The organism is Aequorivita vladivostokensis (assembly GCF_000952855.1).
GTDB lineage: Bacteria > Bacteroidota > Bacteroidia > Flavobacteriales > Flavobacteriaceae > Aequorivita > Aequorivita vladivostokensis.
Genome location: NZ_JSVU01000005.1, coordinates 229,432 through 287,102, shown reverse-complemented (window position 1 = coordinate 287,102; position 57,671 = coordinate 229,432). Strand labels below are relative to the sequence as shown.

Annotated in this window: 50 protein-coding genes and 1 pseudogene (2 of these 51 only partly in view); 23 read left to right on the top strand and 28 right to left on the bottom strand. The window is 41.1% G+C overall.

Features of this window, described 5'->3' with window-relative positions; all coding sequences use genetic code 11:
• From MB09_RS10230 to MB09_RS10220, 3 genes are all read left to right on the top strand, one after another.
• On the top strand, positions 1-1,883 hold the 3' portion of the coding sequence (locus MB09_RS10230) for a carboxy terminal-processing peptidase (protein WP_045080837.1). The gene continues 328 nt to the left of window position 1, outside the view; 1,883 of the gene's 2,211 nt are visible here — the last part of the coding sequence; its start codon lies beyond the left edge, outside the window; it ends in the stop codon at positions 1,881-1,883.
• Between the two features lie 62 nt (positions 1,884-1,945).
• Positions 1,946-3,052 (top strand): ABC transporter permease, encoded by a 1,107-nt coding sequence (locus tag MB09_RS10225; RefSeq protein ID WP_045080789.1) that lies wholly within the window; start codon positions 1,946-1,948, stop codon positions 3,050-3,052.
• Positions 3,053-3,062: 10 nt separating this feature from the next.
• Positions 3,063-3,878 carry a DNA/RNA non-specific endonuclease gene (locus tag MB09_RS10220; RefSeq protein WP_045080788.1) on the top strand — a complete coding sequence of 272 codons (816 nt, stop codon included), beginning with the start codon at positions 3,063-3,065 and terminating at the stop codon, positions 3,876-3,878.
• A gap of 88 nt (positions 3,879-3,966) precedes the next feature.
• On the opposite strand, the gene rodA is transcribed toward MB09_RS10220, so the two are convergent.
• The 6 genes from rodA to purH form a co-directional block, all read right to left on the bottom strand.
• Entirely contained in the window at positions 3,967-5,223 is a 1,257-nt protein-coding gene (rodA, locus tag MB09_RS10215; protein ID WP_045080787.1) for a rod shape-determining protein RodA, read from the bottom strand.
• On the bottom strand, positions 5,223-7,085 hold the full coding sequence (mrdA, locus tag MB09_RS10210) for a penicillin-binding protein 2 (RefSeq protein WP_045080786.1): 1,863 nt from the start codon (positions 7,083-7,085) through the stop codon (positions 5,223-5,225). The genes rodA and mrdA overlap by 1 nt, the downstream gene beginning before the upstream one ends.
• On the bottom strand, positions 7,085-7,591 hold the full coding sequence (locus MB09_RS10205) for a hypothetical protein (protein ID WP_045080785.1): 507 nt from the start codon (positions 7,589-7,591) through the stop codon (positions 7,085-7,087). The genes mrdA and MB09_RS10205 overlap by 1 nt, the downstream gene beginning before the upstream one ends.
• Positions 7,578-8,408, bottom strand: coding sequence for a rod shape-determining protein MreC (gene mreC, locus MB09_RS10200; protein WP_045080784.1), 831 nt, complete (start codon positions 8,406-8,408; stop codon positions 7,578-7,580). The genes MB09_RS10205 and mreC overlap by 14 nt, the downstream gene beginning before the upstream one ends.
• A 100-nt stretch (positions 8,409-8,508) precedes the next feature.
• Positions 8,509-9,537: a rod shape-determining protein gene (locus MB09_RS10195; protein ID WP_045080783.1), complete on the bottom strand. Its 1,029-nt coding sequence runs from the start codon at positions 9,535-9,537 to the stop codon at positions 8,509-8,511.
• 64 nt (positions 9,538-9,601) lie between these two features.
• Complete coding sequence (purH, locus tag MB09_RS10190; protein ID WP_045080782.1) at positions 9,602-11,134, bottom strand: bifunctional phosphoribosylaminoimidazolecarboxamide formyltransferase/IMP cyclohydrolase; 1,533 nt, start codon at positions 11,132-11,134, stop codon at positions 9,602-9,604.
• A gap of 187 nt (positions 11,135-11,321) precedes the next feature.
• On the opposite strand from purH, the gene MB09_RS10185 reads away from it, so the two are divergent.
• A complete protein-coding gene (locus tag MB09_RS10185) occupies positions 11,322-12,578 on the top strand; it encodes an ABC transporter permease (protein ID WP_045080781.1) in 1,257 nt (418 codons plus the stop codon).
• A gap of 186 nt (positions 12,579-12,764) precedes the next feature.
• On the opposite strand, the gene MB09_RS10180 is transcribed toward MB09_RS10185, so the two are convergent.
• Positions 12,765-13,220 (bottom strand): GAF domain-containing protein, encoded by a 456-nt coding sequence (locus MB09_RS10180; protein WP_045080780.1) that lies wholly within the window; start codon positions 13,218-13,220, stop codon positions 12,765-12,767.
• A 167-nt stretch (positions 13,221-13,387) separates the two neighbouring features.
• Here MB09_RS10180 and xrtF point away from each other — a divergent pair, with 167 nt between their 5' ends.
• From xrtF to MB09_RS10115, 13 genes and pseudogenes are all read left to right on the top strand, one after another.
• Positions 13,388-13,936 (top strand): exosortase family protein XrtF, encoded by a 549-nt coding sequence (gene xrtF, locus MB09_RS10175; RefSeq protein WP_045080779.1) that lies wholly within the window; start codon positions 13,388-13,390, stop codon positions 13,934-13,936.
• Entirely contained in the window at positions 13,929-14,363 is a 435-nt protein-coding gene (locus tag MB09_RS10170; protein ID WP_045080778.1) for an exosortase F system-associated membrane protein, read from the top strand. The genes xrtF and MB09_RS10170 overlap by 8 nt, the downstream gene beginning before the upstream one ends.
• Positions 14,364-14,401: 38 nt before the next feature.
• Positions 14,402-14,950 carry a DUF3347 domain-containing protein gene (locus MB09_RS15505; protein ID WP_052671350.1) on the top strand — a complete coding sequence of 183 codons (549 nt, stop codon included), beginning with the start codon at positions 14,402-14,404 and terminating at the stop codon, positions 14,948-14,950.
• A gap of 149 nt (positions 14,951-15,099) precedes the next feature.
• Positions 15,100-15,519: an HYC_CC_PP family protein gene (locus tag MB09_RS15500; protein ID WP_052671349.1), complete on the top strand. Its 420-nt coding sequence runs from the start codon at positions 15,100-15,102 to the stop codon at positions 15,517-15,519.
• Between the two features lie 88 nt (positions 15,520-15,607).
• A pseudogene (locus MB09_RS10155) lies at positions 15,608-16,832 on the top strand (permease).
• Between the two features lie 55 nt (positions 16,833-16,887).
• Positions 16,888-19,398: a heavy metal translocating P-type ATPase gene (locus tag MB09_RS10150; protein WP_045080777.1), complete on the top strand. Its 2,511-nt coding sequence runs from the start codon at positions 16,888-16,890 to the stop codon at positions 19,396-19,398.
• A 108-nt stretch (positions 19,399-19,506) separates the two neighbouring features.
• A complete protein-coding gene (locus MB09_RS10145) occupies positions 19,507-21,741 on the top strand; it encodes a TonB-dependent receptor (RefSeq protein ID WP_045080776.1) in 2,235 nt (744 codons plus the stop codon).
• Positions 21,742-21,899: 158 nt separating this feature from the next.
• The gene (locus MB09_RS10140; RefSeq protein WP_045080775.1) at positions 21,900-22,265 is read left to right on the top strand and encodes a heavy-metal-associated domain-containing protein; all 366 of its coding nucleotides are present in this window, start codon (positions 21,900-21,902) and stop codon (positions 22,263-22,265) included.
• 84 nt (positions 22,266-22,349) lie between these two features.
• The gene (locus tag MB09_RS10135) at positions 22,350-22,670 is read left to right on the top strand and encodes a four-helix bundle copper-binding protein (protein ID WP_045080774.1); all 321 of its coding nucleotides are present in this window, start codon (positions 22,350-22,352) and stop codon (positions 22,668-22,670) included.
• Between the two features lie 328 nt (positions 22,671-22,998).
• Entirely contained in the window at positions 22,999-23,532 is a 534-nt protein-coding gene (locus MB09_RS10130) for a hypothetical protein (protein ID WP_045080773.1), read from the top strand.
• 403 nt (positions 23,533-23,935) lie between these two features.
• A complete protein-coding gene (locus MB09_RS10125; protein ID WP_045080772.1) occupies positions 23,936-27,166 on the top strand; it encodes a SusC/RagA family TonB-linked outer membrane protein in 3,231 nt (1,076 codons plus the stop codon).
• 11 nt (positions 27,167-27,177) lie between these two features.
• Positions 27,178-28,878: a SusD/RagB family nutrient-binding outer membrane lipoprotein gene (locus MB09_RS10120; RefSeq protein WP_045080771.1), complete on the top strand. Its 1,701-nt coding sequence runs from the start codon at positions 27,178-27,180 to the stop codon at positions 28,876-28,878.
• Between the two features lie 130 nt (positions 28,879-29,008).
• The gene (locus MB09_RS10115; RefSeq protein ID WP_084709083.1) at positions 29,009-29,845 is read left to right on the top strand and encodes a zinc-dependent peptidase; all 837 of its coding nucleotides are present in this window, start codon (positions 29,009-29,011) and stop codon (positions 29,843-29,845) included.
• Here MB09_RS10115 and MB09_RS10110 read toward each other — a convergent pair.
• From MB09_RS10110 to rpsO, 10 genes are all read right to left on the bottom strand, one after another.
• Positions 29,842-30,828, bottom strand: a complete 987-nt coding sequence (locus tag MB09_RS10110; protein ID WP_045080770.1) for a YpdA family putative bacillithiol disulfide reductase — start codon at positions 30,826-30,828, stop codon at positions 29,842-29,844. The two genes, MB09_RS10115 and MB09_RS10110, sit on opposite strands and share 4 nt — an antisense overlap.
• Positions 30,828-31,490, bottom strand: coding sequence for a ribulose-phosphate 3-epimerase (gene rpe, locus MB09_RS10105; RefSeq protein ID WP_045080769.1), 663 nt, complete (start codon positions 31,488-31,490; stop codon positions 30,828-30,830). The genes MB09_RS10110 and rpe overlap by 1 nt, the downstream gene beginning before the upstream one ends.
• A gap of 5 nt (positions 31,491-31,495) precedes the next feature.
• Positions 31,496-31,945, bottom strand: coding sequence for a BLUF domain-containing protein (locus tag MB09_RS10100; RefSeq protein ID WP_045080768.1), 450 nt, complete (start codon positions 31,943-31,945; stop codon positions 31,496-31,498).
• A 70-nt stretch (positions 31,946-32,015) separates the two neighbouring features.
• Positions 32,016-32,879 carry a sigma-70 family RNA polymerase sigma factor gene (locus tag MB09_RS10095; protein WP_045080767.1) on the bottom strand — a complete coding sequence of 288 codons (864 nt, stop codon included), beginning with the start codon at positions 32,877-32,879 and terminating at the stop codon, positions 32,016-32,018.
• A gap of 127 nt (positions 32,880-33,006) precedes the next feature.
• Entirely contained in the window at positions 33,007-33,627 is a 621-nt protein-coding gene (locus MB09_RS10090) for a hypothetical protein (RefSeq protein ID WP_045080766.1), read from the bottom strand.
• 3 nt (positions 33,628-33,630) lie between these two features.
• Entirely contained in the window at positions 33,631-34,176 is a 546-nt protein-coding gene (locus MB09_RS10085) for an RNA polymerase sigma factor (protein WP_045080765.1), read from the bottom strand.
• Positions 34,177-34,248: 72 nt separating this feature from the next.
• Positions 34,249-35,283 carry a hypothetical protein gene (locus tag MB09_RS10080; protein WP_045080764.1) on the bottom strand — a complete coding sequence of 345 codons (1,035 nt, stop codon included), beginning with the start codon at positions 35,281-35,283 and terminating at the stop codon, positions 34,249-34,251.
• 108 nt (positions 35,284-35,391) lie between these two features.
• The gene (locus MB09_RS10075; RefSeq protein ID WP_045080763.1) at positions 35,392-35,832 is read right to left on the bottom strand and encodes an Hsp20/alpha crystallin family protein; all 441 of its coding nucleotides are present in this window, start codon (positions 35,830-35,832) and stop codon (positions 35,392-35,394) included.
• 176 nt (positions 35,833-36,008) lie between these two features.
• Positions 36,009-38,243 carry a polyribonucleotide nucleotidyltransferase gene (locus MB09_RS10070; RefSeq protein ID WP_045080762.1) on the bottom strand — a complete coding sequence of 745 codons (2,235 nt, stop codon included), beginning with the start codon at positions 38,241-38,243 and terminating at the stop codon, positions 36,009-36,011.
• A 219-nt stretch (positions 38,244-38,462) separates the two neighbouring features.
• Positions 38,463-38,732 carry a 30S ribosomal protein S15 gene (gene rpsO / locus MB09_RS10065; protein WP_045080761.1) on the bottom strand — a complete coding sequence of 90 codons (270 nt, stop codon included), beginning with the start codon at positions 38,730-38,732 and terminating at the stop codon, positions 38,463-38,465.
• Positions 38,733-38,902: 170 nt separating this feature from the next.
• On the opposite strand from rpsO, the gene MB09_RS10060 reads away from it, so the two are divergent.
• Positions 38,903-39,736: a hypothetical protein gene (locus MB09_RS10060; RefSeq protein ID WP_045080760.1), complete on the top strand. Its 834-nt coding sequence runs from the start codon at positions 38,903-38,905 to the stop codon at positions 39,734-39,736.
• A 49-nt stretch (positions 39,737-39,785) separates the two neighbouring features.
• Here the strand turns inward: MB09_RS10060 and accD are convergent, their stop codons facing one another.
• From accD to tamL, 3 genes are all read right to left on the bottom strand, one after another.
• The gene (accD, locus tag MB09_RS10055; protein ID WP_045080759.1) at positions 39,786-40,652 is read right to left on the bottom strand and encodes an acetyl-CoA carboxylase, carboxyltransferase subunit beta; all 867 of its coding nucleotides are present in this window, start codon (positions 40,650-40,652) and stop codon (positions 39,786-39,788) included.
• 79 nt (positions 40,653-40,731) lie between these two features.
• Positions 40,732-41,799, bottom strand: coding sequence for a class II fructose-bisphosphate aldolase (fbaA, locus tag MB09_RS10050; RefSeq protein ID WP_045080758.1), 1,068 nt, complete (start codon positions 41,797-41,799; stop codon positions 40,732-40,734).
• A 43-nt stretch (positions 41,800-41,842) separates the two neighbouring features.
• Entirely contained in the window at positions 41,843-44,401 is a 2,559-nt protein-coding gene (gene tamL, locus MB09_RS10045) for a translocation and assembly module lipoprotein TamL (protein ID WP_045080757.1), read from the bottom strand.
• A gap of 36 nt (positions 44,402-44,437) precedes the next feature.
• Here tamL and MB09_RS10040 point away from each other — a divergent pair, with 36 nt between their 5' ends.
• Positions 44,438-45,166, top strand: a complete 729-nt coding sequence (locus MB09_RS10040; RefSeq protein ID WP_045080833.1) for an RNA methyltransferase — start codon at positions 44,438-44,440, stop codon at positions 45,164-45,166.
• Here the strand turns inward: MB09_RS10040 and porT are convergent.
• A complete protein-coding gene (gene porT, locus MB09_RS10035) occupies positions 45,153-45,863 on the bottom strand; it encodes a type IX secretion/gliding motility protein PorT/SprT (RefSeq protein ID WP_045080756.1) in 711 nt (236 codons plus the stop codon). The two genes, MB09_RS10040 and porT, sit on opposite strands and share 14 nt — an antisense overlap.
• A 3-nt stretch (positions 45,864-45,866) precedes the next feature.
• Positions 45,867-46,598 carry a bifunctional demethylmenaquinone methyltransferase/2-methoxy-6-polyprenyl-1,4-benzoquinol methylase UbiE gene (gene ubiE, locus MB09_RS10030; protein ID WP_045080755.1) on the bottom strand — a complete coding sequence of 244 codons (732 nt, stop codon included), beginning with the start codon at positions 46,596-46,598 and terminating at the stop codon, positions 45,867-45,869.
• A gap of 163 nt (positions 46,599-46,761) precedes the next feature.
• Between ubiE and trkA the strand changes: the two genes are divergently transcribed.
• On the top strand, positions 46,762-48,111 hold the full coding sequence (trkA, locus tag MB09_RS10025; protein WP_045080754.1) for a Trk system potassium transporter TrkA: 1,350 nt from the start codon (positions 46,762-46,764) through the stop codon (positions 48,109-48,111).
• The gene (locus MB09_RS10020; protein WP_045080753.1) at positions 48,111-49,616 is read left to right on the top strand and encodes a TrkH family potassium uptake protein; all 1,506 of its coding nucleotides are present in this window, start codon (positions 48,111-48,113) and stop codon (positions 49,614-49,616) included. Before trkA ends, MB09_RS10020 begins: the two co-directional genes overlap by 1 nt.
• A gap of 17 nt (positions 49,617-49,633) precedes the next feature.
• Here the strand turns inward: MB09_RS10020 and purT are convergent, their stop codons facing one another.
• From purT to MB09_RS10005, 3 genes are all read right to left on the bottom strand, one after another.
• Entirely contained in the window at positions 49,634-50,800 is a 1,167-nt protein-coding gene (gene purT, locus MB09_RS10015) for a formate-dependent phosphoribosylglycinamide formyltransferase (RefSeq protein ID WP_045080752.1), read from the bottom strand.
• A gap of 223 nt (positions 50,801-51,023) precedes the next feature.
• Positions 51,024-52,211, bottom strand: a complete 1,188-nt coding sequence (locus MB09_RS10010) for a pyridoxal phosphate-dependent aminotransferase (RefSeq protein ID WP_045080751.1) — start codon at positions 52,209-52,211, stop codon at positions 51,024-51,026.
• Positions 52,212-52,216: 5 nt separating this feature from the next.
• On the bottom strand, positions 52,217-53,176 hold the full coding sequence (locus tag MB09_RS10005) for a fatty acid desaturase family protein (RefSeq protein ID WP_407637645.1): 960 nt from the start codon (positions 53,174-53,176) through the stop codon (positions 52,217-52,219).
• Positions 53,177-53,442: 266 nt separating this feature from the next.
• Between MB09_RS10005 and rsmG the strand changes: the two genes are divergently transcribed.
• On the top strand, positions 53,443-54,072 hold the full coding sequence (gene rsmG, locus MB09_RS10000) for a 16S rRNA (guanine(527)-N(7))-methyltransferase RsmG (protein WP_045080750.1): 630 nt from the start codon (positions 53,443-53,445) through the stop codon (positions 54,070-54,072).
• 18 nt (positions 54,073-54,090) lie between these two features.
• Here rsmG and MB09_RS09995 read toward each other — a convergent pair whose 3' ends face one another.
• A complete protein-coding gene (locus tag MB09_RS09995; protein ID WP_045080749.1) occupies positions 54,091-54,657 on the bottom strand; it encodes an NUDIX domain-containing protein in 567 nt (188 codons plus the stop codon).
• Positions 54,658-54,732: 75 nt separating this feature from the next.
• Positions 54,733-56,361, bottom strand: a complete 1,629-nt coding sequence (locus tag MB09_RS09990) for a T9SS type A sorting domain-containing protein (RefSeq protein ID WP_240484825.1) — start codon at positions 56,359-56,361, stop codon at positions 54,733-54,735.
• Positions 56,362-56,760: 399 nt separating this feature from the next.
• Here MB09_RS09990 and MB09_RS09985 point away from each other — a divergent pair, with 399 nt between their 5' ends.
• A complete protein-coding gene (locus MB09_RS09985; RefSeq protein WP_045080747.1) occupies positions 56,761-57,498 on the top strand; it encodes a T9SS type A sorting domain-containing protein in 738 nt (245 codons plus the stop codon).
• A 67-nt stretch (positions 57,499-57,565) separates the two neighbouring features.
• Here the strand turns inward: MB09_RS09985 and MB09_RS09980 are convergent, their stop codons facing one another.
• Positions 57,566-57,671, bottom strand: partial view of a DUF6029 family protein gene (locus MB09_RS09980; protein WP_045080746.1) — the final stretch only. 1,541 nt of this gene lie beyond the right edge of the window; 106 of the gene's 1,647 nt are visible here — the last part of the coding sequence; its start codon lies beyond the right edge, outside the window; its stop codon occupies positions 57,566-57,568.

Below are 57,671 nucleotides of genomic sequence, written 5' to 3'. Positions count from 1 at the left end.
TTATAGAAAGAATGGAGGACGTAAAGAAAATCTATCCTGAGGTGCTGGACAAACCTTTTGATTTCACTGAAAATGAAACGATAAATGTAGATTACGACAATCTTGCCTATGCCACTTCGCGAAAGGAACTTAAGGAGCGTTGGAAGCAACAGCTCAAGTTTACAACTCTTTCCAGCTATTATGATTTGGTAGAAGAGCAGAATAAGAAAGAGAAGGGGGTTACTACTTCAAAAAGTGACGATTATGAGGGAGATGATGAAGATGGCGAAGTGGAAAATAAAACTTCCAAAGAGAGTGCAGATGAACCCTTCGAGCCCAAGTCTTTGGCCGAACTTGAAAGCAAAGCTAGAGAGACCGCCAAGAGTTCCTTGGATGAATATTTTGAGTTTACTAAAGATTTACAACGAAAGGATTATTTCGCCATTTACCTTAATACCATCGTAGAGGAATTTGATCCGCACACAAACTATTTTGCACCGCCAGATAAAGATCGCTTCGACCTGCGAATGTCCGGAAAATTGGAAGGCATAGGGGCGCGGCTTCAGAAAAAGAACGACTACATTACCGTTATCGAAATTATAAGCGGCGGCCCAGCTTGGCGAAGTGAAAAAATTGAAGTGGGCGATGCCATTTTAAAAGTAAAACAAGAAGATGAAAAAGACGCCGTGAGCATTGTGGGAATGCGCATTGATGATGCCGTAAAACTCATAAAAGGCCCAAAAGGCACTAAAGTTACCCTGACTATTAAGAATGTTGATGGAACTATTTCAGATAAAGTGATTACCCGCGATGTAGTTGAACTTGAGGAAACCTACGCCAAATCTTCCTTGATCGATAAAGGCGACCGTAAGTTTGGGCTTATAAATTTACCGCAGTTTTACTTTGACATGGAAAATTACAAGGAGCGAAACGCTGCAACCGATGTTAAAAAAGAAATTCTGCGCTTAAAAGAAGAAGGAATGGAAGGTTTGGTACTGGACCTTCGCGATAACGGTGGTGGCTCATTGCGCACCGCGGTTGATATTGCGGGACTTTTCATAAAAAAGGGACCCATTGTACAAGTGGCTTCCGCAGGCAATAAGGAAGTGCTTGAGGACAAGGACAGCGAAATTGTATGGGATGGTCCTTTAGTGATTTTGGTAAACGAACTTTCTGCTTCCGCTTCCGAAATTCTTGCGGCCGCCATGCAGGACTACAAGCGCGCCATTATCTTGGGAAGCAAGCAGACCTACGGAAAGGGAACGGTCCAAAATGTGATTGACCTAAACCAGTGGCTCCGCAAAAACGATTTGGGCGATTTGGGCGCTTTAAAGATAACTTCCCAAAAATTCTATCGCGTCAACGGAGGTTCTACGCAGTTGGAAGGCGTAAAAAGCGATGTAGTGATGCCAGATCGTTACAGTTACATTGATGTGGGCGAAAGAGATTACGATAATCCACTTCCTTATGATAAAATTGATGCGGCAAAATATGATGTTTGGGATGGTTATATTGATTATGATGAAACTATAGAGAAAAGTAAGGCACGAATGGCACAGAATGAACAGTTGAAATTAATAGATGATAATGCACGCTGGATTAAGGAGCGTCGGGATGAAAAAGTAGTGAATTTGAATTTTGATAAATACAGCGCCGAAATAGAGCAGCGCAAAAAGGAAACCGAGCGTTTTGATGCCATTGATGAATACGACAATCACCTCACTTTTGAATCCTTGCCGTATGAAACCGCGCTAATGAAGCAGGACACCACCCTATCCGAAAAGCGCAAAAGATGGCATAAAAATCTAAGCAAGGATATGTATGTAGAAGAAGCTGTCCACGTATTGGAAGACTTAAAACTCAATAATATCAAGGCCAAAAAAGTTGCCGATATTAAAAACTAATTATAGTAAAACCGAATACGGGTTTCTGAATGAAACACGCTAAATTTTACTAAATTTGAAGTGTGAAAAACTCCACTTCATTAACCCAGATAGCGCTCCAAAAGTTCAAAAAAAACTTTTGGGGCGTTTTCAGTTTGGGCTTTTTAACGCTCTGTGTTTTGGTTGCAATATTTGCGTACGCCCTTGCACCAGACAATTCGCAGAACGCCAATCAGATGCATCTTTCCATACATTCCAAGAACCCGGGATTTTCGGTGCAAATGCTCACGATTCCCGCAGCCGTTGAAAAACAAAATCCTTTGTCCGTTTTTTTCTTCGGAAAAAAGAATGCCGATACCGAGATTCCTGTTTCAAAATACGTTTTAAAGAAAAATACCATTGAAATAACCGAATACACGCCGGACGGAACCGAAGGTTTGCAGAAGGAATATGCGCTTTCACTTTTCCCAGATGCTTCTTCCGTAGAAGAAATTCCGCAGAAATACATTTCCGAAAAAAAGTTCCTCCTCGGTACCGATAAATACGGCCGCGATTTGTTGAGCCGAATGCTCATTGGGATCCGCATATCTTTGGCTATCGGGTTTGTTGCGGTTTTCATTTCATTGGTAATCGGAATCACCCTGGGTGCCATTGCAGGTTATTTTGGCGGAAAAGTGGATGCTGCTATAATGTGGCTCATAAACGTTACTTGGTCTATTCCAACTTTACTTTTGGTGATTGCTATTACCTTAGCCCTGGGGAAGGGTTTTTGGCAGGTTTTTATCGCCGTCGGGCTTACTATGTGGGTAGAAGTTGCCCGTGTGGTCCGCGGGCAGGTAATGGGCGTAAAACAGATGCAATATGTTACCGCTGCCCGGGCGTTGGGGTTTAATGATTTCAGAATAATCGTAAAACATATTTTGCCCAATAGTATGGCGCCTGTTATAATCATTTCGGCGGCCAATTTTGCGGGTGCAATTCTCATTGAAAGCGGTCTGTCGTTCTTGGGTATCGGCGCCCAACCACCCATGCCCAGTTGGGGCGGCATCATAAAAGACCATTATGCCTATATTATTTTGGGAAAACCCTACCTTGCCCTTATTCCCGGACTGGCCATTATGAGCCTTGTAACAGCTTTTATGCTAATAGGAAATGCCCTGCGCGATGCGATGGATGTGAGGAACGCTTAAAAAAATTTAAATGAACCGAAAATACATATACCCCTTAGTTATTATAATCGTAACAGTTGTACTTTATTATGCTGACGATTTATTCGAAAAGGATGATACTTCAGTTGCTGACACTTCTGTGGTAAAGCACGATAATTCAAATGAATTTGACGATACTTTCCTTCCCGCCTCAACTACCGGAGCCATCGTAAAACACAACTATTTTACCCTATCCTATTCCGAAGAAAATGAACAGTCGGAGTGGGTAGCTTATGAATTGAAGCAAAGTGATTTGACTAAAAATGAATTTGAGCGACCCTATTTTATTGAAGACAAAAAGGTGAAAACAAAATCTGCGGATTGGCGCAATTATAAGAATTCGGGTTACGATCGCGGCCATTTGGTTCCAGCTGGCGACAGAAGGATGTCCTTTGAAGCCTATAACGAAACGTTTTTGACCAGTAACATAAGTCCGCAAGACCACGATTTTAATGCCGGCATCTGGAACCGACTGGAACAAAAAGTTCGCTATTGGGCCGAAAAATATGACGGTGTGTATGTGGTAACGGGCGGCGTTTTAAAAGGAAAAATGAAAACCATCGGCGAAGAAAATGTTTCGGTGCCGAACGAATTTTATAAAATTGTTGTTTACTTTTCCAATGGTGAATATAAGGCCGTAGCCTTTTTAATTCCGAATAAGCCTTCCAGCGAATCTTTTTATGAATACGTTGTTTCCATAGACGAAGTGGAAGCCAAAACAGGAATTGATTTTTTCCCACAACTGCCGGATTCCATTGAGAATAATTTGGAGTCGATGATAGACTTGCGAGCTTGGGGGCGGAGATAGTTTTTTAGTCCCAGTTTCAGTTTCAGTCTCAGTCGCAGTTTGCAGTAGTGATACAGTTTCGATTTCGTTTTCGATTTCTGCTTTCGATTTAAGAGTAGTGATAATTCGCCCCGTCCAATTTCACAAAAATAAACAGCAAAATAGTAAAGCCCCAAAGTGCGGAGCCGCCGTAACTAAAGAACGGCAGCGGAATCCCCACGGTTGGGAAAATACCTAATACCATTCCCACATTCACGAAAAAGTGAAAAAATAAAATAGCGGCAACACTGTAGCCATACACCCTTCCGAATTGTGATTTCTGTTTTTCGGCTTTAAAAATAATACGAAGTATGAGTCCCACAAATAGCAAAACCACGACCATACTTCCTACAAAGCCCCATTCTTCGCCCACCGTGCTGAAAATATAATCGGTATGCTGTTCGGGAACGAAATTGCCCTTTGTTTGCGTTCCCTGCGTCCAACCTTTGCCTAGCCAGCCACCGTTGGCAATTGCAATCTCGCTTTGGTGTGTGTTGTAGCCAATTCCGCGCGCATCTACCTCTTTTCCTAAAACAATGTTGAATCGGTCGCGGTGCCGCTGTTCAAACATGTTGTTGAAAATATAGCTCACTGAAAAAGCAAAGGCAATACACCCCGCCGCAATTAAAACATATTTAATAATACTGGGACGTTTTTTTCGATTTCTGAAGAAAATAATACTGCCAATGAGTACAATGGCCACGGCAACCCAAACCGCGCCAAATGCGAGGGTAGATACAAACAGCATTACACCAAAGAGACCTAGAAGAAGATAGACCCCGTGCAATCCTTCTCTGTAAAGCGGAAATACAAAGGCTGCATAAATAAGGGCACTTCCCGGATCGGGCTGTGGCACAATCAAAATTGCAGGCAGCGCTATGATGATAAAGGCCGCAATTTGATGTTTCAGTTCCTGCATATTAGTTTGTATATCGCTCACGTATTTAGCGAGCGCCAATGCAGTTGCCGCTTTTGCAAATTCACTGGGTTGAAGACTGAAACTTCCGAAAGTGTACCAAGAGGTAGCTCCCGAAATATTCTTTCCGAAAACAAAAAGCCCTAAAAGCGATACCAACGAGATGATATAGAAGACACTAGCAAATTTTTCGTAAAATTTTGATTCTATGGCGAGCAAAAATATTATAAGAAGTATGCTAAACCCTATAAACATAAACTGTCGGGCGTAGATCTGGTCAAAATCCCAAAACCCTTTTGCGGTATCGCTCAAGGAGGCAGAGTAAATGTTTATCCAGCCCATAATTACAAGGGCGATGTACATAAAAATCATCAGCCAATCAAAGCGTACGTAAGTTCTGCTTCCAGCCATTATCGGTTTATTGAGAAAGGTTGGCCACTGTAAGGTTTGGCGTATTCTGCTTCCAGACTGCCTTCCAGTACATATTTTTCCATGTCGGTTCGGGTTATTTCGCCCTTGAGGTATTTTTCAATCATAAGGCCTGCAATGCGTCCCGCCCATCGCGAGCCCCAATATCCGTTTTCCACAAATACCGCAATCGCGATTTTTGGGTTGTCCTTGGGGGCAAAGGCCACAAAGATGGAATGGTCCGTAAGTTGGACGCGTTTGCCGTCAATTCTGGTGAAATTTTCAGCGGTTCCAGTTTTCCCGCACACCTCGATGCCCGGTACTCTTATGGATGAGGCCGTACCCCGTTCATACACCTGGAACATCCCCTCAACCACTGGTTCAAAATATTCCGGTTCAACCGTGGTGTAATGCTTTTCCTTAAATTTCTGGGGAATGGTATCGGGCCCAATAATATTCTTAATAACATGAGGTGTGTAATAATAGCCCCTGTTCGCAATGGCCGCCGTAAAGTTGGCCATTTGCATGGGCGTAAGCAAAACCTCGCCCTGCCCAATAGCGTTCGAAATGGTTGCCAAAGAAGACCAATTGTGGGTTGGGAAATCGTGGATTTTATTATAGTATGCCGAAGTTGGAATATTCCCTCTTTTGCCACTTGGAAGGTCATAGCCCAAAAAGTCGCCAAGGCCGAAACTCATCAAATCCCTTCGCCAGGCATCTATCCCTTCTTGTGGGGTGGGGTAGGTATCCATGATTTTTTTATAAACGGTACAGAAGTAGGTATTACAGGAATTTGCAATCCCCGAAACCATAGCGACCGGCCCTCTATGGTGACAGCGAAGAACCCTTCTCCCAAAATGGTAACCACCGGTGCAGCCTACAACATCGTCCATGTCAATCGCATTTTCGTGAAGACCTACTAAGGCGGTAAGCGTTTTAAAAGGGGAACCAGGCGGATATTCCCCCATTAAAACCCTATCGTATAATGGTTTGGCAAGGGTGTCATACCACAATCTGGTGAAATTTTTTGAACGGTCACGTCCCACCAATAAAGAAGGGTCGTAACTCGGTGCGGTAACCAAGGCGAGGATTTCTCCACTTTCGGGTTCAATGGCCACAATTCCACCGCGCTTATGGATCATCAATTCCTGTCCGTATTTTTGAAGCGTCGCATCAATGGTCAATTGAATATCGTTTCCGCGTTCTGGCAAGGTGTCAAAAATTCCATCTTTGTAGGGGCCTATATCTCTGTTGAAGCGATCTTTTTGAATATATTTTACACCTTTTACGCCCCGCAGTACTTCTTCATATTCCTTTTCAACGCCAGCCGTACCAATAAGTTCACCCATTTGGTAGTACGGATTTTTCTCTATAATGGCGTTGTTAACTTCGGCTATGTAACCCATCACATTTGCCGAATGGTCCACTTGGTATTCGCGAAGGGAACGACGCTGGATGTAAAACCCTTCATATTTATACATTTTTTCTGAAAGGGAAGCATAATCGGCCTTGTTCAACTGGGGAATTACTACCGAAGGCAATCTGGGTGAATATACCCGGGCTTTATGGAGAATTTCCTTAAAATCTTCCTTCGTAATTTTCAGCAGACTACAAAATTCCAGCGTATCCAGCGGTTTCACATCGCGCGGTATCACCATTACGTCATACGAAGGCTGGTTGGACACCAAAAGTTTCATATTTCTGTCAAACATATACCCACGCTGCGGATAATCGTACATCACTTTGATAGCGCTGTTCTGCGAAAGCGAATCTGAAGAGGCATCATACACTTGCAAATAGAAAAGCCGCGCGGCGAAAAGCACCCCGCTCAACAAAACCAACCCTATTAAAACAATTTTCCTCATTACGATTTTTTATTAAAAAGAATCATAGTGCACACAACCACGATAATGGTAAAAATTCCGGCAAATAACGTAGATTTCAACAATAGCAGTATATGTTTAAAGCTAAAAATTTCCAAGGAAAACATCACAAAATGATGCATTAAAACCAAGGACGCAATATAAGTAAGCCGTTCCATGGGGTCGGCTTTTCTAATTTTGACGCTATTGTATTCATAACTTACACCGAAAGAATATTTTAAAACCACAGGCCGTATGTACGCTATAAAGGCACAGGCCGCGGCGTGAACCCCGCCCGAATCCTCAAAAATATCTATGGAAAGGCCCAAAAGAAAACTGAGAAATATCAAAAGTCCCTTATTGCCGTCAAGCGGATAGAGTATTATGAATAAAATATAGAGGTACGGATTGATATATCCTGCCAGATTCACATTATTGAGCAGTAGCACCTGAAGGAAAACCAACACCACAAAACGGACGATATTTATAAGGATATCACTGTTCGACATCTTCCACTCCTTTTTCCAAATTCAATATTTCCGCTGCTTCGTTATTTTCAATTAGATACACGTGCTCCAAGCTCGTCATATCATTGAAAAGGTCAATATTCACATAATAGTAATTGTCATCGTTATCCAAGTGAAAATCCTTTACCGTGCCTATCAGGATTCCTTCCGGAAAAATGGTGGAACGCCCACCGGTTACAATCGTATCACCTTTTGCAAGTGGAGCAAGTCTTGGTATATCAACCAACTGTACAACATTTGGATTCTCTGTATTCCATTTAAGGGAACCGAAATGACCGGAATTTTTATGTTTTGCATTAATTCTGCTTTGAGTATTCAGAATAGATTGGACGGTGGCGTAATTTTCAGAAACATCGCTCACAATGCCCACGATTCCTTTGGAAGAAATAACGCCCAGGTCAATTTTGATGCTGTCCTTTCGGCCTTTGTCGATGGTAAGCTGGTTTTTGGTTTTTGAATAGTTGTTGTTTATTACCCGCGCCGTGAAATAGCTGAATTTGTTGGGAAGCCCCGTACTGTCCAGTTTTTCAACGGCTATCACTTCCTTGAATTGGTCCAGCTTTTTCCGAAGCATTAAATTCTCCTGGAGCAGCTGTTCGTTTTCCTTTCCGAGATTGAAATAATCCGTAATGTTGTTTCTGAAAGTATAAATACCGCCCGTGATAAAATTGGCGGAGCTAATATATTTGTCGTTGTGGTAATTGTGCGTCTGGATGGTAAGCGCTACGGAAATTGTAAAAAGCACGGCAAACAACAGGAAATTTTTATTCCGAATAAAGAAATATATAATCTGCTGCATTGCTTTGTGGGGTTAATAAATTCTGCTTTCTATTGCGAGCAACGCCATAAATGGGCAACTATTTTTTAAATTTTTCAGGGAAAATGTCTCTTCCGAAAAATTATTTAATCAGCACGCTTTTGTACTTGTTCAGGTTTTTTAAGCAAATTCCTGTACCGCGAACCACGGCGCGCAACGGATCTTCGGCAATGTAAACCGGAAGATCGGTTTTTTGCGAAAGCCTTTTGTCGAGCCCGCGAAGCATCGATCCACCGCCGGCAAGATAGATTCCGGTGTTGTAAATATCGGCCGCAAGTTCCGGCGGGGTTTGCGAAAGGGTTTCCATGACCGCATCCTCAATTCGAAGGATGGATTTGTCCAACGCTTTTGCAATTTCCCTGTAAGAAGTTTGAACCTGTTTCGGTTTTCCCGTAAGCAAATCGCGCCCCTGCACGTCCATTTCGTCTGGCGGCAGCTCAAGATCTTCGGTCGCGGCTCCAATTTGGATTTTTATTTTTTCCGCAGTACGCTCGCCCACATAAAGGTTGTGTTGGGTGCGCATATAATACACGATATCATTCGTAAAAACGTCACCCGCAATTTTTATGGATTTGTCGCAAACAATTCCGCCAAGGGCGATTACGGCAATTTCGGTGGTTCCACCTCCTATGTCCACGACCATATTTCCCTTGGGCTGCATGATGTCAACCCCAATACCGATGGCGGCTGCCATGGGTTCGTGGATCAAATACACTTCCTTTCCGTTAACGCGTTCGGCACTTTCCTTTACCGCGCGCATTTCCACTTCGGTAATTCCGCTGGGAATACAGACCACCATCCGCAACGAAGGTTTTAGCCATTTCTTCTTCAACGCGGGAATGTCGCTGATGAACATATTTATCATCTTTTCACTCGCGTCAAAATCTGCAATCACCCCGTCTTTCAAAGGGCGGATTGTCTTAATGTTTTCGTGGGTTTTTCCCTGCATCATCGCGGCTTCACGGCCCACGGCAATTATTTTCCCCGTAGTTCGGTCGCGTGCAACAATCGAGGGGGCGTCCACAACAACTTTATCGTTATGGATTATCAGGGTATTTGCGGTACCAAGGTCAATGGCTATTTCTTCAGTCAGGAAGTCAAAAAATCCCATAGTGTAAGTCGGTGGTGTTGAAAGTTAACGTGTTAAGTTTGGTTTTTAACAAATGTAATAAAATTTAATGCTTAAAATGGCGCGTTCCGGTAAATACCATTGCCATTTCATTTTCGTTGCAATAATCGATGCTCAATTGGTCCTTGATTGACCCTCCGGGCTGGATTACCGCTGTAATTCCCGCCTTGTCCGCAATTTCCACACAATCGGGAAACGGGAAAAAAGCATCGCTCGCCATCACGGCTCCCTCAAGGTTAAAATTAAAGGATTGTGCTTTTTCTATGGCTTGCCGTAACGCATCAACGCGGCTGGTTTGGCCCGTTCCGCTGGCGCAAAGTTGTTTTCCCTTTGCCAAAACGATGGTGTTTGACTTTGTGTGCTTGCAAATTTTTGAAGCGAACAACAAGTCTTCTAACTCCTGTGGATTGGGTTTATTGTTTGTGGCGTGCGTTAAAATTTCGGCACTGTCTGTAATATTGTCTTTATCCTGGACCAAAACGCCGTTCAAACAAGTTCTAACGGTTGTTGAAGGTAGTTCAATTTCTTTTTGTACCAACAAAATCCGGTTCTTTTTTCCTTCCAAAATTTCCTGCGCTTTCGCTGAAAAAGAAGGAGCGATGACCACTTCGCAGAAAAGATCGTGGATTTCATTGGCGGTAGCTTCGTCAATTTCAACATTGCTGATCAAAATTCCGCCGAAGGCAGAAACCGGATCGCCCGCCAAAGCAGCCATATAGGCCTGTTGCACGGTCTCGCGTTGTGCAATTCCACAGGCATTGTTGTGTTTTAAAATTGCGAACGTTGGGGCTTCGCCCTTGAATTCGTTCATCAAATTTACCGCGGCATCAACGTCCAAAAGGTTGTTGTAACTCAATTCCTTGCCGTGGAGCTTGGTGAACATTTCATCAAAATTTCCAAAGAAAAAACCTTTTTGGTGCGGGTTTTCGCCGTAGCGAAGTTCCTGCCCATTGGTTTCACTTAATTTAAAAGCAGGTAATTTTTCTTCTTTGTTGAAATAATTAAAAATCGCGGTATCGTAATTTGAGGAAACGTTAAAGGATTTTGCGGCAAAACGCTTCCGGTCCTTCAAGGAAATTTCGCCATTGTTTGCTGAAATCAATTCCAAAAATTCAGCGTAATCGTCAACCGAGGAAACGCAAATGGTGTCCTTAAAATTTTTCGCTGCTGCGCGAATCAAGGAAATGCCGCCTATGTCAATCTTTTCAATAATATCCGCTTCCGAAGCGCCCGAAGCGACCGTTTTTTCAAAAGGGTACAAATCCACAATCACGGCATCAATCTGCGGAATGTTGTATTGCTCCATTTCGGCAACATCGCCTTCGTGGTCCTGACGGTTCAAGATTCCGCCAAAAACCTTTGGATGCAGGGTCTTTACACGACCCCCCAAAATCGAGGGGTAATCGGTTATATCTTCCACCGCAATCACCTCGATACCAAGATCATTGATGAATTTTTCGGTGCCTCCCGTAGAGTATATTTTTACGTTTTGTTCGTGAAGTTTTTTAACAATGGGGGCGAGCCCGTCCTTGCTGAAAACGGAAATTAAAGCCGACTTAATTTTTTTGGAATTGTTCATTATTGAAAATTAAGGCCTACCTTTTTTGGCAAGCAGGTGCAAAAGTACATAATTGCATAGTAAATTTGTAACATAAGCAAAGAGAAAACGTCTTACTTTTCATAATTTTATTAACCCTTTTTGAAATCGATCTCGATAGCAATCGGGACGAAATCGAAAATCGTCAATCATTAATCTAAACTCTTAAATGCTAATATATCTTCGCGTTTTAAAGGAAAGTTTCAATTTTGCGCTAAATGCGCTTCGGAACAATAAATTGCGGACCTTCCTCTCATTGGTGGGCGTAACCATTGGGATTTTTTCCATTATCGCGGTCTTGGCGGCGGTTGATTCCTTAAAGCGTGAAATTGAGGGCAGCATCAGCGGGCTGGACAACAGTACGATTATCATCATGCGTTTCAATTTTGGCCCGACCGATATTCCGCGTTGGAAATGGCAACAATTCCCCGATGTAACTTTTGATGAATACCAATATCTCGAAAGAAATACTCCAAACATTGAAGCTGCAACCTTTACCCTGAACGTACCGAATGAGAGCGTAAAATATGAAGATAGGCAAGTAGATAACGTGCCAATTGGCGCGGTAACCGATAGCTATTATTACATAGAATCGCTGCAACTTTCCGAAGGCCGTTTTTTTAACGGCTCAGAGTCAAATAGTGGTTCCATGGTTGTGGTTTTGGGTGATGAGATTGCCAAGCAGCTTTTTGGCGACGCCGCAACCGCAATTGGCAAAGAAGTGCGAGTTTACGGAAGGAAATTCAAGGTTATTGGTGTATTGGAAAAGGAAGGAGCCGGTTTATTTGGAAATTCCAAGGACACTTCCATTTGGATGCCAGTAAATGTGGTTCGAAGAATTTATGGCGATAACAACAAAAATACGTTTCCGCAGATAGTAATAAAGCCCGAAAAAGACGTGGACATTGCCGAATTCAAGGCGATGCTCAATCAACAACTGCGGACAAAACGGGGATTGAAACCTGACCAGACAAGCAATTTTTTCATCAACCAGCTACAAGGCTTCGCCGATTTTATTGATGAGATTACGGGAACCATGAACGTAATCGGGCTCGTTATAAGTGGGTTTTCGTTGCTCGTTGGCGGTTTCGGGATTGCGAATATTATGTTCGTGAGTGTAAAGGAACGGACCAATCTGATTGGGATTCAGAAGTCCTTGGGTGCGAAGAACAAATTTATTCTTTTTCAATTTTTGTTTGAAGCGGTAATCCTTGCCGTAATAGGCGGATTGATTGGTTTGTTTTTGGTGTTTATCGTTTCAATAATAGCCTCCAGTTTTACGGGCGATTTTGAATTTGTACTATCCCCGTGGAATATGTTCATCGGCACGGCAATTTCTGCGGCCATCGGTTTAATCTCAGGAATACTGCCGGCAATCTCAGCCTCAAAACTGGATCCGGTAGAGGCGATCCGGACGGGAATGTAGGCTGCGCAAATTCCAAAATTTTTTAAATCCCAAATTCTAAAAAAGCACCAAGCTCTTAAATTCCAAATTCCAAAAGCCACACCCCGGCTCTCACCAAGGGAGGGAGAAAAGTTTATTTTTTTGGAATTTGGAATTTGTAATTTGTAATTTTGGAAGAAGTTGCGCAAAAATTTTAGATTAAAAATCCTAAAGTATCTCCGCAACTTCTGAGTTTACCCATTCCAAAAATAGCTCGTCTTCCGCAGAAAAAGGATCTTCTACGTGGGAATCTATGTCAATCTGGCCTATGTTTTTTCCATCTTTAAAAAGCGGAATCACGATTTCAGATTTCACGGTTATGCTGCACGCGATGTAGTTGTCCTGCGCCTTAACGTCCGGCACTACAAAGTTTTGGTTGCTAACGGCCACCTGTCCACAAATCCCCTTTCCGAAAGGAATAACGGTGTGGTCCGTCGGTTCGCCTGCGAAAGCTTTTAGATGAAGCGTTTTTTCAGCTTCATTGGCGAAATAGAACCCGACCCAATCGTAGTAACCCACCGAGGACTGCAGCAATTCGCAAACCTCTTTTAAGCGTTGCGCCGTGGGCTCGTTTTCATTCGAGAGAATAGTCTTTACTTTGGGCTTTAAATGTGAAAAAGGCATAGGTTTAAGTATCTTGATTACTTTGGCAAAAGTATTTCAAAACCATAACAAACGCCAAAAACAATTCCTGTATTTTTGTTAAATCGGGAAATTTTCAAATCGACATTTTCGCATTAAAAAATTTGTTGGTATAACATTGTAAAGTCTGAAAAACAGAAAATCTTTTTTTGAAAGAACTCTTTAAGAAATATAAGGCCGTTGTCCGTTTTGTGGTGCTGTTTTTGGGCACCTATCTGCTGCTTAGCGCCGGTTATGGCTTATATTTGAAAACTTCCGTAAACGGCAATTACTTTCCCGATTTTATAACAAACCTGGTTGCAAGGCAAAGTGCCGCGGTGCTTGACACCTTTGGCTACAGCGCAACCTTGACGCCAGATACTGTGGTGCAGGGAATGCTTTTGACCATAGATGGGAACTACACCGTAAATATTGTGGAAGGCTGCAATTCCATAAGTGTAATTATTCTGTTTGTTGCCTTCATCATCGCTTTTGCGGAAAATTTCAAAAAAACAGTATTCTTTTTATTCGCGGGCGCTGTCCTGATTTATATTGTGAATATACTGCGCGTCGCCATACTTACCGTTGCCCTGTACAAATATCCCCAGCACGAAAATATTTTGCATTCCGTCGTTTTTCCCGGCATAATCTATAGTATGGTCTTCGTTTTATGGATGGTCTGGGTGCGGATGCTAAAACCAAATTCGCCCAATGAATAAAGTTCTGAAAGTACTAGGAATTTTTGCATTGGCTGCCTTGCTGGTGCTGATCCGCACTTTTGAGGATACCTTGTTTTACGATCCGCTGCTGCATTTTTTTGAAATGGATTACAAGTCCATGCCCTTGCCCGAAATGGATACTTTTGCACTGCAAACAGGAATTGCACTGCGTTTTTTGCTCAATACGATCATTTCCTTGGCTATCCTTTGGCTGGTTTTTCAGGATAGGGGCATTATCAAGCTATCCTTAATACTTTACAGCTTTCTTTTTGCAATTCTTTTTATGGCTTTCAGTTTCATCATTTTCACTTCGGAAGAATCCAGCGGGCATTTCGTGTTGTTTTACGTAAGAAGATTTTTGATACAACCGCTGTTTTTGCTGATCCTGCTTCCGGCTTTTTATTTTCAGAAATACAAATCACGTTGAATTTTTGATACATTTGCAATTCTAAAATTTAACTGAATATGAAAAAATTATCGCTTATTCTCATCGCTATCGTTGCAATTACCATTTCGTCCTGTAAAGACAATGCCAAACAAACCGAACCGGAAGTTGTAACGGTCGATACCACCGAAGCCGAAGTCAAAACCTATGAAATAGCCCAGACAGAGGCAGAATTCAATGACCCAAAGGTAGAGGCAATCTTTGACCAATACCTGCAAGTGGAAGCCGCCTTGTTAAATACCGATGCCGCCAAAACTCAAGCCGAAGCAGCAAAACTGGAGTTGCTTTTAAAGGAAATGAACGCCGAAGAAACCACGCAAAATGCCGTAGCGGCAATGGCAGCTTCTGAAGACATCAAAGTGCAGCGCGAAAATTTTGAACCTTTGAGCATGGGAATGGAAAAAATGCTTCAGGGAACTTTAAAGTCCGGCATGCTTTACAAGCAATATTGCCCAATGGCCTTTAACAATAAGGGTGCATATTGGATAAGCAGCAGCAGAGATATTCTAAACCCATATTTTGGCGATATAATGCTAAAGTGTGGAAGGGTGGATGCTGAGATTAAGTAAGCAGTATTTAGGAACTGTAGCGGAAGTAAGTTCTAAACTTCAAAACCTGCCCCAGCCCTAAAGGGAGCAATAGACTCTCTCCTTTTGGGGCGGGATAAACACCTAAACTCATAAACTTTCTTAAATAATATTCGTATTTTTGCGAAAGCATGAAAAAAACCATTTCCATATTCCTATCCATACTGATGCTCGCCAGCAGTTCGGGGATAGCCTATGCACAGCATTTTTGCAGTGGGATGGAGATGGTGGCCAAAATAACTTTGGGCGAAAAACATCTTTCCTGCGGAATGGCCGAAGAAACCTTAGATTCTGATTGTAATAATGAAACTGCGGCACCCGAAGCCCACGACTGTTGTAAAAATCACATCACCAAAATTCAAACCGACGATAATTTCGCCAAAGCTTCCTTTGACGTAAAATTGAACAAAGCCTTTGTGGCTACTTTCGTTTCCGTGTTTGTGCTGCAGGAAGTAGAAATAATTTCGGCTGAAAAAATCTTCTATGCGGATTACAGTCCACCTCCTCTCGAGCAGGATTTAAACATTCTGTACGAGACTTTCCTGATTTGATTTTATGCCCGTAAAGACGGGCATCTTATGATTAAAACTCCAAATTCCTTCGGAGTACTTAATTTGTATTCTATCAAATCTTTACCAAATGCAAGACTTTCTAAAACAATGGGGCGAAGCCGCCTATACCACCGCCGGATTTTTCTGGATGGCACTGTGGGCGTTCGTTTTGGGCTATATCATCAGCAGTATGATACAGGTTTTTGTAACCGAAAAACGGATGCAAAAAACCATGGGCGAAAAGGAAAACAAAAGTGTATTGTTGGGAACTTTTTTCGGTTTTATAAGCAGTTCGTGCAGCTTTGCCGCTTTGGCCAGTGCCAAATCCCTCTTTAAAAAAGGAGCGAGTTTTGTTTCCTCCATCGCGTTTTTATTGGCTTCCACCAATCTTGTTATCGAGTTGGGAATCATAATTTCCATATTTCTTGGCTGGCAATTTGTGGTTGGCGAATACGTGGGCGGAATTATTTTGATACTTATAAGCTGGTTGCTGATTCGTCTAATAAACCCAAAAAAGCTCATAGAAAACGCCCGAAAAAACTTGAAAGAGAACGAAGGGGAAGATGAAAAGCAAAGCACCGATTGGAAAAAGAAAATAGCTTCGGAAAAAGGTTGGGCAAAAGTGGCCAAACAATACAAAATGGAATGGGCGATGGTTTGGAAAGACGTAACCGTGGGCTTTACCATTGCCGGAATTGTGGCGGTTTTTGTGCCAGATTCCTTCTTTCAAACCTTGTTTATAAACAGTGGTAACGGAAATACGGATTTTACTTTTCTTGAAATTTTGGAACACGTAGTCGTGGGGCCAGTCGCAGCTTTTCTAACCTTTATTGGCTCCATGGGAAATATTCCGCTGGCTGCGCTTCTCTTCGGAAAAGGCGTCAGTTTTGCTGGTGTAATGGCCTTTATTTTTAGTGATTTGGTAGTTTTTCCAATTCTGCGGATTAATGCGAAATATTACGGATGGAAAATGAGCCTTTTTATTCTTTTTCTACTATTCACTTCCCTGATTGGAGCCTCGTTGGCGCTGCATTATGCATTCGATATTTTTGGTGCGCTGCCGGACCCTTCCCAAGTAAAAATCACTGATACCGAATATTTCAAATTCAATTATACCTTTTATCTCAACCTGGCTTTTTTGATTATTTCTGCCGGGTTGATATATCTCGGTTTTTTTCAGAAAGAAAGATGTTGAATACAAAATGGCTGAAATGGCGCCAAAGAGCAAACTGCTTGAGAACATTCTAAAATACGCAGCATTTTTCTGCTACCTATGGCTTGCGGGAGGGCTGATTATTACATTTTTAATATAGAAAGAGGAAACAAGACGATCTATATCTCACGTCTTATGTCTAACACCTAAAAAAAATGACACACACATATAAAATACACGGAATGACCTGCAACGGCTGCCGAAGCCATGTGGAACAAACTTTAAGTGAAATTGAAGGCGTTTCAAAAGCATCGGTAAACCTTGAAAAAGCCGAAGCGGTAATTGAAATGGAAAAACATATTCCATTGGAAGTTTTTGAAAAAGCATTGGAAGACGACGGCGGAAGTTACAGTATTTCCCTTCCCGACGATGCCGAGGCCGCGCAAAAACACAAAAAGAAAAAAGAAGAAAAAAGAGCGAAGCAACCAAGTACGGGAACCTTTTATTGCCCGATGCATTGCGAAGGCGAAAAAACCTACGACAAACCCGGCGATTGCCCAGTCTGCGGAATGGATTTGGTGGAAGAAGTAAAAACTTCGGCCAATACTGCTACAGAATACACCTGCCCAATGCATCCCGAAGTAATTCGCGACGAACCGGGTTCCTGCCCCATCTGCGGAATGGATTTGGTACCAAAAGAGGCCGACGAATCTGCCGAAAACAAATCGTATAAAAAGTTGTTGAAAAAGTTTTGGATTGCGATAATTTTCACAATTCCAATCTTTATAATAGCAATGTCCGAAATGATTCCAAACAATCCGTTGTACGATTGGATGCCAATGAGCACTTGGAATTGGATACAACTCGGCCTTTCAATTCCTGTGGTTTTTTACGCCACTTGGATGTTTTTTGAACGGGCCTATCGCTCCATCAAAACCTGGAATCTCAATATGTTTACCCTCATCGGGATTGGCGCTGGGGTGGCTTGGCTTTTCAGTGTTTTCGGGATGCTATTTCCAGATTTCTTCCCAGACCAATTTAAAACCGAATCGGGCACCGTACACGTTTATATTGAAGCGGCAACGGTAATTCTCACCTTGGTTTTAATGGGCCAGGTTTTGGAAGCGCGCGCACACAACCGCACCAATTCCGCAGTAAAGGAATTATTGAAACTGGCGCCAAACAAAGCCGTGCGAATCGTTGATGGAAAAGAGGAAACCATTGCAATCGATAAAATTGAGGTTGGTGATAAACTCCGCGTAAAACCGGGCGAAAAAATTCCCGTGGACGGAAGTATTTTAGAAGGCGAAAGCTCCGTTGACGAGTCGATGATTACGGGCGAACCCGTGCCCGTTTCAAAAGCCGAGGGGGATAAAGTAAGTTCGGGCACCATCAATGGGCAACAGACTTTTGTAATGAAAGCCGAAAAAGTGGGAAGCGATACTCTGCTTTCCCAAATCATTGAAATGGTGAACAAAGCAAGCCGAAGCCGCGCGCCTATCCAAAAACTGGCCGATAAAATTTCGGGCTGGTTTGTACCGATTGTGGTTTTGGTTTCAATAATCACCTTTATCGTTTGGGCGGTATTTGGGCCCGAGCCAAGATACGTATATGCCTTGGTAAACGCGATTGCGGTTTTGATAATTGCCTGTCCGTGTGCCTTGGGGCTCGCAACTCCAATGTCCGTTATGGTTGGAGTAGGAAAGGGCGCACAAAGCGGCGTACTGATCAAAAACGCCGAAGCGCTTGAAACGCTAAATAAAATTGACGTTTTGATAATTGATAAAACCGGAACGATTACCGAAGGAAAACCGTCTGTTGAAAAAGTTGGCGCTGCGGAAAATATTTCGGAAGAGGAAGTGCTTCAATATATCGTTTCGCTCAATCAAAACAGCGAACATCCACTGGCAGATGCTACTGTTAAATACGGAAAGGAAAAGAATTCCGAAGTTTTAAAAACTACCGATTTTAATTCGGTTACCGGAAAAGGGGTGACCGGAACTCTCAACGGCAAAAAGATTGCCCTCGGGAACGAAAAAATGATGCAGGAAGCTGGCGCGGATATTTCCGAAGCACTTCAAAAGCAAGTTTCAGAAGAACAGAAAAAAGGCAAAACAGTGCCAATGCTTTCCGTTGATGGAAAAGTGGTTGGCTTCGTTGTGATTGCCGATAAAATAAAGGAAACCAGTAAAAAAGCAATCAACGAACTTCAGAAAAAAGGAATTCAGGTTATAATGCTTACGGGCGATAACCACGACACCGCAAAAGCTGTAGCCGCCGAATTAAATCTCGCCGATTTCCAAGCTGAAATGCTTCCGCAGGACAAACTGGAAATAGTTGAAAAACTGCACGCCGAAGGCAAAATAGTTGCAATGGCCGGCGACGGGATAAACGATGCGCCCGCCTTGGCAAAAAGCGATGTGGGCATCGCGATGGGAACCGGAACCGATGTGGCCATTGAAAGTGCCGGAATAACCTTGGTGAAAGGCGATCTGCACGGTATTGTAAAAGCGTTTCATCTAAGTGAAAAGGTGATGGGCAACATTAAACAAAACCTCTTTTTCGCTTTAATTTATAACGTACTCGGCGTGCCTATTGCCGCAGGGGTGCTCTTTCCGGTTTTTGGAATATTATTATCGCCGATGATCGCCGCGCTGGCAATGAGTTTCAGCTCGGTTTCGGTAATTACAAACGCATTGCGATTGCGCGCTGCAAAAATTGATTGAAAATTGACATAGGACTTTAAGACATATGACGTATGACGAATATAAAATTTTGTCCTACGTCTTCTGTCCTACCGTCTTAAGTCACAGTATAAAAATTTATAACATTATATGAAAAACTACATATTTATAGCCCTTTTATTCCCACTCTGTGTTTTTTCACAGGAAAAATTGACGGGAACTATTACTGAAAATGTAAACAACAAAGAAGTTCCGCTGAGTGGGGCAAATGTTTACTGGCTAAACACGCAAATTGGAACGGTGACCGATTTTGACGGAAATTTCGAAATTGCGTATAAGCCCGAATACAAAAAAATGGTCATCAGTTATGTGGGCTACAAAACTGATACGATTTCAGTAAACGCTCATAAAAGGATTACCCATTCCTTAACTTCAACGGCCAATCTCGATGAGGTTACAGTTATTGCCCGCCAAAAGGCCAGTTCGCGTTCCTTTATCCAATCTGCCAATGTTTTGAACGTAAGTAGCGCTGAGCTTTTAAAAGCTGCCTGCTGTAATTTGGCGGAAAGTTTTGAAACCAATCCCTCGATTGACGTAAATTTTTCTGATGCCATTTCGGGTACGCGGCAGATTAAAATGCTCGGGCTTACGAGTCCGTATATTTTGATAACTACCGAAAACGTGCCGAGCATTCGCGGGGCTTCACAGGCGTATGGGTTGAGTTTTATTCCGGGAACTTGGGTGGAAAGTATCCAGATAACAAAAGGTGCGGGCAGCGTTACTAACGGCTACGAAAGTATAGCGGGACAAATTAACGCCGAATTGCAAAAACCTACCACGGACGATAGACTTTTCGTAAACGCTTACGGAGCTGGAAATGGCCGTTTTGAGTTGAATACACATCTCAACACAAAAGTCACCGAGCGATGGAGCACGGGTTTATATATCCACGGAAACTTGCGCGAAACGGAATTTGACAAAAATGACGATTCCTTCCTGGATGCGCCATTGATGCAGCAAGTAAACGTGATGAACCGTTGGCAATACACCGACACTGAAAACGGGTATGTTGGGTTTTTCAACGTTCGGTTTTTGAATGATGAGAAGCAGACCGGCCAAACATTTTTCGACTCCGAAAAAGACCGCGGCACTACCAGCGCCTGGGGAAGCGAGATAAAGACCCAACGTTTTGATGTTTCGGGAAAATTCGTTTTTGTGAATCCTGACATTCCTTGGCGCACCGGTGGGTTACAGCTGGCATATAGCCATCACGACCAGGAATCCTATTTTGGGTTGAACGATTACAACATCGTCCACAATAGTTTCTACGCCAATTTTACGTACAATTCAATAATTAGCGACTCCCGCCATAAGATTAAAACGGGCGTCAGCGCAACCTACGATGGTTACGACGAATTGGTTTTGACAGAAAATTTCAACAGAATTGAAAATTCCGTAGGAGCTTTCTTTGAATACAATTTTGACAATCTGGGCGATTTGAATTTTACCGCCGGCATTCGGGGCGATATTCACAATAGGCTGGGCGCATTTATAACGCCGCGTTTTCATTTGCGTTACACGCCCTGGGAGAAGTCGGCTTTTCGTATTTCTGCGGGAAGGGGCAAGCGCAGTGCCAATATTTTCACCGAAAACCAACAGCTTTTTGCTACTTCGCGCAGTTTGAATATATTGGGAAATGGCGGCGATATTTATGGGCTGGATCCTGAAATTGCTTGGAATTACGGGGCTTCTTATATGCAGGGCTTCGATCTTTTTGGAAGAAGGGGCGATGTTACTTTCGATTTTTACAGAACCGATTTTGTAAACCAAATTGTGGTGGACTGGGAAAATCCTTCGAAAATAAACTTTTATAATTTGGAAGGAGAAAGTTATTCCAATAACTATCAAATTGAGTTCAACTACAATCCATTTACCCATTTTGATGTGCGCTTGGCCTATAAATATTACGATGTGGAAACCAGGTATATAAGCGGAAAGAAGGAAAATCCGTTAACGCCAAACCATCGTTTTTTTGCGAATGCTTCGTTTCAGACGCACCAAACGGCGAAAGGCGGAAACTGGAAATTTGACGCCACCTTCAACTATTTGGGCGAGCAGCGGTTTCCATCCACAGAAAGCTATTTGAATACTATTGGGCTTTCTGAGTTTTCGCCTTCGGTATCTACCTTGAACGCGCAGGTTACAAAAGTTTTTTCGACTAACTTTGAAATCTACGTAGGGGGCGAGAATATTACAAACGTTACCCAGAGCAATCCCATTACGGGCAGCGACACTCCGTTTGGCTCAACTTTTGACACCACCTACGTTTACGGCCCCATTTTTGGAAGCTCATATTATGCGGGGTTGCGATATAGGCTAAACTAAAAACTCCGCGGTCTATGCGCCTTTGCGGTGAAAAAAATACCGCAGAGTCGCAGAGACCGCAAAGAGTTATTAATAATAGAGAATAATAATAGAGAATAATAATAGAGAATAATAATAGAGAATAATAATAGAGAATAATAATCAATAATAAATTAAACATGAAAAAAGCAATTTTAATTATCAGTGTATTATTTATGGGAGCCACGGGCTTCGCCCAAAACAAAAATGCAAAGGCCACCATTGAAGTAGATGGCGTGTGCGGTATGTGCAAAGAACGCATTGAAAAGGCTTCCGTTCAGGCCAAGGGCGTAAAATCGGCAATTTGGAATGTGGAAACCCATCAATTAGACCTGATTTATAACGAAGGGAAAACCGATTTGACGAAAATCCAACAAAGTATTGCCGACAGCGGCCATGACACTCAAGACATTCCGGCCAAGGATGAGGTATATGACAAAATAGACCCTTGCTGCAAATACCGCGACCCAAAAGTGATAGACGACCACAAACAGGGCGGCGAGTAATTTTTAGGAGGATTTTATAATTTTCTTAATAGAGCGTGAGGCGGTAATTTCTTAATTTGATTTTTCACAAAAAAACTAAAAATTATGAAAAACGAAAAACTGATTCACGCTTTAGGCAATTGCATCAATCACTGTAATTATTGTGCAGATGCCTGTCTTGACGAAGAGAATGTAAAAATGATGGTAACCTGTATTAGGACCGATAGGGCCTGTGCAGAAGTGTGCAGTACACTAAACCAACTATTGGTAACGGGGTTTAACGATGTGGATGACCTGGTAAGATATTGTGCAAGAATATGCGATGCCTGCGCCGAGGAATGCTCGAAGCACGAGGCGAAACATTGCCAGGACTGCGCAGAGGCCTGCAAAAAATGCGCGGCCGAATGCCGCGAGTATCTCGCTTAAAATTGGCTGTTAAAATTTAGCCAACGAGAGAATAATTTAACAGCGGCGCTTTTTACCTTTATATGGTTAATTAAAAATAGTAATTGTTATGCCACAACAACAGCAAAACAAAAAGCCGCAACCTGCAAAAGGCCCACAAGCCAAAAAACAGGATAACAAAAAGGCTTCGCCAACTGCTCCTAAGAAGAAGTAGTCCGCGATTGGTTAATGGAACCAAAGAAACCATCCCTCGAAAGACGGATGGTTTTTTCATTGTAGTAAATTTGTAGGGAAAATTTAATATCTCACTTAATTTTATATTTTTAGACGAATAACAAATTACAAACAAATGAAACAAATATTAGGAATAGGCTCTCGAATAGATCACCCCGAATATGGAAAAGGAGTGGTAACCAATGTAACGGCAAAAATGTACTGGGTAACTTTTATTGAAAACGGTCTTGAAACCATAGCCACCGGCGACGATTTCGAAATTATTGAAGCCGCGGAAGACGAGGTGGACACGGTAAGTTTCTATGAAGTGGAAAAAAGCCTTCGCGATATTCTAAAAAAATGGAATGGCTTTAGCGAGATCGTGCCGATAGCCGATAAGTGGAAGGGAGGCAGTATGGTACTGAAACCTGCCGATCCCAATTTGGCTTCAAAGGAAATACCCATCGATACTTTTTTTCATAAAATCGTAATGTTAAGAGATCGACTGCGGGTAATGGAACAAAAGATAAACGCCAGTAAAGAATTGGCCGAGCAGGACAAAATTGATCTTCAGCAGTATATAACCCGTTGTTATGGAAGTTTGACCACCTTTAATGTACTATTTAAAAGCAATTCCCAACAGTTTAAAGGTGAAGGCTCCGCGAAGTAGAAATATTGCCCAAGCTCTTATTTCTCTCCATTAATTTTTATCAATCAGATAAGAGAAAATTTACGAAAACCGCAATAAAAGTTTAACAGGATTTTAAGATTTTATGCTAATTTGTTAAAATAGCATAAATCCTCTTGGTTTTGCGTTAGTAGTGCAATTGTTGATAAAGTGTTTGAAAATAATTCATTTTTTTTTCAGACACTTTTATTGAATGTGGGTTTTGAAGTAGCTTCCGAAAACATAAGGAAATCAAGGGTTTGTAGAAATTTATGTTAAAAATTAGGGTGAAAGACCGTTTTTAAAATAACTTTTTGATAAAATTTTCATAATCTACTTCCCATAAAAGTTGGAATTGTAAGATTTTATTGGCACTTTTGGGGTGCTAATTCAAACAAACAAAAAAATGAAAACAAAGTTTAGTGGAATTTTAACACTATTATTAGTGTTGGTTGTGCAGCTCGCTTTTGCACAGGAAAAAACGATTTCCGGAACGGTGACCGATGACACGGGTCTGCCGCTTCCAGGGGTTAACATAATTATAAAAGGTACAAGTACTGGTACACAGTCTGATTTTGATGGTAACTATACCATTGAGGCGGCAGTAGGCCAAACCCTCGTTTATAGTTATGTAGGTTTTGAGACCCAAGAGATTGCTGTTGGGGCCTCAAATAGAATTGACGTTACAATGCAGGCTGGTTCAGTACTGGACGAGGTTGTGGTAACTGCACTTGGTGTTTCCCGTGAAAAACAATCATTGGGTTACTCAACGCAGCAAGTAGAGGGAGAGGATATCTCTACCGTAAAAGGTAACAACTTTACAAATGCCCTTTCTGGTAAGGTTTCTGGTCTTAACATTAAAAGAAACAACAACTTTGGTGGTTCTACTAACGTGGTTATTAGAGGTAACACTTCTTTAACTGGAGATAACCAAGCATTATTTGTTGTAGACGGTGTGCCGATCAGTAACAGAAACACAAACACTGCAGGGCAAACACAAGCGTCTGGTAATTACTATGACTATGGTAATGCTGCCGCGGATGTGAACCCAGATGACATCGAGTCTATTAACGTGCTTAAGGGTGCTGCTGCATCTGCACTTTATGGATCGCGTGCTGCGAACGGTGTTATTATTATCACCACCAAAAAAGGGAAAAAATCTAAAGGTCTTGGGGTTACTATTAACTCTAATGCACAGGTTGGTTTTATAGATAAGAGTACTTTTGCTGTATATCAAAAAGATTACGGTGCTGGATACGGTGCTTATTATGATGGGCCTGATGGTTTCTGGTATGAAGAGGATATAAATGGTGATGGAAGCGATGATTTAGTTGTTCCTTATACTGAAGATGCTTCTTACGGTGCGCCTTTCGATGGTCGTTTGGTTTATCAGTGGGATTCATTTGACCCCGAATCTCCTAACTATCTTAAAGCAACTCCTTGGCGCAGTGCTGCTAATGGACCTATAACTTTCTTTGAAACTCCTATAACTTTAACAAACTCTATCTCTATTTCAAATGGTTTAGAGAAAGGTTCTTATCGTATGTCTTATACCAAATTGGATCAATCAGGGTTGATGCCTAATAGTCAGTTGGACAGACATAACTTCATTTTGAGCGGAACTTATGATGTTTCAGATAAATTGACCGCAAGTGGTTTTGCTAATTATATTAAAACTGACGCTCTTGGTCGTAACTCTACTGGTTATAACGATAACGTAGTAGGTAACTTCAAGCAGTGGTGGCAGACTAACGTAGATATTCAGCAACAGCGTGATATCTATTTTGCTACAAGAAGAAACGTAACTTGGAACCCGGTAAGTTCTGCCCCTGGAGCACAACCAATTTTCTGGGATAACCCATACTGGACTCGTTATGAAAACTATCAGAATGATGGAAGAAGCCGTTTCATTGGAAACTTTGAGCTTAATTACGAGCTTGCTGAGTGGGTAAATGTTACAGGTAGGGTTTCTACAGATACATATAATGAGCAACAAGAAGAGCGTAGAGCAGTTGGTTCTGTGCCAACTAACTTCGGGGTTACTCGTGGAAACGTTGATTCTGGTTATTTAAGAAGAGATATTACTGCTACCGAGACGAACTATGACTTAATGTTCAACTTTGATGCAGATTTTTCTGAAAGCATCAGTTTTGCTGGTATTTTAGGAACAAACATTCGAAGAAATGATTTTAATTCACTTACTTCTTCGACAGCGGGAGGTTTGATTGTTGAGGGTCTTTACTCACTTCAAAATACTAAATCTCCAAACCCACGTCCAGTGGAGCAGGCCGAAAAGATCGGAGTAGATGGTGTATATGCAAGCGCCTCATTTGGATTTGGAAATGTGGTTTATCTAGATGGTACCATCCGTAGAGATCATTTCTCTACTTTGCCAGAGGATAATAGCTCATTCTACTACCCATCTGTATCTACAAGTTTCGTATTCAGCAAATTGATGAATGTGAACGCTATATCGTTCGGTAAACTTCGTTTGAATTATGCTGAAGTTGGTAATGGAGCTCCTTTCGATAGATTGTTTGATACTTTCGTAATTAATAACGATATAGGAACAAGCGTGCCAAGCGTTCGAAATAATCCAGAGTTAAAGCCTGAAACTACAAAAAGTTACGAAGCAGGTCTTGAAATGCGTTTCGCCAACAACCGTTTAGGTTTTGATGTTGCGTATTACAAATCAAACTCTATTGACCAAATTGTACAGGTGCCTATTACTGCGGCTTCTGGTTACACAGGTAAATTATTGAATGCTGGTGAAATTGAAAACAAAGGTATTGAGGTTTCATTAAACGCTATGCCTGTAAAAAATGACAACTTTACTTGGGGATTAAACATTAACTGGTCTCAGAACAAGAGTGAGGTTCTAGAACTTCCCGAAGGAATTGAGACATTGCAGTTAGGTGCATTCCAAGGAGGTGTTACAATTAACGCCGTTAAAGGTCAGCCTTATGGCGTGATTTATGGAACTGACTATACCTATCTTAACGGGCAGCGTGTAGTAGATCCTGCAAATGGACAGTATATTGCAACTGCAGCCTCTAATAATGTAATTGGAGACACCAATCCTGATTGGTTGGCTGGTATTTCAAATACTTTAACCTATAAAGATCTATCTTTTAGTTTCCTTATTGACATTCAAGAAGGAGGAAGTATTTTCTCGTTAGACCAATATTATGGACTAGCAACTGGTTTGTATGAGAACACTTCTTTTATCAACGATCTTGGTAATCCAGTTAGAAATACTCTTGCTGATGGTGGTGGATTTATCAATGAAGGTGTTAATCCTGATGGTTCTGTAAATACTACACGTATCCGTGCAGATCGTTATGGAGCGCAAGGATATGCAAGAGGTTTGCCTAACTCTGCCTTCGTTTATGACGCCAGCTATATCAAATTACGCCAAGTATCTCTTACCTATACTTTGCCATCAAGATTCTTGGACAATACATTTATGACTGGCCTTCAGTTTAGCGTTTCAGGTTCAAACCTATGGATTATCGATAAGAACATGCCTTATGCTGATCCAGAGTCTGGTTTGAGTTCTGGTAACCTTCAAGGATATAGTACTGGTGCATTGCCAACTACCCAAGATTATGGGTTTAATATTAAAGCACAATTTTAATACATAGAAAAATGAAGAAACTGATAATAATTTTTACAGCGGCAGTAATGGCCGTATCGTGTTCAGACAACCTCGAGGATCTGAACCAAAACATAAAAGACCCTGCATCGGTGAGTGGTGAGAGTTTGTACTTATCTGCTGAAAAGCAACTTGCCGATCAGATAGTTACTCCTAATGTTAACCTGAACAATAACAGGTTATGGGTACAGTATCTACAGGAGACTACCTATACTGATGAAAGTAACTATGATCAAATTACACGTCCAATCCCAGGTAACCACTGGAGAGAAATGTACAGAGACGTACTAAAGGACTTGGATGAGGCTGCTAAAATCATTGAAGCTACGGACAACCCGCTAACCAATGATTTAAAACAAAATAAACTTGCAGCTATTGAAATCCTGTCAGTTTACGCTTGGAGTAATCTTGTTGAGACTTTCGGAGACATACCTTATTCTGAAGCATTGGATATTGATAATGTTTTGCCTAAGTATGATGACGGACTTACTGTTTACAAGGATTTGATTAACCGTTTAACTGCTGCTTCGAATAATATTGATGTAAGCAAAGGTATTATTGGAAATAAACTTGGACTTGATGCTAGCGGTTGGAAGAAATTCGCCAATTCACTTAAATTGAGAATGGGAATTATGCTATCTGATGTTGACGCTGCAACTTCACAATCTGCCGTTCAAACCGCTGTTACAGCTGGTGTATTCACTAGCAATGCAGACAATGCCAGTTACCAATATTCTGCTAACGCACCAAACAACAACCCAATGAACGATAACTTGGTGCTTAGTGGTAGAAATGATTATGTTGCTGGATCAACACTTGTGAATATCATGAATGATGTTAATGACCCAAGACGTAGTGCGTATTTCAACGGAATGGTTGAATTTAGCTATGATTGGAATCCTGATGATTTAACTGAAGGAAATCCCGTTGCAAGTGTTTCTTTGAATGGAACAGTAACCACCATTACTATGACTAAAGATTTAGACTATTATCCAGCTGTTGGAGATCAAGTTTTTAAACAAGTAGTTGATGGTGATGATGTTGTTTTGGGAACTGTTTTAAACGTAACAGCTAATACTATCGAGATTGATAATATTATGGCTCCTGTTAGCGCTGGAGACGGTATTGGCATTATCAGCTATGTAGGTGGCCTTCCTGGAGATGCTGCAACCTATGCTAACTATACTCACGTTAACGATAGAGTTGTGGATCCAACAGAGCCTGGAGTTCTTCTTTCGTACGTTGAGGTTGAGTTTCTATTAGCCGAAGCGGCTGCAAGAGGTTATAATGTAGGCGGAACTGCTGAAAGTCATTATAATGCAGGTATTACTGCTTCATTTAATTATTGGAATGTATCTGGAGCGTCATCGTACTTGGCTGATCCAGAAGTAAATTATACAACTGCTTTGGCAGCTAGTACTTCTGATCCTAAGTGGAAAATGGTAATTGGTACTCAGGCTTATATCGCATTATATAACCGTACTTTTGCGCCTTATCTATCGGTAAGAAGATTGGATTATCCAATTCTAAGAGAGCCAGTAGATGCACAGTCTGGATTCCCTGTACGATACACATATCCTGTAACCGAGCAAACGCTGAATGGTACTAATTATAGTGCCGCTTCCTCTGCAATTGGAGGAGATGCAGCAGAAACTCAATTATTCTGGGATAAGTTTTATACTTTTGATTTTTAAGAAATAGCCTTGAGCAATTTTGATTAAATGAAAATCCCCGGCACAGCCGGGGATTTTTTTATACATATCTATAAAGAAATAATGGCGCCTTTAAAACGTTATAGTTACAATTCCTAACCTCATCCCACCTATGTCGATATTCTTCCTATCTGAAGCATATGCACCGTGGCTCGCACCATATGCATATGGTATCGTATTTCTCGGTTTCGCATTTTTTCTATTTCGAATATTTGAAAATCTATATGCCGCAAATTTTGATCGGCCGTTGTTTCGACATTACTACGTTTTCAAAAGGCTTTCGGATTCACAATTAAAAATACTGGGAACAGAATTTAGTTTCTACAACAAACTTTCCGAAAAACATAAGGGCCAATTTGAGCATAGGGTCGCGCAATTTATTTCTGAAAAAAGATTCATAGGAAGAGATGATTTAGTTGTAACCGAACAGATGAAAATCTTGGTTGCCGCAATAGGCTGCATGTTAAGCTTTGGACGAAAAAACTATACGTACGCCTTGGTTGATTATATTCTTATTTATCCTGAGGAATTTTTTAGTAAGATGAATAATAATTATCATAAAGGTGAATTTAACCCAAGGGAAAAAGCGCTCGTCTTTTCCTGGAAGGATTTTGAGGAAGGTTTTAGAATAAGTAACGATAACCTTAATGTGGGAATACACGAATTTATGCATGCAATGCAACTGGAAGCCCGCAAAAGTCGCGATCTGGATTCGGTACGATTCGCAAGACAATTCCAAAATATCCTTAAGCATTTAACCAATGCTGAAATAAAAAATAAAATGGATAAAACCGCATATTTCCGCGCGTATGCTTTTACCAACCAATATGAGTTTATGGCCGTTTTGGCTGAATATTTTTTTGAATCTCCAGAAGAATTCAAACGAATTTTCCCAAAAATATACAATTGCACAAAAAAGTTATTGAATTTTAATTTTGCCGGTTACTAGCAATTATGCGAAATGTGCTCAAGGATAATTTTTGCGTGAATCCTGGAATTTTCTATAAACCATTTGTGGGTCTCCAATCCTCCGCAAATTACGCCTGCTAAGTAGAGACCTGTTACGTTACTTTCCATTGTTGTCGGATTATAGGTAGGAATCTGATTCTTGTCATCGCCTAATTTTATGCCTAGTTGGGTCAACAATTGTAAATTTGGTTGATATCCCGTCAATGCTACTACAAAATCATTCTCCAGTATTATTTTCCCTTTAGGACTTTTAATTTTTACCTGAGTATCGGAAATCTCAAGTATTTCAGAATTAAAGAATGCTTTTATACTCCCTTCTTCAATTCTATTTTCAATATCCGGTTTCACCCAATATTTTACGCGTTCACCTATTTCGGCACCGCGAATTACCATGGTTACATCACCACCTTTTCGCCATATTTCCAGTGCTGCATCCACTGCAGAATTGCTGGCGCCCACTACAACCACTTTTTGCATAACGAAAGGGTGGGCTTCTTTGTAATAATGCATCACTATGGGCAAATCTTCTCCCGGAACACCCAACATTTTTGGGATATCGTAAAAACCGGTGCTTACTATAACATTTTTTGAACTGTATATTTTTTTATCCGAAACTATTCTGAAGCAATCTCCCTCTTTTTTGGCAGTAAGAATTTCTTCATATAAATTAATATGAAGATCATTTGAGGTAGCCACCCTACGGTAATATTCCAAAGCCTCATTTCTATTGGGCTTGGGGTTATTGCTTATAAATGGAATGTTATCAATCTCCAGTTTTTCCGATGTGGAGAAAAAGGTCATATTCAGCGGATAATTGTAAATTGAATTGGTAAGCGCGCCTTTTTCAACCACAATATAATTCAAGCCTTTCTTTTTGCATTCAAGCGCACAGGCTATACCTATAGGGCCTGCGCCGATAATTAACACATCTAATAAACGTTCGGTATTGGGCGAAATGGGCATTACGCTTGTACAAGTTTTTTTAAATCTTGAATGGTTTCCATAGGATTGCTGGCCCCAAAAACATAGCTGCCGGCTACCAACACATCTGCGCCTGCCTCAACAAGTTGTTTCGCATTTTTGTTTGTAACCCCGCCATCGATCTCAATTTTGGTTGATGCGCCGTTGGACTCAATTATCTGTCGGAGTTGCTTAATTTTTTTATAGGTGTTTTCAATAAAGCTTTGCCCTCCAAAACCTGGATTTACGCTCATCATACAGACCAGATCAATGTCCTGTATGGTGTCTTCAAGTAATGAAACGTTTGTGTGCGGGTTAATGGCGACTCCTGCCTGCATATCTTCAGTTTTTATGGCCTGCAAGATTCTGTGAAGGTGTGTGCAAGCTTCATAATGAACGGTGAGTATATTGGCTCCCAAATCTGCAAATGTCTTTATATAGCGATCCGGATCAATAATCATCAGATGCACATCCAGCGGTTTTTTTGCGTGGGCTGCAATACTTTTTATAATGGGCATTCCGAAGGAAATATTCGGTACAAAAACGCCATCCATCACGTCCAGATGAAACCAGTCTGCTTGGCTGCTATTTACCATTTCAATATCGCGTTGAAGATTGGCAAAATCTGCTGCCAGTATGGATGGGGCTATAATTGTATTTCTCATGTGCTTTATAATAAGAAAGGTTCGATAAGGGATTTTATATTTTTTGGGTATTTGTTTTCAAAGTCATAATTGGAAAGATACGTGTTCAGTCTCGCAATATCGGCTTTGGTTTTTAAAATACTGAAGTTCGCTTCGTAATTTTGAAAAATTCTATGCTCAATTTTCTGATCAAAAATCATCAAAATGTCTTTATGCCTTTTGTCTTTTCTAATTTTTGCGAAAATTTCCTTTACTGTGTTTTTACTGCCTTCCAATACTTGAAGAAAAAAACTATTGTTATAGAGAAGGGCGCCGGTTATGTTCAACGACGGATTTATCTGTAAAATAAAATCGAACAACCGTTCTAGTTCTGGCTTATCCAGAACATCAGATTGTTTGCTTAAATAACAGATTGTGTGCTCCATTCCGCTGTAAAGATAGAAAAAACCTCCGGTAATCAGCCGGAGGTCATTCATCAATCAAAAAACGAACAGTATTTTCTCAGTGAAACCGAGAAACTGATACTGTAAGTTATCTTTATGGGCTTTACCCCAAATAGGTCATTAATATTTTGCTTCGTGAAGTGTGCTTCAATCTTCTGATAGCCTTCTCTTTAATTTGGCGCACACGCTCACGGGTAAGATCAAAGGTTTCACCTATTTCTTCCAAAGTCATTGGGTGCTGATCGCCTAAACCGAAGTACAAGCGAATTACGTCGGCCTCACGGGGTGTAAGGGTTTCCAAGGCACGCTCTATTTCGGTGCGAAGTGATTCGTGCAACAGGGAACGGTCTGGGTTTGGGCTCTCGCCGCTGCGCAAAACGTCATACAGGTTACTGTCTTCTCCTTCAACAAGGGGGGCATCCATAGATACGTGACGGCCGGAGTTTTTCATCGACTCTTTTACGTCATTAATGGTCATATCCAGCTCCTTTGCAATTTCTTCGGCAGAGGGTGGGCGCTCGTTGGCCTGCTCCAGGTAGGCGTACATTTTGTTGATCTTGTTGATGCTCCCAATCTTGTTCAGCGGCAAACGCACAATACGCGACTGTTCTGCCAAAGCCTGTAAGATTGATTGGCGGATCCACCAAACGGCATACGAAATAAATTTGAAACCACGGGTTTCGTCAAAGCGTTGTGCGGCTTTAATAAGACCGAGGTTGCCTTCATTTATAAGGTCTGGAAGGGTAAGCCCTTGGTTTTGGTACTGCTTAGCCACCGAAACTACGAAACGAAGGTTGGCCTTGGTCAATTTTTCCAAAGCGCGCTGATCGCCAGCTTTTATGCGCTGCGCCAACTCTACTTCTTCGTCTGCGGTGATTAAGTCAACTTTTCCAATTTCTTGAAGATACTTGTCTAAGGAAGCAGTTTCCCTGTTGGTTACCTGCTTTGTAATTTTAAGTTGTCTCATTAAGGTTTGTCCTGTAGATTAAGGTTTAAACTTGTGTAATGGGTTATACGTAACAAGTGCCCAAAAGGTTACAGAAGTTTTTTGTTTTTTTTAAATAATTTCCTTTTTAAACTACCAAACAACGTTCTTATTGTTTAAAACTATCTTCTCTTTTAACGGTCGTGGTATCTATATTTTTATAGGCCTCGGCAATTATACTGTCAATATCTTGTTTGTTTGTGGTAACCAGCTGCTTCCCGTCCTTACTGTTGTAATAATAATATTTTTTGGAAACTGTAAATGTTTCGTCCACGGAGGTTTTATCTGAAGAATTATTTTTGACCTTCATTTTCCGGCTATTTTTTGAAACATTTTCGTTAGCATTTTGTGTTTCCTCGAGTTTTGAAGTGGCTATTTTTGAGAGTTTTTCATCGCGAGAATTTTGGATGCGTAAGGAATCTGCATCCTGTTTTGGAAAGGTCGTTTGGTCGGTGTCGGTTTCTGCAGTACCGTTTTGGTCGCTTAATTTTATGTGGTCTGGTTCTTGGGTTGATGATGTTTCGGCGTCAAAATTATTGCCAAACAGCAAAATCAAGCCCAACAGAACTGTGATTGCCCCGCCCACAAGCCAATAAAAGTTCCTTTTTCTTTTGCGTTCTTCTTCGTCGAGGGAAGTGTTTATTTTTCCCCACAGACTTTGGTCGGGAGCCTTTTTCCCTTGGTTCAGGTTATTTTCAAAAAATTTTCCTATGTCTTTTTTCTGTCCCATTTTTTAATGTGCTTTCGGATTGAGAGATTCGTATATCTCTATAATTTTTTCGCGCAATATCAACTTTGCGCGGTGATAGTTTGATTTTGAGGTTCCTTCTGAAATATTCAAAAGGGAAGCAATTTCCTTATGCGAAAAACCATCCATTTGATAAAGGTTGAACACAAGCCTGTACTGATCCGGCAAATTCTGGATAAGGGCTAAAAGTTGATTGAGCGTAAGATTCGCTTCGTTTTCAACAGTAACTTCTTCTTCCAGAATATCATCTTTCAACTCGATGTTTAGCGGTTTTTTGCTTTTATACTTATCAATCGCTTTATAAATGGTGATGCGCCGCATCCAGCCTTCAAAAGAGCCTTTGTTTTTAAATGTTCTTAATTTCTGAAAAATAGTAATGAACGCATCGTGCAGATTATCTTCGGCATCGGCTTCGTTTCTGCAATACTTCAAAGAGGTAAAATATAGGGTGTCTTTATACTTCCGGAACAATTCGTTTTGGGCTGTCCGGTTGTTTTTTATGCATTGGGCTATAAGTTCTTTTTCAGTCAAATAGAGAATGTTTTAAAAGAAAAAACTAAAACCTTGTAATTTAGAGTGGCAAAAAATATGATTTTTTATGTTTTAACAATCAATGGCCTTCAAAATTATGGGCACGAACAGCAATTGATTGCCGGTGCTTGCATCATCAAATCTAACATAAATTATCTGTGGGTTTACGGTGTTTAAGTACATTAAATTGGTAATCGGGTTCGTGCCGGCCATCACATCCTCAAAGGTTTCAAAATAGCGCCAGGTTACGGTTGCGGGGTCTGAAATACCGGTAAGCGGAAAGAAACAGTCAAAATAACTTTCCAAATCGAAAATGGCTCGCCCTGTTCCAGGCTCGGTTTCGCATTCCTCAAAGAGAAATTTTCTACAGGGTTCGTAGCAATCCTTTACCAATTGATAAGTGTCTATGGAATTGGTTATTTCCATTTGCTGCTCGTCAAAACCGATTACTTTCCAATCAAAATTCCAGTCTTCCATAACATTTTCATCTCCTGCCAAAAATATATTGAGATGCAGTTCATCCTCAATAAAATAGTTAATCCATGTTCCGCCGAAAGCATTATCTTGAAAATAAAGCCCTGCATTCCCAAAATTGCTTACTTCAAAATAGGCGCCTTCGTATAATGTGTTTGGACCATCTAAATGATTTATTTTCCAAATACAGGAAGTTTCAGTCAATATATTGTTGCAGGTAATTACGGTATCTGCATATAGGCACTTATCTATTGCTTCTTTTAGTTCTGCATTATTGGTTATTTCATACGGTTGGCCGTTATTTAGAATACTGGTGATTGGATAACTAAGGCTGATGGATTGCCCCTCCAGCAAGGTTTCCAAAAATTCGCTGAACTCACTATCACTCTTTATTACTTGGTAGCCGAATATATCCATATTCTCATCATAGATAACCAAGGTAAAAGGGTAATGAAAGTCGATGCAGGTTATTTGATTGTCAAAATCATTGCCGACAGCCCGCTCAATAAGGTTGTAAAGTTCTGAATTCACCTGAATAACTTGTGAGGGATCCGCCTTACTGATTGGCTCATTTTCGCAAGAAGTATAAAAAAGAGGAAGAATTAAAATTGTGATAAACCAGAATGTTTTCATAATAGCTGTTGTTTCTTTCCCAATAGTCTATACTTTTTGAAAAGGTTGCGTCCCAAACAAAAAAACACCTTTTTTAAAAGGTGTTTGGTTCAATTGAAGTTTAAAATTTTAAGAAATAGAAATTTGCCTTGGCGGCTGTTTTTTGGCCTCCTCTTTTTTGGGAAGTGTTAAACGCAGCACCCCATCTTCATATTTTGCCTCTATCTTGTCTGCTTCCACAGTTTCGGGAAGGCCAAAACTTCGGTTGAAGGAGGTATAGCTGAACTCGCGCCGGCTTATTTTCTTGCCTTCTTTTTCTTCATTTTCTTCTTTCCGTTCTCCAGAAATAGTCAATAAATTGTTTTCAAGATTTATTTTGAAATCATCTTTCTTTAAGCCCGGTGCGGCAACTTCTACTTCAAAATTATCATCATCCTCAGAAATATTTACGGCAGGAAGGTTGGCTCCGCGTAAATTTCCGTTGTAAACATCCCTCGAAAAAAAGTCATCAAAAAAATTTGAAAAAGAGGGAAAGTTATCGTCTTGATTTCTCCATTTTACTAATGACATACTAATTCTTTTTATAGGTTATACATTGTTTTTGTTCCTATAAAATTATGAAATGAAGAGCCCTTTGTCAAGCCGTAAAGTGTTATATAAGAAATTTTTAACGTGATTTTAAAACGTGGTTAAATTAAAAACGCCCTTCATTTCTGAAAGGCGTTTGTTTCAATTTGAAATAAGAATTAGTCCCTCTTTCTGTCTCGGTCGCGATTGTCACGGCCGCGATTGTCACGTCCACGGTTATCACGTCCGCCGTTGCGATTGTCATCGCGTGGAGGGCGCTCTTTAAAACCTTCGGGTTTTGGAAGAATTGCTTTGCGCGAAACTCTTTCTTTCTTGGTGCGTGGGTCCACGCCCATATATTTCACATCAAAAACATCGCCCATGTTTACCACATCGCTAACGTTTTCAGTGCGTTCCCAAGCAAGTTCGGATACGTGCAGTAGAATCTCATTTCCGGGAGCGTCAGTATATTCCACCACGGCGCCGAAATCGAGCATTTTGATAACTTTTACCTCATAAATACTACCCACTTCAGGCTTGAAGGTAAGCGAATCAATTTTTGCCAAAACCTTATCAATGCCTTCTTGGCTCGTGCCGAGAATTTCCACGATACCTTCTTCGGTTACTGGATCTTCATTGATAACAATTGTAGTTTTGGTAGCTTTTTGAAGCTCTTGGATTACCTTTCCGCCCGGTCCAATCAAGGCTCCTATAAATTCATTTGGAATGGTAACGGTAACCATTTTTGGAGCGTGTGGTTTCACATCTGGGTTTGGTTGAGCGATAGTATCGGTCAATTTTTCAAGAATATGAAGTCTTCCAGCAGACGCTTGTTTTAACGCGTTTACCAAAATTTCGTATGAAAGCCCTTTTACCTTAATGTCCATTTGGCAAGCAGTAATTCCATCTGCCGTTCCTGTTACTTTAAAGTCCATATCGCCCAAATGATCTTCATCACCTAAGATATCAGAAAGTACGGCATATTTCCCTGATTCTCCATCAGAAATCAAGCCCATGGCTATACCCGAAACTGGTTTTTTCAATTGAACCCCAGCATCCATTAACGCCATGGTTCCAGAGCAAACAGTTGCCATAGATGAGGAACCGTTAGATTCCAATACTTCTGCAACTACTCGTACAGTGTATGGACAATCTGCAGGAATCATTCCTTTTAAGGCGCGCTGTGCCAAATTTCCGTGACCTATCTCTCTACGGGAAGTTCCACGGATGGGGCGGGCTTCTCCTGTTGAGAAAGGAGGGAAGTTGTAATGAAGGTAAAAGGTTTCCTCCCCTTCAAAAGATGGCATATCAATTTGGTTCGCTTCGCGGGAAGTTCCCAAGGTTACGGTTGCCAGAGCTTGCGTTTCGCCACGTGTAAAGATAGCGGAACCGTGTACAGATGGAAGATAATCAACCTCGCACCAAATAGGACGGATTTCATCAGTTTTTCTACCGTCCAATCGCAAACCTTCGTTTAAGGTTAGGTCGCGAACGGCTGCCTTTTCTGCCTTGTAATAATATTTCGAGATTAAATCTCCAAAGTCCTCCAATTCCTCTTCAGAAAAGGTAGCTTTTATTTCTTCTTTTATCGCGTCAAAAGAAGCACTTCGTTCGTGCTTTGCTGAAGCAGATTTTGCTACGGCATATACTTTATCGTAAGCCATATCGTGAATTTTCTTTTTCAGCGCTTCGTCTTCACGTTCGCCTTCGTATTCACGCACTTCTTTTCTGCCAACGGCTTCGGCCAATCGCATTTGGGCATCAATTTGCTTTTTGATGTGCTCGTGGGCGAATTTAATGGCCTCTACCATTTCTTCTTCTGAAATTTCCTTCATTTCACCCTCAACCATCATCACAGAGTCTGCAGAAGCACCGATCACCATATCGATGTCAGATTCTTCCAGTTGTGCGCGGGTTGGGTTGATAATGAATTCACCATTTATTCTTCCCACGCGTGCTTCAGAAATGGCACACTCAAAAGGAAAATCTGAAAGTTGGATGGCTGCAGAGGCGGCCAAACCAGCCATTGCATCTGGCATAACCTCTTCATCGTGGCTCATTAATTGAATCATCACCTGCGTTTCGGCGTGATAATCTTTTGGGAAAAGTGGACGCAATACACGGTCTACAAGTCGCATTGTCAAAACTTCGCCGTCACTCGGTCTCGCTTCTCTCTTGAAGAAACCACCTGGGTAGCGACCCGAGGCAGCAAACTTTTCGCGATAATCTACTGTTAAAGGTAGAAAATCAACGTCGCTCTGCTTGTAGTTTGAAACTACAGTACATAGCAACATACATTTTCCGGATTTTACAACAACAGAACCGTGGGCCTGTTTTGCCAATTTTCCGGTTTCGATGGAAATTTCCCTTCCATCACCTAGGTCTATGACCTCTTTAAATACTTTAGGAATCATTTGTTTTTCATTTAGTACGCCGAGGGCGCACGGTTAAAAATGGTCAACGACTGACTGTCAGTCGTAGCGTTGTTGTGTTGTTGTGGTTTGACCAATGAAAAACTTAAGGGTAGCCTTTCTGAGCGCAGTAAAGGAACATTTGTGATGTTTCCTTGTCCTTGCCTTTAAAAAACAAAGCGAAGCAACTTTTTGAGATTACTTCGCCTTGATTGTAAATTTTTATTTACGTAATCCTAATTCTTTAACGATCGCACGGTAACGTAGAATATCTTTTTTCATAAGATAATCCAGCAGCGCTCTGCGCTTACCTACTAACATTACCAAAGAACGCTCTGTATTGTAATCCTTGTGATTTGCTTTTAGGTGTTTTGTTAAATGCTCGATGCGGTATGTGAATAGCGCAATCTGTCCTTCTGCTGAACCAGTGTCAGTCTTGGACTTTCCGTGTTTTTCGAAAATTTTTCCTTTTTCTTCTGTTGATAAATACATGCCAATATTGTTAAAATGATTTTTATGTACTGACTACCTTTTTGATAATCAAGGGTGCAAAAGTACAAAATCGATTTTGATATTGAAGTGTTTCGAATAAAATTAATTCAAAATATATCAAATAGATGCTTTTCAGCGTTATAAGAACCTAACTCTAAACTTGTAAATTTATGAAAACCACCGCCTTTAAATTATTTCTGGCCTTTTTTGTAGCTGTAGCCTTCCTTTTCACCAGTTGTTCCGAAGATGAAAGTAATGAAACAGAGCAGGTAGATTTTTCTTCCGAAAACTCCATGCGAGCTGCAAAAACCGATAATGTTGCCGAAGGTACATTTAATATTATAGAACAGGCTTTTGTGGAAAATGAAACTGAGTCACGCGGCATTACCGAATTCTCCCTGTTCCCGAATTGTACGCAGATTACTGTGGGAATGGATGGAAACGTATTCACCATCCTTTTGGATTTTGGCGATTCCTGTACCTTAAATAATGGGAATGTGGTTTCTGGAAGCATCTTTCTGGAATATGGCCCATTGGTTTCTGGTACCTATACGGTTAATTATACCTTTCAAGACTTTGTTTTTAATGGAAATGGTGTAAGCGGAGGCGGAAGCATTCTATATGAAATAGCAAATCAAAACGATAACCCACAATCTACTGTTAACGAAAGTATCACCGTGAGTTTTCCAAACACTACAGTAACGGGCACTCGTAATGGAACCCGTGTTTCTGAATGGGTGGAAGGTGTAGGTTCTGGTACGTGGCTTGACAATGTGTATCACGTAACCGGAAATTGGCAAACTGTATTTACCAATGGTTTTGAACGTAGTGGAGAGGTTACAGAAACCCTTGTTTATAAAACTTCCTGTCGTTGGGTTGTTGATGGACGGCTTGAGGTTTCACAGGATGGGGTAACGGCAGCTATCGATTTTGGTGATGGCGAATGTGATAATCAGGCCGTATTTATTTACAACGGTCAAGAATATCCCTTTACAATGAATTGATTGAAAATTGCTTTCAGTAAAAAAGCTGCTCGTTTGGAGCAGCTTTTTTTTATGCGGTCTTTTCACGAAGCGGCCTGTTTAGGACCAAATCGAGGTAAAGGTTTATTTTTCTTTTCAGGTCACGGCGATGTGTAATGAAATCCAAGAAACCGTGCTCCAAAACAAATTCAGCAGTTTGGAAACCTTCGGGCAATTCCTTCCCGGTAGTATCGCGAACTACACGCGGCCCAGCAAAGCCTATCAGCGCACCTGGTTCGCTAATATTGATATCACCCAGCATTGCGAAAGAAGCGGTCGTTCCACCGGTAGTTGGGTCTGTACACAAAGAAATGTAGGGTATGCCCGCATCACTTAATTGGGCGAGTTTCACACTGGTTTTTGCAAGCTGCATCAGGGAAAGGGCAGCTTCCATCATTCGGGCGCCGCCACTTTTTGAAATTATCAATAAAGGGATTTTCTTTTTAAGCGAATAATCGGCAGCACGGGCAATCTTCTCGCCTACAACGCTTCCCATGGAACCGCCAATAAAGCTGAAATCCATACAGGCTACAACCAAATCTGCGCCCATGGATTTCCCAACGGCACAGCGAATTGCATCCTTGAGGCCGGTTTTGTCTTGCGCTTCCTTTAACCTGTCAGTATATTTCTTTTTGTCCTCAAATTTAAGGGTGTCCTGTGAGGTAAGATTTTTATCGAGCTCCTTAAATTTGTTGTCGTCAAAAAGGATTTCAAAATATTCCTTACTGCCAATGCGAACGTGGTAGCCGTCTTCGGGGCTTACGTAAAAATTCTTTTCAAGTTCTTCACTGTCAACTATCTTTCCGGTGGGCGATTTGTACCACAGCCCTCTCGGGACGTCCTTTTTTTCTTCGGTTGGGGTCTGAATTCCCTTTTTTGTTCTTTTAAACCAAGGCATAAGCTTATAGTTTGGTGTTTATGGTTTGTTGTTTTATTTTGAAACTGGTGTTTTTACAGTTTCAGTTTTAGGTGAATTTTTACAAGGTATTTACATTGTTCAAATCCCTAAAAGCTTGTTCAAGTCTTTTTTTGAAGGTGATTTCGCCTTCGCGAAGCCATTTTCGTGGATCGTAATATTTCTTATTTGGAAGATCATCGCCTTCAGGATTTCCGATTTGGGTTTTTAAATATTCCAAATTGTCCACCATATAATCGCGAACGCCTTCGGTAAATGCAAATTGCAGATCGGTGTCTATATTCATCTTTATTACGCCATAACCAATCGCCTCGCGAATTTCCTCTACCGTAGAACCGCTTCCCCCGTGAAAAACAAAGTCAATTGGGTTGTGTCCCGTATTGAATTTTTTCTGGACATATTCCTGTGAATTTTTAAGGATCACGGGCGTCAATTTTACATTTCCGGGTTTGTAAACGCCGTGTACATTTCCAAAGGCTGCGGCTATGGTAAACTGGTCGCTTATTTTTGAAAGCTCTTCATAGGCATAGGCCACTTCTTCGGGCTGGGTGTAAAGTTTGGACGAATCTACGCCGGTATTATCAACGCCATCCTCTTCGCCGCCGGTGATGCCCAATTCAATTTCGAGGGTCATCCCAATCTTGCTCATGCGCTCTAAATAGCGTTTGCAGATTTCAATATTTTCTTCAATAGGCTCTTCGGAAAGGTCTATCATGTGGCTACTGTAAAGCGGTTTCCCCGTTTCCTTGTAGAATTTTTCACCGGCATCTAGCAAGCCATCAATCCACGGAAGCAATTTTTTGGCGCAATGATCTGTGTGCAGGATTACGGTAGCTCCATAAACCTTTGCCAGTTCGTGAATGTGTTTTGCACCAGCCACTCCGCCTGCGATTGCAGCTTTTTGATCTTCATTTGAAAGACCTTTCCCTGCATTGAAATGTGCCCCGCCATTGGAAAATTGGATAATTACAGGGGAATTCAGCTCAGCGGCTGTTTCCATTACTGTATTTATACTATCGGAGCCCACAACATTAACGGCGGGCATAGCAAAACCTTTGTCTTTTGCGTATTTATGAATTTTTTGAACTTCTTTTCCGGTTGCTACGCCGGGTACAATTCCGTGGCTCATGATTATAAGTGTTTAGCAAGCAAAAATAACAAATTTATATCGTTTAAAAGGGATAGTTGATACCGATGTTGTAAACAGCCTTGCGGAAACTATAGTCCGTAAACCACCGTTCGCCAATAGGTTTTCCGGGATTATGGGTTTTAAAACCAACATCAAAGCGGAATACGAAAAATCCAAAATCATACCGCAGACCGATTCCAGTGGCAACAGCAATTTCCTTTAAATCTGCAATGCCGTTGAAAACTGAGGCATCGTCTTCAATATTGTCTAAAACGTTCCAAATGTTACCAGCATCCACAAATAAGCCGCCTTTAAAATCTCCGAGAATGGTGAAACGATACTCTGCATTAAACGCCAGTTTGAAGTTCGCATCATTAAAGTCCAAAATACTACCGCTGCTTCCCGGGCCCAGATCATAGGCTTTCCAGCCCCTGTTATCATTGGCTCCTCCAGCAAAATAGCTTCGGGTAAAGGGAATGCTGTTGCTATTGCCGTAAGGGATAGCAATCCCGCCAAAAGCGCGGACGGCGATTATGTTTTTTCCATCTATATCCCAATGCTTTATGTATTCAGCTTCTGGCTTAATGTATTGGGAATAGACTACTCCCAAAGCTCTATAGTTTCCGGCTGCATTCTTTTGTGAACCGACCAGACTTGAAATTCCCGACAGTAAATTCCCTGCCGATTCAAGCTTTAAACGCAAACGCGAAAAATTATTATCGTTAAGATTTTCCCGTGTATCTCTCGTCAAGCTAATGTTTGATGCAAAAATAAGGTTGTTTTCACTAAGCCTTGCTTCACGTTCGGCAATACTTAAAACTTCATCAAATGTCTCGGTATCGGCGGGAATATTTTGGTTTAGTACATCCAGAATAAATTCCTCTGTTTCCTCGGGAATTTCAAGGGTAGGATCGGTGCCCGGATTATTGAAATCATAATTTAGACCTTGCGCAATTTCATTGAGCCTGTTATAGGAACTTTTATAAACGTTGTAATAATTTTCCACGTTTAGATTTCTTACGTATTGTAGATTCAAAAAATCCAGTTGATAGGTAAGAATTCTGGATGGTTTCCAGCGGTAATTATAAATCCCGCTTATGGTCTGCCTGTCCAAACCTATGTTGTTCTGCAAACTTGCACCAAAACTAAGGCTGGTGGAGGGCGACATATATTTTGGGATTAATTTTTCGGTATTTATGGGGAAAATGATTCTTGGAAAAGTAAGTTTAACGTCTCCGCCAAATTCTGAAATATTAAAAAATTTACTCTCCCGGTCTGCGGCATCCTTAGAGGAACCCAAGCTGCCACGACCAGAAATTTCAAGAATTTCGGCGCCGCGAAAGATATTTCTGAAAATCATATTTCCGCTGAAACTAATCCCAAACTGCTGAATGGTGGAGGTATAGGCGTCAAAATCTACACCCAGCGTAAACCGATCGCGCGGATTGAGGAGGATGGTGGCATTCAACAATTTTCCCGTGGAATCTGTCGCTACTTCGGAGTAATTTATGTTTGGATATTTAAAAATACGCAGATCGCTAATTTGGTTATAGGTCAACCTACGGTCTATATCCTTATAAATTTTTCCCGGCGTTATTGAAACGGCATCGGCTATGGCCTTTGGACGGAAGCGCATTTTGCCATAACTAAAAAGTTTATACCCCTTATAGCTGATGGAATCCTGAAAAGCTTCATCGCGATTTTCATAGGAATAATCCGTCACAATCCGAACCTCGTTTATGGTATGGACTTGGAAAGGAACCGTGTAGGTACTGTCGTTTTTAGTTATTTTTCGATCGGGAATAATATAGGTAATGTTCGCTTTGTGGTCTGTATTTACGGTATCGGCCTCAAAACCCACATATTCCTGCTCAAAATGGTAAAGGCCCGAATTTCTGAACTGAATGGTCAGCCGGTCGCGTTCGTTTACAAAATCATTGGCGGCATATTGCTTGCCCGGCACTATAAAAGACTTGGCTTTGGTAAGCTGAAATAACGAATCCACTACCGGCGAACTTATTTTTTCAACAATGGAATCGCCTACAAAATAAGGTTTGTGCTTCGTTACAAAATACGTGACTTTTGCCCGCTTCTTTTTTTTCTTGTTGGGCTCAATTTTATAATCTACTTCGTCGTTAAAATAGCCATAACTGGCGTACCATCGCTTAAGGCGCACCATAGATTTCTCGATTTTCTGTTCGTTGATAATGGCGGGCGCATCGCCAGATTTTTGAAGCCATTTGTTCAACCCTACATAGCTGCTGTCTATCTGGTTTACCTGTTTCTTTGAGAGAAGTTTGATAAGCCGTTCCTCGCGTTTCGGATTTTTATGAAGCCATTTTTGGTAGGTAGAATCCGGATGTGGATCGGCCAAATTATAAATATGAAGCCCCAGCGGTACGCCAATTAGGGGAATGGAAGTATTGGGTTTCTGTGCCAGTTGGCTGTAAACCCCTGCATCCTTAATTTTTACGCTATCTACCAATATGGTGTTTTCGGTGAGCAGATATTCACCGTCCGGCACTCTTTTTACAGCATTGCAGGATAAAAACAAACCAATAAATACTGTAAATAGTGATATTTTTGTGAGGTCGCGCTTCAAGTGTGTGTTTTAATTCAATTTCAAAAATACTATATTTTGGTCAGCAAAAGTCAAACAAAATTAATAACGAGTCTGCAGCAGAAAAAGTACCGAAGCCAAAGCGGACTTTTTGTAGCCGAAGGCCCAAAAGTGATAGCCGAACTGTTAAGTGAGAATCTGGAGCTGCATTCCCTTTTTTCAACAAATGCTTCTGAAATTACCGCACAAAACCATTATCACGTTACCCAAGCCGAACTCAAAAAAATAAGTTTTCTGAAAACGGCGAATACTTCATTGGCGCTTTTTAAAATTCCGCAGCCTAAATTCCCGCAGGATTCGGGTTTGATCGTGGCGTTGGACGCCGTGCGCGACCCCGGCAATTTGGGAACCATCATCCGGCTTTGCGATTGGTTTGGCGTGCAGCAACTACTTTGTTCCGAAGACACAACAGACTGTTACAATCCAAAGGTGGTGCAGGCCACTATGGGTTCCTTGGCACGGGTGCAGGTACATTATTTGGAGCTTTCGGAATACTTCGGAAAAACGAAGTTGCCTATTTTTGGAGGGTTTATGGATGGAAATAATATCTATTCAGAAAAACTTCCAAAAGAAGGTATCATTGTAATGGGCAATGAAGCCAATGGCATTTCCGAAGAAATTTCCCAAAAAATTACCCACAGAATAACGATTCCGCGGTTTGGGAAAATTCAAAAAACCGAGAGCCTCAACGTTGCTACGGCAACCGCTATTCTTTTAAGCGAATTCCGAAGGTTTACTGAAATGTAAAGTTTATAAAAACGCCGCGAGTGGCTAATTTATCGATGTTGCCCGTCCATGGACTATTGGGGTCATCGTCCGGCACCAGTTCATCGCTCATCGCAAAAACACCGCGAATGGAGGGTGTAAATTTGAAATAATAGAGGTAGAAATCAATCCCAAAACCAAGTTCGTAATAGTTGGTGCTTTTGGTCATCCGGAATTTTCCCTGCTCGTTGTCCTCTGGGTTTTTCTCGTTGCTAGAAAGGTTCAGCGAGGTGGAAACACCGCCAATAATGAACGGTTTTATATTGTTCAATCGCTTGGTTGAAACCTTTAGCAGCAATGGCACGTGAATGTAGGTTGATTTCACTTCCCGCAGATAATCCTTTTGTTCGGTAAAGCCCGGAAAATTGAGGTTACGCTGGGTGAAATAAAGTCCTGGTTCCAGTCGCAGGTTGAAATATTCATTAATACGCATATCGCCAATAAGCCCCACATTGAACCCCGCAGAGCGGTCCACTATAATATCTGTGTTGTCATCGGCGTACTGTTCTTTATAATCTATTTTGAAGTCATAACTGTTGAACCCCAAAAAATAGCCCCAGGTAAAACGTTTTTTGTCAAAATTTTCCAAATTGGCCAAACGCTCCTTGTTGAAAAACCACTGCGCATTTGCACTATTTGCGATACATAAAACGGCCAATACAAAAAAAAGCTTCTTCATAGATTATTTGGTAGCATTATAGATGGTTGCCACACCGAAAGTTTGTGGTTTATTTTTCACTTCATTAAACCCAATTTTGCGCAAAATATTGTTGAGCACTTCCCCGTGCGGAAAAACAGAGGCGCTTTCACTTAAATATTTGTACGCCACCTTATCTTTGGAAAATAGCTTGCCCACAAGCGGCAAAACGTTTTTTGAATAAAAATAATAGCCTTGCTTAAAGGGAAATTTTGAAGGCACCGAAGTTTCCAAAATAACAAAAATGCCACCTTTTTTGAGTACGCGGTAAATTTCGGATAGGCCTTTTTCCAGATTTTCAAAATTTCGGATGCCAAAGGAAACTGTAATTGCGTCAAAAGTGTTGTCGTCAAACGGCAAGGCTTCGGAATCTGCCTGTACAAATTCAATTTTTTCTGAAATATTCTTTCCCGAAACCTTTTTGCGTGCCAAGGAGAGCATTCCTTCGGAAAGGTCCAGGCCCACAATCTTTTCGGCGGAAGTATTTTCAGCAAACTGGATGGCCAGGTCTCCTGTGCCCGTTGCAATGTCGAGAATGGTTTTCGGTCTGGTTTCGGCTACCATTTTAATAACCTTTTTTCTCCATTTTACATCAGAGCCGAGGGAAATTACGCGGTTTAACCCGTCATAATTTTCAGAAATAGTATCAAACATTTGTTCAACCTGTTTCTTTTTTCCTTCCGAAGAATCCTTATAGGGTGTTATTTTCTTTTCCATAAAATTGCGCTTGCAAAACTACATATTTTTTAAGAGGTGTTGTCAACTTTGTTTAAGTTTCAGACTTTTGCCCTAGCTTATTCATCAAAAATGATTTGTCCTTCAGTGCCTTTTATTTCTATATCTTTGCACTGTTTATTTTAAAGCCTAAACTAATAACTCAATGAAAATCATCATTGCCGGTGCCGGCGAAGTGGGGTTTCACCTTGCGAAATTGCTGTCTTTTGAATCGCAAAACATTACGCTTATTGACACCAACCGCGAGGCACTTGCCCACGCAGATGCACATCTGGATATACGGGTAGTGCGCGGCGATTCTACCTCTATAGCCGTTTTGAAGGATTCCAGAGTAGATGAGACTGATCTTGTAATTGCGGTAACTTCCAGTGAAACCACTAACATCACCGTCTGCGTGCTTGCCAAACAATTGGGGGCCAAACGCACCATAGCCAGAATCTCCAATACCGAATTTATTGACAGAAAGGATGAGGTGGGTTTTGAGAAATTCGGAATCGACGAATTGATTTCCCCGGAATCCTTGGCCTCAAATGAAATTGAATTGCTGCTCAGCCAAAGCGCCTTCAATGAAAGTTACGAATTTGAGGATGGTGCCTTGACGATGATCGGGCTAAGCCTGTCGCGCACTTCTGCCTTTGTGGGAAAGTCGGTAAAGCAAATGGCAAAAGTCTATCCCGAGTTGCAGTTTGTGCCCATTGCCTTACAGCGCTATGGCACCCAATACACTATCATTCCGCGCGGCGATACGCAATTTAAGGAAGGCGATCAGGTTTATTTCACCACTGTGCAGAAAGGCGATGACCAAATTTTTAAGCTGTCGGGAAAAAGTAAGCAGGAAATTAAAAACGTTATGATTCTGGGTGGAAGTAAGATCGGTTACAAAACCGCAAAAGATCTGTGTAAGAACAAGTTTAACGTTAAACTTATTGAAAGCAGCAAGGACAAGGCTTTTGAAATTGCCGATGACATTCCCGGTTGCCTAGTTATAAACGGCGATGGCAGAAATGTAGATTTATTGAATGAGGAATCCATAGAAGATATGGACGCTTTTATTGCCGTGACCGGAAATAGCGAAACCAATATTATGTCCTGCTTGGTAGCAAAATCAAAAGGAGTTAAGAAAGCAATCGCCCTGGTAGAGAATATGGATTATTTTCAGCTTTCACACTCCATTGGTATTGATACATTGATCAACAAAAAATTATTGGCCGCGAACAATATTTTTCGCTACGTCCGCAAGGGGGAGGTGGTGGCCATGACCAAGCTAAACAATATGAATGCGGAATTATTGGAATTTGTGGTGTATTCACATTCCAAAGTTTGCAACAAAAAAATAAAAGATCTCGATTTTCCGGTCTCGGCCATTATTGGCGGAGTAGTTAGGAATGGCGAGGGCATTATTGCCTTGGGCGATTTCGAAATAAAAAGCGGGGACAGGGTAGTGGTTTGCTGCCTTCCGCAATCCATCGGAAAGGTTGAAAAGCTTTTTATATAATGAATTCAATCACCAAACTCAATTATAAAATCATTTCGCACCTAATGGGGCTTTTGCTCATGGTGAACGGTGGTTTTATGCTTCTTTCCTCGGTGGTAAGTTGGTATTATAAGGACGGCGTGCTCAAAGAAATGCTATTGGCCGGATCGGTCGCCTTGGGAATTGGGGGCGCCATTATGCTGTTGACCAAAAACCACCGGAAGGAAATCCAAAAAAGGGAAGGCTATATAATAGTAACTTTCGGTTGGATTTTTATGGCCCTTATCGGTACGTTGCCGTATATTTTTACCGGGGCCATTCCCAGTTTTACCAATGCCTTTTTCGAAACGATGAGTGGTTATACCACGACGGGTGCATCTATTTTGACCGATATTGAAAGTATTCCCAATGGTGTGCTTTTCTGGAGAAGTATCACGCATTGGATTGGCGGGATGGGGATTATTGTTTTGGCAATTGCTATTCTGCCATTGTTGGGGATTGGCGGTATGCAGCTTTTTGCTGCCGAAGCTCCCGGTCCGGGAGGAGATAAACTGCATCCGAGAATTACGGATACCGCAAAAAGACTTTGGTTAATTTACGTAGGTTATACCTTGGCAGAAACAGTATTGCTGAAACTTGCCGGGATGAGTTTTTTCGACGCCATCAACCATTCGCTGGCCACTTTGAGTACGGGAGGTTTTTCAACAAAAAATGCGAGCGTTGCTTATTGGAACGATAACCCGATGGTGCAGTACATTATTATTGTATTTATGTTTTTGGCGGGCAGTAATTTCGTTTTAAGCTATTTCGCCTTTAAGCGAAAATTTCAAAAAATATTTCAGGATGAAGAGTTTAAAATGTATTCGGCACTTATTATCGGGCTCACGGTTGTAGCTTCGTTGCTGATCTATTTTGAGGCAGACGTGGCCATTTCCAGTATTGGGCACCCGATGGTATGGGGACCTTTTGAAAGTGCCTTTCGCCATGCCCTGTTCCAAGTTTTAACTATCATTACGACTACCGGTTTCGTAAGTGCGGACTATACGCTCTGGACTCCGTTTTTAACCATCTTCTTTTTCGGAATGATGTTTTTAGGAGGTTGTGCCGGATCCACCGCGGGGGGGATTAAGGTAATGCGCCATTTAATTATGATCAGGAACGGGGTTTTGGAATTTAAACGAACGCTGCATCCCCACGCCATTTTACCGGTGCGCTATAATAGCAAAGCCGTGCCACAGCCCATTGTTTTTAATATCCTGGGCTTCTTTATTCTGTACATGCTTTCCTTTATAATGGGAACCTTGGTTTTTTCTTGGTTGGGCCTTGATTTTAACACAGCGCTCGGCGGGGCGGCTTCTACCTTGGGAAATGTGGGTCCTGCGCTGGGTGATCTTGGCCCGGTAAACAATTATGCAGCTTTACCTGCCGCCGCCAAGTGGTGGTCCAGCTTTTTGATGCTAATTGGTAGGTTGGAACTCTTTACCGTGCTTATTCTGCTTACTCCTTTTTTCTGGAGAAATAGATAGTTTTAAAAACTTCAGATTTATTCTGAAATGACCTTTATTTGACTCGCTAACTTTTTGGCCTTTTCGGTTACTTCTGAAATATCGCCACCTAGATTATCGTGTGTTAAAACAATCCCCATTCTTCGAAAAGGACGAGAAGTAGGTTTGCCAAAAATCCTGAAATCTGTTTTTGGTGAAGCAGCTACCTTTTCCAAACCTTCAAAGGTAGGGTTTTCAGAATTTTCCGTAGCTAAAATTACAGCACTGGCGCCAATACGCTCCAGTGTTATTTCCGAGATTGGAAGCCCCAGAATTGCACGGAGATGCAGTTCAAACTCGTTGAAGTTTTGTGTTTTTGCAAGCGTAACCATTCCTGTATCGTGAGGTCTGGGCGAGAGTTCCGAAAAATACACTCCATCATCCGCTACAAAAAATTCAACTCCCCAAACACCGCAACCCGATAAGGCGGTTGTCACTTTTTCTGCCATTTGCTGGGCTTCTTCCAAAATTTCATTTTTCATTGGAGCCGGTTGCCAACTTTCCATATAATCCCCGCGTTCCTGCCGATGGCCAATTGGAGGGCAGAAAAGTGTTCTGCCGTTACGCTGCGTTACAGTTAGGAGGGTTATTTCATAGTTGAAATTTACAAAGGCTTCCACGATTACTTCAGCCACATCACCACGGGATCCTAGTTGTGAATACTCCCATGCCTTTTCAATATCTGCATCGGTTTTTATGGTGCTTTGGCCTTTTCCGCTGGAAGACATCAAAGGTTTTACTACACAGGGCATGCCGATTTCAGAAACGGCTTTTTGTAAGCTTTCTGCTGAGGTTGCGTATCGATATTTGGCGGTCTTTAAACCCAATTCATTGGTGGCCAGGTCTCGAATGGCTTTTCGGTTCATCGTAAAGTTTGCTGCCTTTGCAGAAGGGATTACGGTATAACCTTGTTTTTCATATTCGTAAAAACGTTCGGTGCGTATGGCTTCAATCTCGGGAACTATATAGTCAGGCTTGTGTTTCTCAACAAGGGCATCCAACGCATTGCCATCGAGCATATTTATTATTTCTGCAATGTCCGCGATCTGCGCGGCAGGGGCATTTTCATAACTGTCTACGGCTATTACTGTTTGTCCAATCCTTTTTGCTGCAATGGTAAATTCTTTTCCCAATTCTCCACTTCCCAATAATAAAATTTTAGCCATACGTTGTTTTTTGTAAAAATACAGCAATTGGATTTATGATAAATTAAAAACTGAAATTATATAAAGATGTCTTCTCCACGAGTTTTTCTAATTGGCGCTTGTGGAAAAGTGTACTGGAAAGTAATTATTTTCGGAAATATATTCCGCAACGGAAAATTTCCTCTAAAAAAAATGGGATAGGTTAACTTTAACCCATCCCACTTTTAAATGAATCGTGATTCTTTTAATCCAAGGCTTCTTTAATTCGGCGCATGGCTTCTTTTATTTCCGCTTCAGAAGCCGCGTATGAAAGGCGGATGCAATTTGGATCACCAAAGGCTTCGCCGGTTACGGTTGCAACTTTGGCTTCTTCCAAAAGATACAATGAAAAATCTGAGGCGGTGTTAATGTTCTTTCCGCGCAGCGTTTTTCCGAAGAAATAGGAAACGTCCGGAAACACATAAAACGCGCCTTCGGGTTGATTGGTTTTGAAACCTTCAATATCCGAAAGAAGATCCAAAATCAATTTCCTTCTTTCCTTAAAGGCATCTACCATAAATTTTATCTTGCTCGGCGGATTTTCCAAAGCGGTAATTGTAGCTCTTTGTGCAATAGCATTGGCACCGCTGGTTACTTGGCCCTGCATTTTGTTGCAAGCCCTTGCTATCCATTCGGGGCCACCTATGTAACCGATACGCCAACCCGTCATAGAAAAAGCTTTAGACACGCCATTTACCACTACGGTGCGGTCGTACATATCTTCAAACTCAGCCATAGATGCGTGGCCGCCACTAAAGTTTATGTGTTCGTAGATCTCATCGCTTATAATAATGATATCCGGATATTTCACCAAAACATCCGCAAGCTTCCGAAGCTCCTTTTTGCTGTAAACGGAACCACTCGGGTTACAAGGAGAGCTATAAATAATAAGTTTGGTTTTTGGGGTAATCGCTGCTTCCAGCGCTTCGGCGGTTACCTTAAAATCAGTTTCAATCGAGGTGGGTATTTCCTTCGGGATTCCTCCGGCTACCTTGCACTGGTCTGCATAGCTCACCCAATAGGGTGCGGGGAGGAGTGCCTCGTCGCCTTCATCTAAAAGAACCATTGTTAAATTTGCCAGGGATTGTTTGGCACCTGTGGAGACCACAATTTGCGATGGTTTATAATCTAAATTATTGTCTCTTTTAAATTTGGTAATGATGGCCTTTTTTAGATCGCCATAACCGTCAACGGGCGTGTAGGAATGATAATCGTCCTTGATTGCTTGAATAGCTGCTTCCTTTATATATTCCGGAACGGGAAAATCGGGCTCGCCAAGACTCAGGCCAATAATATCTACGCCTTGTTCCTTTAGTTCTCGCGTTTTGGCAGCCATGGCCAGCGTGGCCGATGTGGCCATCTCGTTCACTCGTTTTGAAAGTCTGTTGTCCATAATTATTAAGCGGGTACCGCAGGTTTCAGCCCCATTTCCTTTAAGTGTCTGAAATGTGCAATAATGGCCTTGCGGGTGGTTTTATATTCTTTATAGGGTAAATTGAATTCCTTGGTTGTGCTCTTTACAATTTTTGAAATATTCTTGTAATGAATGTGGCTGATATTCGGAAAAATGTGGTGCTCCACTTGGTGATTCAAACCGCCTGTGTACCAATTTACGATCTTGTTATTTGTTGAAAAGTTAACCGTGGTAAAAAGTTGGTGGATGGCCCAGGTGTTTTTCATGGTTCCAGTATCGTCGGGTAGCATGATTTCTGTATCCTCTACCACATGCGCAAGTTGAAAAACAATACTCAAAATCAATCCCGCCACATAGTGCATGATGAAGAATCCGAGCAAAATTTTCCACCATACGATATTAAAAAAGAGCAATGGAATTATAATCCAAAGCGAAACATAAATCATTTTTGTAATAACCAAAATGCTCCATTGGGTGATAGGTTTTGGCAATTTTCCGTAAGAAAGTTTGCGTGCCAAATATCTTTTCGTTTGGAAAAAGTCAGTGGTGAGTACCCAATTGAAGGTCAAAAGGCCATAGAAAAAAATACTGTACCAATGTTGGAATTTATGAAACTTGCGCCATTTTGAATGTTGGGAAAAACGCAGGATTCTTCCCGCTTCCAAGTCCTCATCGTGGCCGTGAATGTTCGTATAAGTATGGTGCAAAACATTGTGCTGCACCTGCCAATTGTAAACGTTTCCGGCAAGAATATACATACTCCCGCCCATTATTTTATTGATCCATTTTTTTGAGGAGTAGGAACCGTGGTTGGCATCGTGCATTACGTTCATTCCCACGCCGGCCATGCCCACACCCATAACTATGGTAAAAAGCAATTGCGCCCACCCCGGAAAATCGAGCGTCAGCAAAAGGAAGTAGGGAGTAAGATATAATGAAAACATTACGATTGTTTTCAAATGGAGCTTCCAGTTTCCTGTTCGGGCTATGTTGTTTTCTTTGAAATAATCGTTAACGCGCCTGTTTAGGGTTCTAAAAAATTTAGCACTGTCAACTCGGGAGAAATTTAGGTTTGTATATGTCAAAATGTAAATGTTAACTGGAAGATTTATTGCGAAAGGCACAAAAATAATTATCTTTTGTGGAAATCGAGAGCTTCAAAATTATAATTTTCACAAAGATAACATACTTTTGTCTCCTAAATTGTATTATGGAACTAATATTAAAATATTTTCCTCACCTTACGCCGCTTCAAAAGCAACAGTTTGAGCAGTTGCAGGCCCTGTATGAAGACTGGAATCTGAAAATAAATGTGGTCTCCCGCAAAGATATTGACGAACTTTACCTTCGGCATGTACTGCATTCGTTGGGTATTGCCAAAATCCAGTCCTTTCTTCCCGGCTCGCGAATTTTGGACGTGGGCACGGGTGGTGGTTTTCCCGGAATTCCTTTGGCAATTTTGTTTCCCGATGTAAAGTTTCATTTGGTGGACAGTATCGGAAAAAAAATAAAGGTGGTGGAAGAAGTGGTTGCCGGCTTACAATTGCAAAATGTAAAAACCACAAATGCCCGTGTGGAGACGGTTTCGGGGCAATACGATTTTATAGTGAGCCGTGCGGTGGCCCAGATGGACACTTTTGTGCATTGGGTACAGGGCAAGATAGCCAAAAAGAACCTACACGAACGCAGAAATGGCATCCTTTATTTAAAGGGTGGCGATTTGTCTGAAGAATTAAAAATATACACCACCGTAACTGTTTTTCCGTTGAGCGATTATTTTGATGAAGATTTTTTTGAAACCAAGAGTGTCGTGCATTTACCTCTTAAATATAAAGGGTGATTTTTTTCTTCTGAAATTTTAAGAAGAAACTTTATGGAGTAAGTACCACTGGAGTGCGAGTATGGTTTTGGCATCTTTCATTTCGGGAATTTTTGAGGCTATTTCCGAAGTGGGAATTTTTACCAATTGGATATCTTCATCTTCTTCTGAATTTCCGCCTCCTTTTTCAATTTGGTCATTTTCTGAAACTTCAGCATAAAAAAGAAAAATACGCTCGGTTGAAGCTCCGGGAGACGTATAAAATGTGTTTATCAAATTTGGGCTGGTCAGTCTATAACCCAATTCCTCCAAAACTTCGCGCCGTATGCATTCCTCGGGTATTTCATCTTTTTCCAAAGAACCGGCGGGTATTTCCAGCAGCCATCCGTCATTATTTTTGCAAGTGGGGTAGCGAAATTGATTGGTAAACAAAATGGTTCCGGTTTCCTTTTCAAAAAGTAAAACGGCAACCGAATCTCCTCTTTCAAAAGCCAGTCTTTTGGTTCTTATTCTATTGCCACTAAAAGTATCATAGGTTACGGAAGCCTTAATCATTTTGTAATGGTCGTTAAAGACTACCTTTTCATTTTCAATATTATATTCCATAGACTTTATTTTTTTCAAAATAATAAAAAAACCCCGAGCAAGTCGGGGTTTTTCAAGACTTTTAATACTTATAAATTATTTTGAAATCAAAAATCTTTTAGTGGTAAGAGCGTTATCCTTTACAATTCGGATAAAGTAAGTTCCATTTACCAGATTCGAGACATTGATCTGTTCGTTTATGGAAATATTATCTTGAGAAAGAATTCTTTTTCCAAGAACGTCAAAGATTTCAATGTTAGCGTTTTCAGCGTTTTTCAGATTTAAAATAGAGCTCGCTGGGTTTGGATAAAGACTGATGCCGTCTAATTGACTATCACTAATTTCAAGTACACCATTACTGTTGAATTCTTGGGATAGTTCGGCTCCCCAGTTTCCGCTAGCGTTAAATAGAAGAGTACCCTCGCTATCTGTAAGGGTGGCTCTTGTGCCTCCATCACCAAAAGTATCGATTAAAATAAAGGTATAGCAATCTTCCGGAATGTTCATGCGTATATCAATAACGGAATTGTCGTTGTAGGGTCCGCCGAATTCAACGATATTGCCATTAGAGTCTCTAAGGTTCCATCTGCACTCTTCCCCATAAGCATCAGTAATAATACGAAGATCGACGGTACCTGTACTTTCCGGTGCTTCTATGAATGTAGTATTAAATGAATTGTTTGAGTTGTCATCATCGTTCGGTATGGATACAGTAAGGGTGTTTGTTCCTTGGGCCGTGTAATTTACTTCTGGTAGTTCAATAGTTTCATCCCAAAGAGCAGGTAAATTTCCTGTCCAGTTGTAAGAGTGCGAATCACCATTTATTTCATAGGTAATTGCCAGTGATGTAAGCGTATTTTGCCCTTCGTTTTTAATGGTTACTTTTGGAGCGACGCTGGTCTCACAGGTAGCCGGAATATCTTCTATGGATACAACACTTACGTCGTTCGCAATGGTAATACCTGTAAAAGTAGCACGGGCTCCATGGCCACTGATTATTTCGCTTTGTGTTTCGGCGATGAATGCAACCACTTCCATATCGTCAACAACAGCAGGTACATTATTGTACATCGCCGGGATGGTGTATGTATAAGTTCTATCTACAAATGTGCTGGAGGTGGTTGTATTTATCGGATCGCCCCAAGTGGGTGTGATTATATCTACCAGTCGGTGCATATGGTTGTAATTATTGCCTTGACCTCCGCCAGTTTGTGGTCCTTTTGTATTGTTCTGCAATAAAGCTACGGTTAAAAAATTGGTGCTCAGGGGGCTGCTTCCGGTATAATAGCCTTCAACGTGGACCACCAATTCTCTGGTTTGAACATCTATGGTAGCTTCAACGCCTACATTTAAATATGAACTTTCACTCATAATAGTATTAGCTCGACTTGCCCATGCGGAGCGACTTATAACAGGACTATTGCCACTCCAAGTGTGTCTGTTAATCATTCCGGAGGGATAACTGTTAACGCCATAATAAGCTCTGATGGCATTTCCATCTGGAGTACGAAAGTCTGGTTCTCCAGGATTGGGTACTGCAAATCCTCCAGTATGGATATTTATTAAAAAGACATCATCGGGATTAGCGGCTTTAATTCCTTGGGCGATACGGTGACCGTCAGGGCAAAAAACGCACTTAATACCCGTGAACTCTTCAAGAATTACATTTTTATTTTCCGGAGAAGTTGATACAATTGTTTGCGCAAATGAAAACGAAGTTAACAATGTAAAAACTAAAAATAGGGGTAGTTTTTTAACCATGATTTTAGGTTTTTAATTAATGTGAAATTTAAGTTAAATACAAATGTACTTTTTTATAATCTATAATTATATTGTTTAGTGCGTAAATCTCTGAATTTTATGTGTTAAATCTGTAAAAAATGTTATATTATAGTGCCGATAACCGATATTCCGTGCGTTTTTGTCAATATTGTTTTCTATTTTAGAATCATAATTTTCATTATTGCAATATTTATTTTATTGGTTAAAATTATTTATTGATATGACTGTATTTTCAGTCAAAAAAAATAGAAAAATTAATTAAAGGATATTTTTTAATAATTATCCTTACTTTTGCTGAGGTTAGTAAAGACATTTTTAAACATTAATCTAAAAATTAAAGCAATGAAATTTAAATTACTTCTTTTATGTGTTTTGGGCTCCGTGGCATTCGCCAATGCACAGTTCACGGTGACTGATAGATCCGGCAATGTGCTCAATGATGGTGATGTAATCGAGTTTGGGGTTTTGACCTACCCCGAAGCATCATTCGAATTTTATGTAACAAACGATAATACGACGAATGAAATTTATACGAGGATTGAATATGTGCAAGAAACAAATTCTACCAATGGAGAATTTGAGCAATTGTGTTATGGTTTATGCTATAACAATCTTATGGCAGGTGAAACGGTTCCGCCATCGAATGAAGGCGCTCTCGTTGTAGGTGTAGGAGAAACTACACCAATGGGCAATCATTTCTACAATGATGATCCTGGGAATGGAACAGATAATATAGATTTTGTATTTGCGTTTCGTCAATATTCGGATCCCCAAGGTACCATAGAGACTGGAACTCCTCTTTTATTTACCTATCGCTATAATCCAACCTTGGGTATTTCAGAAAATAATACGGTAGATTTAACCATTCAATCCACTGTAGTATCAAATGAATTGATTCTGAATATAAATGAGCCAATTAATATGATGGTTTACAATATACAGGGTAAAGTTGTGAAGCAAGGGCAATTTGATGCAGGTCGGCAAATTGTTAACGTTTCTGATTTAAGTGCGCAAACCTATATTGTTCAGTTCAAAAATCAAAATGGTAATGTGCAGACAACAAAGATTATAGTACAATAGTAATAGCAGGTTACAATCAAAAAAGCCCCGAAAATTTCGGGGCTTTTTTTATATTATAAATATTTCTTTAGAATGTGACAACCAGATTTGCCGTTACGCCAGTGCTAGGAGGCACTTCCCGGCAAACACCGCCAACGCAGATCAACCCTCCGCGTTGTCTGCCATAGTTCATA

Coding starts and splice junctions, on each gene's coding strand:
- MB09_RS10220 (WP_045080788.1), top strand. CDS start 3,063: ATGAACCGAAAATACATATACCCCTTAGTTATTATAATCGTAACAGTT.
- MB09_RS09985 (WP_045080747.1), top strand. CDS start 56,761: ATGAAATTTAAATTACTTCTTTTATGTGTTTTGGGCTCCGTGGCATTC.
- MB09_RS15500 (WP_052671349.1), top strand. CDS start 15,100: ATGAAAAAAACCATTTCCATATTCCTATCCATACTGATGCTCGCCAGC.
- MB09_RS10070 (WP_045080762.1), bottom strand. CDS start 38,243: ATGATTCCTAAAGTATTTAAAGAGGTCATAGACCTAGGTGATGGAAGG.
- MB09_RS10080 (WP_045080764.1), bottom strand. CDS start 35,283: ATGAAAACATTCTGGTTTATCACAATTTTAATTCTTCCTCTTTTTTAT.
- MB09_RS10195 (WP_045080783.1), bottom strand. CDS start 9,537: ATGGGATTTTTTGACTTCCTGACTGAAGAAATAGCCATTGACCTTGGT.
- accD (WP_045080759.1), bottom strand. CDS start 40,652: ATGCCTTGGTTTAAAAGAACAAAAAAGGGAATTCAGACCCCAACCGAA.
- MB09_RS10090 (WP_045080766.1), bottom strand. CDS start 33,627: ATGGGACAGAAAAAAGACATAGGAAAATTTTTTGAAAATAACCTGAAC.
- MB09_RS10110 (WP_045080770.1), bottom strand. CDS start 30,828: ATGCCCATTTCGCCCAATACCGAACGTTTATTAGATGTGTTAATTATC.
- MB09_RS09995 (WP_045080749.1), bottom strand. CDS start 54,657: ATGGAATATAATATTGAAAATGAAAAGGTAGTCTTTAACGACCATTAC.
- MB09_RS10075 (WP_045080763.1), bottom strand. CDS start 35,832: ATGTCATTAGTAAAATGGAGAAATCAAGACGATAACTTTCCCTCTTTT.
- rsmG (WP_045080750.1), top strand. CDS start 53,443: ATGGAACTAATATTAAAATATTTTCCTCACCTTACGCCGCTTCAAAAG.
- rodA (WP_045080787.1), bottom strand. CDS start 5,223: ATGGCTGGAAGCAGAACTTACGTACGCTTTGATTGGCTGATGATTTTT.
- MB09_RS10060 (WP_045080760.1), top strand. CDS start 38,903: ATGAAAACCACCGCCTTTAAATTATTTCTGGCCTTTTTTGTAGCTGTA.
- trkA (WP_045080754.1), top strand. CDS start 46,762: ATGAAAATCATCATTGCCGGTGCCGGCGAAGTGGGGTTTCACCTTGCG.
- MB09_RS10010 (WP_045080751.1), bottom strand. CDS start 52,211: ATGGACAACAGACTTTCAAAACGAGTGAACGAGATGGCCACATCGGCC.
- purH (WP_045080782.1), bottom strand. CDS start 11,134: ATGAACAATTCCAAAAAAATTAAGTCGGCTTTAATTTCCGTTTTCAGC.
- MB09_RS10150 (WP_045080777.1), top strand. CDS start 16,888: ATGACACACACATATAAAATACACGGAATGACCTGCAACGGCTGCCGA.
- porT (WP_045080756.1), bottom strand. CDS start 45,863: ATGAAGAAGCTTTTTTTTGTATTGGCCGTTTTATGTATCGCAAATAGT.
- fbaA (WP_045080758.1), bottom strand. CDS start 41,799: ATGAGCCACGGAATTGTACCCGGCGTAGCAACCGGAAAAGAAGTTCAA.
- mreC (WP_045080784.1), bottom strand. CDS start 8,408: ATGCAGCAGATTATATATTTCTTTATTCGGAATAAAAATTTCCTGTTG.
- MB09_RS15505 (WP_052671350.1), top strand. CDS start 14,402: ATGAAAAAATTATCGCTTATTCTCATCGCTATCGTTGCAATTACCATT.
- rpe (WP_045080769.1), bottom strand. CDS start 31,490: ATGAGAAATACAATTATAGCCCCATCCATACTGGCAGCAGATTTTGCC.
- MB09_RS10130 (WP_045080773.1), top strand. CDS start 22,999: ATGAAACAAATATTAGGAATAGGCTCTCGAATAGATCACCCCGAATAT.
- MB09_RS10170 (WP_045080778.1), top strand. CDS start 13,929: ATGAATAAAGTTCTGAAAGTACTAGGAATTTTTGCATTGGCTGCCTTG.
- MB09_RS10005 (WP_407637645.1), bottom strand. CDS start 53,176: ATGTTTTCATTATATCTTACTCCCTACTTCCTTTTGCTGACGCTCGAT.
- MB09_RS10020 (WP_045080753.1), top strand. CDS start 48,111: ATGAATTCAATCACCAAACTCAATTATAAAATCATTTCGCACCTAATG.
- MB09_RS10205 (WP_045080785.1), bottom strand. CDS start 7,591: ATGTCGAACAGTGATATCCTTATAAATATCGTCCGTTTTGTGGTGTTG.
- MB09_RS10185 (WP_045080781.1), top strand. CDS start 11,322: ATGCTAATATATCTTCGCGTTTTAAAGGAAAGTTTCAATTTTGCGCTA.
- mrdA (WP_045080786.1), bottom strand. CDS start 7,085: ATGAGGAAAATTGTTTTAATAGGGTTGGTTTTGTTGAGCGGGGTGCTT.
- MB09_RS10125 (WP_045080772.1), top strand. CDS start 23,936: ATGAAAACAAAGTTTAGTGGAATTTTAACACTATTATTAGTGTTGGTT.
- purT (WP_045080752.1), bottom strand. CDS start 50,800: ATGGCTAAAATTTTATTATTGGGAAGTGGAGAATTGGGAAAAGAATTT.
- ubiE (WP_045080755.1), bottom strand. CDS start 46,598: ATGGAAAAGAAAATAACACCCTATAAGGATTCTTCGGAAGGAAAAAAG.
- MB09_RS10115 (WP_084709083.1), top strand. CDS start 29,009: ATGTCGATATTCTTCCTATCTGAAGCATATGCACCGTGGCTCGCACCA.
- MB09_RS10095 (WP_045080767.1), bottom strand. CDS start 32,879: ATGAGACAACTTAAAATTACAAAGCAGGTAACCAACAGGGAAACTGCT.
- MB09_RS10180 (WP_045080780.1), bottom strand. CDS start 13,220: ATGCCTTTTTCACATTTAAAGCCCAAAGTAAAGACTATTCTCTCGAAT.
- MB09_RS10135 (WP_045080774.1), top strand. CDS start 22,350: ATGAAAAACGAAAAACTGATTCACGCTTTAGGCAATTGCATCAATCAC.
- MB09_RS10120 (WP_045080771.1), top strand. CDS start 27,178: ATGAAGAAACTGATAATAATTTTTACAGCGGCAGTAATGGCCGTATCG.
- MB09_RS10145 (WP_045080776.1), top strand. CDS start 19,507: ATGAAAAACTACATATTTATAGCCCTTTTATTCCCACTCTGTGTTTTT.
- MB09_RS10140 (WP_045080775.1), top strand. CDS start 21,900: ATGAAAAAAGCAATTTTAATTATCAGTGTATTATTTATGGGAGCCACG.
- rpsO (WP_045080761.1), bottom strand. CDS start 38,732: ATGTATTTATCAACAGAAGAAAAAGGAAAAATTTTCGAAAAACACGGA.
- MB09_RS10100 (WP_045080768.1), bottom strand. CDS start 31,945: ATGAATGACCTCCGGCTGATTACCGGAGGTTTTTTCTATCTTTACAGC.